This window comes from Acinetobacter sp. UC24323 (genome assembly GCF_024151445.1).
Classification (GTDB): Bacteria; Pseudomonadota; Gammaproteobacteria; order Pseudomonadales; family Moraxellaceae; genus Acinetobacter; species Acinetobacter baumannii.
Genome location: NZ_JAHIBY010000003.1, coordinates 1 through 57671 on the forward strand (window position 1 = coordinate 1; position 57671 = coordinate 57671).

At 39.8% G+C, this 57671-nt stretch carries 53 protein-coding genes, 4 tRNA genes and 2 pseudogenes (1 of these 59 running past the window's edge); 43 read left to right on the top strand and 16 right to left on the bottom strand.

The genetic code is table 11. The features are described 5' to 3' along the window. The 12 genes and pseudogenes from KNQ97_RS05130 to KNQ97_RS05185 all read left to right on the top strand — a co-directional run. Positions 1-111: pseudogene (locus tag KNQ97_RS05130) on the top strand (elongation factor Tu); the annotation flags it as partial. Between the two features lie 60 nt (positions 112-171). Beyond that, positions 172-247: transfer RNA gene (locus KNQ97_RS05135), tRNA-Trp, on the top strand. Positions 248-322: 75 nt separating this feature from the next. Then, positions 323-763, top strand: coding sequence for a preprotein translocase subunit SecE (secE, locus tag KNQ97_RS05140; RefSeq protein WP_000063880.1), 441 nt, complete (start codon positions 323-325; stop codon positions 761-763). Between the two features lie 7 nt (positions 764-770). Beyond that, positions 771-1304, top strand: a complete 534-nt coding sequence (gene nusG / locus KNQ97_RS05145; protein ID WP_000832994.1) for a transcription termination/antitermination protein NusG — start codon at positions 771-773, stop codon at positions 1302-1304. Between the two features lie 108 nt (positions 1305-1412). Continuing rightward, positions 1413-1841 carry a 50S ribosomal protein L11 gene (gene rplK, locus KNQ97_RS05150; protein WP_001074682.1) on the top strand — a complete coding sequence of 143 codons (429 nt, stop codon included), beginning with the start codon at positions 1413-1415 and terminating at the stop codon, positions 1839-1841. Between the two features lie 3 nt (positions 1842-1844). After that, entirely contained in the window at positions 1845-2540 is a 696-nt protein-coding gene (rplA, locus tag KNQ97_RS05155; protein ID WP_001096694.1) for a 50S ribosomal protein L1, read from the top strand. 319 nt (positions 2541-2859) lie between these two features. Further along, positions 2860-3366 (top strand): 50S ribosomal protein L10, encoded by a 507-nt coding sequence (gene rplJ / locus KNQ97_RS05160; RefSeq protein WP_001196213.1) that lies wholly within the window; start codon positions 2860-2862, stop codon positions 3364-3366. 42 nt (positions 3367-3408) lie between these two features. Then, positions 3409-3780: a 50S ribosomal protein L7/L12 gene (gene rplL, locus KNQ97_RS05165; RefSeq protein WP_001229360.1), complete on the top strand. Its 372-nt coding sequence runs from the start codon at positions 3409-3411 to the stop codon at positions 3778-3780. A gap of 305 nt (positions 3781-4085) precedes the next feature. Continuing rightward, the gene (rpoB, locus tag KNQ97_RS05170) at positions 4086-8174 is read left to right on the top strand and encodes a DNA-directed RNA polymerase subunit beta (RefSeq protein ID WP_000331899.1); all 4089 of its coding nucleotides are present in this window, start codon (positions 4086-4088) and stop codon (positions 8172-8174) included. Between the two features lie 86 nt (positions 8175-8260). Beyond that, entirely contained in the window at positions 8261-12454 is a 4194-nt protein-coding gene (rpoC, locus tag KNQ97_RS05175) for a DNA-directed RNA polymerase subunit beta' (protein WP_000653927.1), read from the top strand. Between the two features lie 166 nt (positions 12455-12620). Then, positions 12621-12986 (top strand): hypothetical protein, encoded by a 366-nt coding sequence (locus KNQ97_RS05180; protein ID WP_000738606.1) that lies wholly within the window; start codon positions 12621-12623, stop codon positions 12984-12986. A gap of 213 nt (positions 12987-13199) precedes the next feature. Continuing rightward, complete coding sequence (locus tag KNQ97_RS05185; RefSeq protein WP_001034851.1) at positions 13200-13556, top strand: YMGG-like glycine zipper-containing protein; 357 nt, start codon at positions 13200-13202, stop codon at positions 13554-13556. A 28-nt stretch (positions 13557-13584) separates the two neighbouring features. Here the strand turns inward: KNQ97_RS05185 and KNQ97_RS05190 are convergent, their stop codons facing one another. Beyond that, complete coding sequence (locus KNQ97_RS05190) at positions 13585-14082, bottom strand: DUF4442 domain-containing protein (RefSeq protein ID WP_000996189.1); 498 nt, start codon at positions 14080-14082, stop codon at positions 13585-13587. Between the two features lie 117 nt (positions 14083-14199). On the opposite strand from KNQ97_RS05190, the gene KNQ97_RS05195 reads away from it, so the two are divergent. From KNQ97_RS05195 to htpG, 5 genes are all read left to right on the top strand, one after another. Then, positions 14200-15078: an alpha/beta fold hydrolase gene (locus KNQ97_RS05195; RefSeq protein WP_161632012.1), complete on the top strand. Its 879-nt coding sequence runs from the start codon at positions 14200-14202 to the stop codon at positions 15076-15078. A gap of 104 nt (positions 15079-15182) precedes the next feature. After that, positions 15183-16607, top strand: a complete 1425-nt coding sequence (locus KNQ97_RS05200) for a Na+/H+ antiporter family protein (RefSeq protein WP_000994938.1) — start codon at positions 15183-15185, stop codon at positions 16605-16607. A gap of 327 nt (positions 16608-16934) precedes the next feature. After that, entirely contained in the window at positions 16935-17516 is a 582-nt protein-coding gene (locus KNQ97_RS05205; RefSeq protein ID WP_253611956.1) for an OmpW family outer membrane protein, read from the top strand. A gap of 185 nt (positions 17517-17701) precedes the next feature. Further along, a complete protein-coding gene (locus KNQ97_RS05210) occupies positions 17702-18055 on the top strand; it encodes a lysozyme inhibitor LprI family protein (RefSeq protein WP_001080202.1) in 354 nt (117 codons plus the stop codon). Positions 18056-18157: 102 nt separating this feature from the next. Beyond that, positions 18158-20077 carry a molecular chaperone HtpG gene (htpG, locus tag KNQ97_RS05215; protein ID WP_001294942.1) on the top strand — a complete coding sequence of 640 codons (1920 nt, stop codon included), beginning with the start codon at positions 18158-18160 and terminating at the stop codon, positions 20075-20077. An 83-nt stretch (positions 20078-20160) separates the two neighbouring features. On the opposite strand, the gene KNQ97_RS05220 is transcribed toward htpG, so the two are convergent. The 3 genes from KNQ97_RS05220 to KNQ97_RS05230 form a co-directional block, all read right to left on the bottom strand. After that, on the bottom strand, positions 20161-21063 hold the full coding sequence (locus KNQ97_RS05220) for a hypothetical protein (protein ID WP_025465010.1): 903 nt from the start codon (positions 21061-21063) through the stop codon (positions 20161-20163). A 121-nt stretch (positions 21064-21184) separates the two neighbouring features. Further along, the gene (locus KNQ97_RS05225; RefSeq protein ID WP_000846681.1) at positions 21185-22324 is read right to left on the bottom strand and encodes a hypothetical protein; all 1140 of its coding nucleotides are present in this window, start codon (positions 22322-22324) and stop codon (positions 21185-21187) included. A 358-nt stretch (positions 22325-22682) separates the two neighbouring features. Then, positions 22683-23387: a DsbA family oxidoreductase gene (locus KNQ97_RS05230; protein WP_001261850.1), complete on the bottom strand. Its 705-nt coding sequence runs from the start codon at positions 23385-23387 to the stop codon at positions 22683-22685. A gap of 177 nt (positions 23388-23564) precedes the next feature. Here KNQ97_RS05230 and KNQ97_RS05235 point away from each other — a divergent pair, with 177 nt between their 5' ends. Continuing rightward, a complete protein-coding gene (locus tag KNQ97_RS05235) occupies positions 23565-24323 on the top strand; it encodes a hypothetical protein (RefSeq protein WP_253611957.1) in 759 nt (252 codons plus the stop codon). 21 nt (positions 24324-24344) lie between these two features. Here KNQ97_RS05235 and KNQ97_RS05240 read toward each other — a convergent pair whose 3' ends face one another. Beyond that, entirely contained in the window at positions 24345-24710 is a 366-nt protein-coding gene (locus KNQ97_RS05240) for a MerR family transcriptional regulator (protein ID WP_001046657.1), read from the bottom strand. 72 nt (positions 24711-24782) lie between these two features. Between KNQ97_RS05240 and KNQ97_RS05245 the strand changes: the two genes are divergently transcribed. Beyond that, entirely contained in the window at positions 24783-25427 is a 645-nt protein-coding gene (locus tag KNQ97_RS05245) for an alpha/beta hydrolase (protein WP_104513693.1), read from the top strand. 68 nt (positions 25428-25495) lie between these two features. On the opposite strand, the gene KNQ97_RS05250 is transcribed toward KNQ97_RS05245, so the two are convergent. Further along, positions 25496-26212 (bottom strand): hypothetical protein, encoded by a 717-nt coding sequence (locus tag KNQ97_RS05250; protein WP_002070110.1) that lies wholly within the window; start codon positions 26210-26212, stop codon positions 25496-25498. Between the two features lie 275 nt (positions 26213-26487). On the opposite strand from KNQ97_RS05250, the gene KNQ97_RS05255 reads away from it, so the two are divergent. Further along, complete coding sequence (locus KNQ97_RS05255; protein ID WP_253611958.1) at positions 26488-26979, top strand: hypothetical protein; 492 nt, start codon at positions 26488-26490, stop codon at positions 26977-26979. A gap of 44 nt (positions 26980-27023) precedes the next feature. Here the strand turns inward: KNQ97_RS05255 and fadA are convergent, their stop codons facing one another. Together fadA and fadB are read right to left on the bottom strand one after the other, a co-directional pair. Then, on the bottom strand, positions 27024-28196 hold the full coding sequence (gene fadA, locus KNQ97_RS05260; RefSeq protein ID WP_000212712.1) for an acetyl-CoA C-acyltransferase FadA: 1173 nt from the start codon (positions 28194-28196) through the stop codon (positions 27024-27026). 12 nt (positions 28197-28208) lie between these two features. Continuing rightward, on the bottom strand, positions 28209-30362 hold the full coding sequence (gene fadB / locus KNQ97_RS05265) for a fatty acid oxidation complex subunit alpha FadB (RefSeq protein ID WP_000580939.1): 2154 nt from the start codon (positions 30360-30362) through the stop codon (positions 28209-28211). 572 nt (positions 30363-30934) lie between these two features. Between fadB and lpxO the strand changes: the two genes are divergently transcribed. The 9 genes and pseudogenes from lpxO to KNQ97_RS05310 all read left to right on the top strand — a co-directional run bounded on the left by lpxO (position 30935) and on the right by KNQ97_RS05310 (position 39005). Next, positions 30935-31849, top strand: coding sequence for a lipid A hydroxylase LpxO (gene lpxO / locus KNQ97_RS05270; RefSeq protein ID WP_005129847.1), 915 nt, complete (start codon positions 30935-30937; stop codon positions 31847-31849). 87 nt (positions 31850-31936) lie between these two features. Next, positions 31937-32063, top strand: a pseudogene (locus tag KNQ97_RS05275) (hypothetical protein). Next, positions 32060-33103, top strand: coding sequence for a lysozyme inhibitor LprI family protein (locus KNQ97_RS05280; RefSeq protein ID WP_001099004.1), 1044 nt, complete (start codon positions 32060-32062; stop codon positions 33101-33103). The pseudogene KNQ97_RS05275 and the gene KNQ97_RS05280 overlap by 4 nt, the downstream one beginning before the upstream one ends. Before the next feature lie 232 nt (positions 33104-33335). Then, entirely contained in the window at positions 33336-33866 is a 531-nt protein-coding gene (locus KNQ97_RS05285) for a peptidoglycan hydrolase (RefSeq protein WP_000929592.1), read from the top strand. Positions 33867-33999: 133 nt separating this feature from the next. Next, entirely contained in the window at positions 34000-35799 is a 1800-nt protein-coding gene (gene uvrC, locus KNQ97_RS05290) for an excinuclease ABC subunit UvrC (RefSeq protein ID WP_012300759.1), read from the top strand. 120 nt (positions 35800-35919) lie between these two features. After that, entirely contained in the window at positions 35920-36714 is a 795-nt protein-coding gene (locus tag KNQ97_RS05295) for a thioesterase family protein (protein ID WP_000055159.1), read from the top strand. A gap of 118 nt (positions 36715-36832) precedes the next feature. Beyond that, positions 36833-37420, top strand: coding sequence for a CDP-diacylglycerol--glycerol-3-phosphate 3-phosphatidyltransferase (pgsA, locus tag KNQ97_RS05300; protein WP_000206941.1), 588 nt, complete (start codon positions 36833-36835; stop codon positions 37418-37420). Positions 37421-37542: 122 nt separating this feature from the next. Continuing rightward, complete coding sequence (locus KNQ97_RS05305) at positions 37543-38397, top strand: methylated-DNA--[protein]-cysteine S-methyltransferase (RefSeq protein WP_031994157.1); 855 nt, start codon at positions 37543-37545, stop codon at positions 38395-38397. Next, on the top strand, positions 38394-39005 hold the full coding sequence (locus KNQ97_RS05310) for an alpha-ketoglutarate-dependent dioxygenase AlkB (protein WP_253611959.1): 612 nt from the start codon (positions 38394-38396) through the stop codon (positions 39003-39005). The genes KNQ97_RS05305 and KNQ97_RS05310 overlap by 4 nt, the downstream gene beginning before the upstream one ends. A gap of 194 nt (positions 39006-39199) precedes the next feature. On the opposite strand, the gene KNQ97_RS05315 is transcribed toward KNQ97_RS05310, so the two are convergent. Further along, positions 39200-39973, bottom strand: a complete 774-nt coding sequence (locus KNQ97_RS05315) for an IclR family transcriptional regulator (RefSeq protein WP_001018361.1) — start codon at positions 39971-39973, stop codon at positions 39200-39202. Between the two features lie 496 nt (positions 39974-40469). Between KNQ97_RS05315 and KNQ97_RS05320 the strand changes: the two genes are divergently transcribed. The 3 genes from KNQ97_RS05320 to KNQ97_RS05330 are packed head-to-tail and all read left to right on the top strand — an operon-like array spanning position 40470 to position 43809. After that, complete coding sequence (locus KNQ97_RS05320; protein ID WP_000925020.1) at positions 40470-42569, top strand: FUSC family protein; 2100 nt, start codon at positions 40470-40472, stop codon at positions 42567-42569. Continuing rightward, positions 42562-42768, top strand: coding sequence for a DUF1656 domain-containing protein (locus KNQ97_RS05325; RefSeq protein ID WP_000503613.1), 207 nt, complete (start codon positions 42562-42564; stop codon positions 42766-42768). The genes KNQ97_RS05320 and KNQ97_RS05325 overlap by 8 nt, the downstream gene beginning before the upstream one ends. A 39-nt stretch (positions 42769-42807) precedes the next feature. After that, entirely contained in the window at positions 42808-43809 is a 1002-nt protein-coding gene (locus tag KNQ97_RS05330; RefSeq protein WP_001072475.1) for an HlyD family secretion protein, read from the top strand. A 56-nt stretch (positions 43810-43865) separates the two neighbouring features. Here the strand turns inward: KNQ97_RS05330 and ruvX are convergent, their stop codons facing one another. The 3 genes from ruvX to recN form a co-directional block, all read right to left on the bottom strand. Then, complete coding sequence (gene ruvX / locus KNQ97_RS05335) at positions 43866-44306, bottom strand: Holliday junction resolvase RuvX (RefSeq protein WP_000127528.1); 441 nt, start codon at positions 44304-44306, stop codon at positions 43866-43868. Continuing rightward, positions 44306-44860: a YqgE/AlgH family protein gene (locus KNQ97_RS05340; RefSeq protein ID WP_001979301.1), complete on the bottom strand. Its 555-nt coding sequence runs from the start codon at positions 44858-44860 to the stop codon at positions 44306-44308. Before KNQ97_RS05340 ends, ruvX begins: the two co-directional genes overlap by 1 nt. A gap of 126 nt (positions 44861-44986) precedes the next feature. Beyond that, a complete protein-coding gene (recN, locus tag KNQ97_RS05345) occupies positions 44987-46654 on the bottom strand; it encodes a DNA repair protein RecN (RefSeq protein WP_000955426.1) in 1668 nt (555 codons plus the stop codon). 114 nt (positions 46655-46768) lie between these two features. Here recN and KNQ97_RS05350 point away from each other — a divergent pair, with 114 nt between their 5' ends. From KNQ97_RS05350 to KNQ97_RS05365, 4 genes are all read left to right on the top strand, one after another. After that, positions 46769-48079: a tetratricopeptide repeat protein gene (locus KNQ97_RS05350; RefSeq protein WP_253611960.1), complete on the top strand. Its 1311-nt coding sequence runs from the start codon at positions 46769-46771 to the stop codon at positions 48077-48079. 76 nt (positions 48080-48155) lie between these two features. Continuing rightward, positions 48156-48482, top strand: coding sequence for a pyrimidine/purine nucleoside phosphorylase (locus KNQ97_RS05355; protein ID WP_000099685.1), 327 nt, complete (start codon positions 48156-48158; stop codon positions 48480-48482). Between the two features lie 101 nt (positions 48483-48583). Continuing rightward, positions 48584-49333 (top strand): 23S rRNA (guanosine(2251)-2'-O)-methyltransferase RlmB, encoded by a 750-nt coding sequence (gene rlmB / locus KNQ97_RS05360; RefSeq protein ID WP_001118149.1) that lies wholly within the window; start codon positions 48584-48586, stop codon positions 49331-49333. 35 nt (positions 49334-49368) lie between these two features. Then, positions 49369-50283, top strand: a complete 915-nt coding sequence (locus KNQ97_RS05365; RefSeq protein WP_000075014.1) for a DMT family transporter — start codon at positions 49369-49371, stop codon at positions 50281-50283. On the opposite strand, the gene coaE is transcribed toward KNQ97_RS05365, so the two are convergent. Genes coaE through pilB form a run of 4 tightly spaced genes read right to left on the bottom strand, consistent with a single transcriptional unit; the run spans position 50280 to position 54706 of the window. Further along, positions 50280-50876 (bottom strand): dephospho-CoA kinase, encoded by a 597-nt coding sequence (coaE, locus tag KNQ97_RS05370; protein ID WP_005133287.1) that lies wholly within the window; start codon positions 50874-50876, stop codon positions 50280-50282. The two genes, KNQ97_RS05365 and coaE, sit on opposite strands and share 4 nt — an antisense overlap. A gap of 1 nt (position 50877) precedes the next feature. Next, the gene (locus KNQ97_RS19220) at positions 50878-51738 is read right to left on the bottom strand and encodes an A24 family peptidase (RefSeq protein ID WP_005133286.1); all 861 of its coding nucleotides are present in this window, start codon (positions 51736-51738) and stop codon (positions 50878-50880) included. Further along, the gene (locus KNQ97_RS05385) at positions 51738-52964 is read right to left on the bottom strand and encodes a type II secretion system F family protein (protein ID WP_000279218.1); all 1227 of its coding nucleotides are present in this window, start codon (positions 52962-52964) and stop codon (positions 51738-51740) included. Before KNQ97_RS05385 ends, KNQ97_RS19220 begins: the two co-directional genes overlap by 1 nt. Before the next feature lie 29 nt (positions 52965-52993). Further along, positions 52994-54706, bottom strand: coding sequence for a type IV-A pilus assembly ATPase PilB (gene pilB, locus KNQ97_RS05390; RefSeq protein WP_001274987.1), 1713 nt, complete (start codon positions 54704-54706; stop codon positions 52994-52996). Between the two features lie 290 nt (positions 54707-54996). Between pilB and tpiA the strand changes: the two genes are divergently transcribed. The 7 genes from tpiA to nusA all read left to right on the top strand — a co-directional run. Further along, the gene (gene tpiA, locus KNQ97_RS05395) at positions 54997-55791 is read left to right on the top strand and encodes a triose-phosphate isomerase (RefSeq protein ID WP_000016932.1); all 795 of its coding nucleotides are present in this window, start codon (positions 54997-54999) and stop codon (positions 55789-55791) included. A gap of 12 nt (positions 55792-55803) precedes the next feature. Then, the gene (gene secG / locus KNQ97_RS05400) at positions 55804-56133 is read left to right on the top strand and encodes a preprotein translocase subunit SecG (protein ID WP_098732275.1); all 330 of its coding nucleotides are present in this window, start codon (positions 55804-55806) and stop codon (positions 56131-56133) included. A gap of 56 nt (positions 56134-56189) precedes the next feature. Further along, positions 56190-56274: transfer RNA gene (locus tag KNQ97_RS05405), tRNA-Leu, on the top strand. A 42-nt stretch (positions 56275-56316) separates the two neighbouring features. Then, positions 56317-56393 (top strand) — tRNA-Met (locus tag KNQ97_RS05410). 89 nt (positions 56394-56482) lie between these two features. Beyond that, positions 56483-56559 (top strand) — tRNA-Met (locus tag KNQ97_RS05415). Positions 56560-56774: 215 nt separating this feature from the next. Next, a complete protein-coding gene (gene rimP / locus KNQ97_RS05420) occupies positions 56775-57299 on the top strand; it encodes a ribosome maturation factor RimP (RefSeq protein ID WP_000777730.1) in 525 nt (174 codons plus the stop codon). 37 nt (positions 57300-57336) lie between these two features. Then, positions 57337-57671, top strand: partial view of a transcription termination factor NusA gene (nusA, locus tag KNQ97_RS05425; RefSeq protein ID WP_000532248.1) — the start only. The gene runs 1150 nt beyond the window's last position; 335 of the gene's 1485 nt are visible here — the first part of the coding sequence; the start codon lies at positions 57337-57339; its stop codon lies beyond the right edge, outside the window.

A 57671-nucleotide genomic window follows, 5' to 3' on the forward strand; every position in this document is an offset into this window, starting at 1 on the left:
ATGTCAGTAGAATTAATCCACCCAATCGCAATGGACCCAGGTCTACGTTTTGCGATCCGTGAAGGTGGTCGTACTGTAGGTGCTGGTGTTGTTGCTAAAGTAACTGCATAAGCATAATATAGTGACGAATTACGTCTCAAGTTGAGAGCTTTGGCTCTCAACTTGCTTTATAGGTCAGTAGTTCAATTGGTAGAGCGTCGGTCTCCAAAACCGAATGTTGGGGGTTCGAGTCCCTCCTGACCTGCCATATTTTGAAATAAAAAGCTTGATGCTGGCTTAGTTGTTCATATAATAAGTCGCGAGTTCTACGACGAGTACAAAAATGTCGAATGATAAATCGCGTGACGCATTGAGCGACGCGCCAATTCCTCAAAGAAATAATTCTGCTGAAGTTGTTCGTTCTGGTTCGCCTTTAGATATCGTTCTATGGGTGATAGCAATTGCATTATTGCTCTCGGCTACCATGGTGAATCAGCATTTACCAGCGTATTGGGCCCCTGCAAATGATGTTTGGGTGCGCGTTGGGGTAATTTTTGCTTGTATCGTTGTGGCTTTAGGTTTATTATACGCCACCCATCAAGGTAAAGGCTTCGTTCGTTTGCTGAAAGATGCACGAGTCGAATTGCGTCGAGTAACTTGGCCAACAAAACAAGAAACAGTCACAACATCGTGGCAGGTTCTATTGGTTGTAGTTGTTGCATCATTAGTTTTATGGTGTTTTGACTATGGTTTGGGTTGGTTAATTAAGTTGATTATCGGGTAAAAGAGCTATGAAACGTTGGTACATTATTCATGCCTATTCTGGTTATGAAAAACAAGTGATGCGTTCACTTAAAGAACGAATCCAGCGTAGCGCTGTTGCCGATAGCTTTGGTGATGTCCTTGTTCCTACCGAAGAAGTGGTAGAAATGAAGGATGGTAAGAAGCGTAAATCTGAGCGTAAATTCTTTCCTGGCTATGTGCTAGTTGAAATGGAAATGAATGACGATACTTGGCACATTGTTAAAGAGTGTCCAAAAGTATTAGGTTTTATTGGTGGTACACCTGAAAAACCTGCGCCAATCACTCAACGTGAAGCAGATGCGATTCTTGCGCGTGTACGTAATACTGGTGAAGCCCCACGTCCTAAGACGATGTTTGAGCCAGGTGAAGAATTACTTGTTATTGACGGTCCATTCACAGACTTTAAAGGTGTGGTGGAAGAGGTTCAATACGATAAGTCACGTTTAACGTTGACGATTAACGTGTTTAATCGACCAACTCAGGTTGAACTCGAATTTCGCCAAGTCGAAAAAACGATTTAATCTTAATTGGTTGAAAAGCGCCCGATTTTATCGGGCATTGTTGTTGTAACAGTATTGTTACGTAGAAATTGGGGAGCCTAACGGCGTTTGTACCCAGAGGTATTTAAAATGGCTAAGAAGATTGACGGCTATATCAAGCTGCAAGTTCCAGCTGGTAAAGCAAATCCATCTCCACCGATTGGTCCTGCACTAGGTCAACGTGGTGTAAACATCATGGCATTCTGTAAAGAATTCAATGCTGCTACACAAAAAGTTGAACCAGGTCTTCCAATCCCTGTAGTGATTACTGTGTACAACGACAAGTCGTTCACATTCATCATGAAAACTCCTCCAGCTTCTATTCTTCTTAAGAAAGCTGCTGGTATCCAAAAGGGTTCATCTGTACCTAACAAAACTAAAGTTGGTAAGTTGACTCGTGCTCAATTAGAAGAAATCGCGACTACTAAAGAACCAGACTTAACTGGTGCTGACTTAGACGCGCGTGTTCGTACCATCGCTGGTTCTGCACGTTCTATGGGCTTGGAAGTGGAGCTATAAGACATGGCAAAGTTAACTAAACGTCAAAAAGCCATTGCTGCTGCTGTTGAAGCGAACAAAGTTTACACTTTGGAAGAAGCAGTACAGGTTCTTAACAGCTTGCCTGCTGCAAAGTTCAAAGAATCTTTAGACATCTCTGTAAACCTTGGCGTAGATCCACGTAAATCTGATCAGGTTGTTCGTGGTGCGACTACATTACCTGCAGGTACTGGTAAAACTGTACGTGTAGCTGTATTTGCTCAAGGCGCGCAAGCAGAAGCTGCGAAAGAAGCTGGTGCTGATGTTGTAGGTTTTGATGACCTTGCTGAAAGCATCCAAGGCGGAAACCTTGACTTTGATGTTGTAATCGCTGCTCCTGACGCTATGCGTGTTGTTGGTAAGCTCGGTACAATTCTTGGTCCACGTGGTTTAATGCCAAACCCTAAAGTTGGTACTGTAACTCCTGACGTTGCTGGCGCTGTTAAAAACGCTAAATCTGGTCAGGCGCGTTACCGTGTAGACAAAGCGGGTATTATTCACGCTGCGATTGGTCAAGTTGGCTTTGATGCTGCTGCAATCCGTCAAAACGTTGAAACTTTAGTTGCTGACTTGAAAAAGTTAAAACCTGCAACTTCTAAAGGTGTATACATCAAGAAGATCACTTTGAGCTCAACTATGGGTCCTGGTCTTACTGTTGATGTAAACAACGTTTCTAACTAAGTTTTAACCTGGTTAAGTAAAGAATTTTAAAGTCCTGATGAGGATTAAGCATAAAACAGAAAAGTTATTTCTGCTTTTGCTTCGGTAGAGTAAAGCTTTATCTATTACTTATCAGGCGGACTTTGAATTGATAAATGAGAATTTATCAGCGTCAAAGACCTCAGGCGAAAAGACGTTATTTTCGAATAGCGATTTTCTTAATAAACCAGCCTGCGTAGACGCGGTGGTGTGATTTGTTCCTCCTCCGCGTGTAAGTCGAAAGACTTACGAACTGGGAGTGTGCCCATTGGGTACATAAATCACCTTAGGAGGTTTTACAATGGCTCTTCTTATTGAAGACAAAAAACAGATCGTTGCAGAAGTAAGTGAAGTTGCTTCTAAAGCGTTTGCAGCCGTTGTTGCTGACTATCAAGGTTTAAGCGTAGAGCAATTAACAACACTTCGTGTTGAAGCTCGTAAGTTAGGTGTAACTACACGTATTGTACGTAACACTTTGGCTAAACGCGCATTTCAAGGTACTCAGTTTGATATCTTGAACGACAACCTTGTTGGTCCAACAATTCTAGGTTTTTCAACTTCTGAAGATGACATGGGTGCAGCTGCACGCTTGTTCGAAGAATTTGCTAAAACTAACAAAGCATTTGAATTAAAAGCTGCTGCATTTGACGGCAAAGTTTATCAAGGTGCTGATGTTAGCGTTATTGCTAATCTTCCGAACCAAGAGAAAGCGCTTACTATGCTTGCCTCTGTCCTTCAAGCTCCTATTTCGAAATTGGGTCGCCTCATTACAGCACTCAAAGAGAAAAACGAGTCAGAAGCTGCTTAATCAATTTTACACACCATTCAATATCCATTTGGAGTTATTCTCATGGCTTTAACTAACGAAGAAATCTTAAATGCAGTTGCTGAAAAAACTGTTCTTGAACTTGTTGAATTAATTTCTGCTTTCGAAGAGAAATTCAACGTATCTGCAGCTGCTGTAGCTGTTGCTGCTCCAGCTGGTGGCGCTGCTGCTGCTGCTGAAGAACAATCTGAATTCAACGTTGAGTTGACTTCTTTCGGTGCTAACAAAGTAGCTGTAATTAAAGCTGTTCGTGAAGCAACTGGTCTTGGTCTTAAAGAAGCTAAAGACTTAGTTGAAGGCGCTCCTCAAGTTCTTAAAGAAGGCGTTTCTAAAGAAGAAGGCGAAGAACTTAAGAAGAAACTTGAAGAAGCTGGTGCTACAGTTACACTTAAGTAATTGTAAAAGGAGTCGGTTTTTAAATCGGCTCCATAAAATGGCTGATGGCTCTTGGGTCATCAGCCTTTTTGCGTTACAATAATCGGCTCGATTTTTGTTAGTTTTGTTTGGTTTTTAGAGAAAGCCTAAATAAAATAAATAAATTCAAATGCTTACCAATATTTTTCATTTTTAAAAATATTGTTAAGCGTTTTTATACCACTAAAAATTGCAGCATTTGTAAACAGTGGTGGCCATATCGGCCTGCGTAATTCCTTCTGAGCCCGTTCTGCAGGCGGGCTTGGTTTACTTTCCGAGGACTCCAGATGGCATACTCATATACCGAAAAGAAACGGATCCGTAAGAATTTTGGTAAATTGCCCCAAGTAATGGATGCACCGTACTTATTATCGATTCAGGTCGATTCGTACAGAACATTCTTGCAAGATGGCAAATCACCAAAAAACCGCGAAGATATCGGTCTCCAAGCCGCATTTCGTTCAGTTTTTCCTATCGAAAGTTATTCTGGCAATGCTGCTTTAGAATTTGTTGAGTATAGCCTTGGTAAACCTGAGTTCGATGTACGCGAATGTATTCTTCGTGGCTCGACTTATGCGGCACCAATGCGCGTTAAAATTCGTTTGATTATTAAAGATCGCGAAACTAAATCAATTAAAGACGTACGCGAACAAGAAGTCTATATGGGTGAAATTCCACTCATGACTGAAAATGGTACCTTTGTTATCAACGGTACTGAGCGTGTAATCGTATCTCAATTACACCGTTCGCCAGGCGTATTCTTTGACCATGATAAAGGTAAGACCCACTCAAGTGGTAAAGTGTTGTATTCAGCACGTATCATTCCTTACCGTGGTTCATGGTTAGACTTCGAATTTGATGCAAAAGACTTAGTTTACGTACGTATCGACCGTCGTCGTAAATTACTTGCTACAGTTGTGTTACGTGCACTAGGTTATAACAATGAACAGATCTTGAATTTGTTCTATGAAAAAGTACCTGTGTATCTTGACATGGGTAGCTATCAAATTGACCTTGTACCTGAGCGTTTACGTGGTGAAATGGCTCAATTTGATATTACTGACAATGAAGGTAAAGTCATTGTTGAGCAAGGTAAACGTATTAATGCTCGTCACGTACGTCAAATGGAAGCTGCTGGTTTAACTAAGCTTTCAGTTCCTGATGAATACTTATATGAGCGTATCACTGCTGAAGATATTACTTTACGTGATGGTGAAGTAATTGCTGCAAACACTCTGTTAAGCCATGAAGTAATGGTGAAATTGGCAGAAGGCGGTGTTAAGCAATTTAATATCTTGTTCACTAACGATATTGACCGTGGTTCATTCGTAGCTGATACATTACGTGCTGACTTGACGCGTGATCGTGAAGAAGCATTAGTAGAAATCTACAAAGTAATGCGTCCAGGCGAGCCACCAACAAAAGAAGCTGCTGAAAACTTATTCAATAACTTGTTCTTCTCATCTGAACGCTATGACTTATCTCCAGTAGGTCGTATGAAGTTCAACCGTCGTTTAGGTCGTCCTTACGAAGTTGGTACTGATCAGAAGTCACGCGAAGTTGAAGGTATTTTATCGCACGAAGATATTATCGATGTATTACGTACATTGGTTGAAATCCGTAACGGTAAAGGTGAAGTCGACGATATCGACCACTTAGGTAACCGTCGTGTACGTTCTGTTGGTGAAATGACAGAGAACCAATTCCGTGTAGGTTTAGTTCGTGTTGAGCGTGCTGTTAAAGAGCGTTTAAGCCAAGCAGAAACAGATAACTTGTCTCCACAAGATTTGATTAATGCAAAACCAGTTGCTGCTGCAATCAAAGAATTCTTTGGTTCAAGCCAGTTATCTCAGTTTATGGACCAAAACAACCCATTATCTGAGATTACACATAAACGTCGTGTATCTGCGCTTGGTCCTGGTGGTTTAACACGTGAACGTGCAGGCTTCGAAGTACGTGACGTACACCAAACTCACTATGGTCGTGTTTGTCCAATTGAAACTCCTGAAGGTCCAAACATTGGTTTGATCAACTCGCTTTCTGTATACGCAAAAGCGAATGACTTCGGTTTCTTGGAAACTCCATACCGCAAAGTTGTAGATGGTCGTGTAACTGATGATGTTGAATATTTATCTGCAATTGAAGAAGTAGGTACTGTTATTGCACAGGCCGACTCTGCAGTAGATAAAGATGGCAACTTAACAGAAGAATTTGTTTCTGTTCGTCATCAAGGTGAATTCGTACGTATGCCGCCTGAAAAAGTAACGCATATGGACGTTTCTGCACAGCAGGTAGTATCTGTTGCTGCATCACTTATTCCATTCCTTGAACACGATGACGCAAACCGTGCGCTCATGGGTTCAAACATGCAACGTCAGGCAGTTCCTACTTTACGTGCGGATAAACCGCTTGTAGGTACAGGTATGGAAGCGAACGTTGCACGTGATTCTGGTGTGTGTGTAATCGCAAACCGTGGCGGTGTAATTGAATATGTAGATGCTTCTCGTATCGTTATTCGTGTAAACGAAGATGAAATGGTTGCAGGTGAGGCAGGTGTAGATATCTATAACCTCATCAAATATACACGTTCAAACCAAAATACTTGTATTAACCAAAATGTTATCGTGAACTTGGGCGATAAAGTTGCTCGTGGTGACATCTTGGCAGACGGTCCGTCAACAGACATGGGTGAACTTGCGCTTGGTCAAAACATGCGTGTAGCGTTCATGACATGGAATGGTTACAACTACGAAGACTCGATCTTGTTATCTGAGCGTGTACTTCAAGAAGACCGTTTAACCTCTATTCACATTCAAGAATTGTCATGTGTAGCACGTGATACTAAGTTAGGTGCAGAAGAAATTACTGCCGATATTCCTAACGTAGGTGAAGCTGCGCTTTCTAAACTTGATGAATCAGGTATCGTTTATATCGGTGCTGAAGTTACTGCTGGCGACATCTTAGTTGGTAAAGTAACGCCTAAAGGTGAAACTCAGTTAACTCCTGAAGAAAAACTGCTTCGTGCAATTTTTGGTGAGAAAGCTGCTGACGTTAAAGACTCATCTTTACGTGTTCCATCTGGTACTAAAGGTACAGTTATTGACGTTCAAGTCTTCACTCGTGATGGCTTAGAGAAAGATGACCGTGCTTTAGCAATTGAAAAAGCACAGCTTGATTCTTATCGTAAAGACTTGAAAGAAGAATACAAGATCTTCGAAGAAGCGGCTCGTGAGCGTGTAATTCGTTTGCTTAAAGGCCAAGAGTCTAATGGCGGTGGTTCAACTAAACGTGGTGATAAACTTTCTGAAGATTTATTATCTGGTTTAGAGCTTGTTGACTTACTTGAAATTCAACCAGCAGATGAAGCAATCGCTGAGCGTTTAACTCAAATTCAAGTGTTCTTAAAAGAGAAGAGCGCAGAAATCGATGAGAAATTCGCTGAGAAGAAACGTAAGCTTGCAACAGGTGATGAATTAACAACTGGCGTATTGAAAGTTGTTAAAGTTTACTTAGCTGTTAAACGTCGTATTCAGCCTGGTGATAAGATGGCTGGTCGTCACGGTAACAAAGGTGTTGTATCTAACATCTTACCTGTTGAAGACATGCCACATGATGCTAACGGTGTGCCGGTAGATATCGTATTGAACCCGCTGGGTGTACCATCTCGTATGAACGTGGGTCAGATTCTAGAGACTCACTTGGGTATGGCGGCTAAAGGGCTTGGTGACAAAATCGAAAAAATGTTGAAAGAACAACGTACAGTTTTAGAACTGCGCGAATTCTTAGACAAGATTTATAACAAAGTCGGTGGTGAGCAAGAAGATCTTGATAGCTTGACTGATGAAGAAATTCTAGCGCTTGCAGGTAACTTGCGTGCGGGTGTGCCTTTAGCTACTCCTGTATTTGATGGTGCTGAAGAAAGTCAAATTAAAGACTTACTTGAATTGGCTGACATTTCACGTACGGGTCAAACAGTATTGTTTGACGGACGTACAGGTGAACAGTTTGACCGTCCAGTAACTGTTGGTTACATGTACATGCTTAAATTGAACCACTTGGTTGATGACAAGATGCATGCGCGTTCAACTGGTTCTTACTCACTTGTTACACAACAACCGCTTGGTGGTAAAGCACAATTCGGTGGTCAGCGTTTCGGTGAGATGGAAGTATGGGCACTTGAAGCATACGGTGCAGCATATACACTCCAAGAAATGCTTACAGTGAAGTCGGATGACGTTGAAGGCCGTACTCGCATCTATAAGAATATTGTAGATGGTAACCATTATATGGATCCGGGTATGCCTGAATCGTTCAACGTATTGACCAAAGAGATCCGTTCTTTAGGTATCAACATTGAACTAAAAAATGGTGACTAAGTCGTAAGACTCACGATTTTTTAGGTAAAAACAATATTTGTGACCCAGTCGGGTAAGCGAGGCTTCCCGACACACGGAGAAAAAAATTGAAAGACTTGCTCGATATCATGCGTAAGAAAACGGACTCAGATGGTCATGCGCCAGTTGAGTTCGACCGTATCCGTATTGGTCTTGCGTCACCAGAAATGATTAAGTCATGGTCTCATGGTGAAGTTAAAAAACCTGAGACAATCAACTATCGTACGTTCAAACCAGAACGTGATGGTTTGTTCTGTGCCAAAATCTTTGGTCCAGTAAAAGATTACGAATGCTTGTGTGGTAAATACAAGCGTATGAAATACAAAGGCGTCATTTGTGAAAAATGTGGCGTTGAAGTAACTACAGCAAAAGTTCGTCGTGAACGTATGGGTCACATTGAGCTTGCTTCTCCAGTTGCACATATCTGGTTCTTAAAATCGTTACCATCCCGTATCGGTTTATTACTTGATATGACACTTCGTGATATCGAACGTGTATTGTATTTCGAATCATACGTTGTTACTGATCCTGGTATGACACCATTTGAAAAGTATCAACTTCTTAATGATGAAGAATACTTTACTGCTCTAGAAGAGCACGGCGACGAATTTGTTGCAAAAATGGGTGCAGAAGCAGTTCAAGACTTGTTGAAAGACATCGACCTTGAAGCTGAAATTTCACGTTTACGTGAAGAAATTCCTCAAACAACTTCTGAAACGAAGTTGAAAAAAGCGTCTAAGCGCTTGAAATTGATGGAAGCATTCAAAGACTCAAACAACAAGCCAGAATGGATGGTAATGAACGTACTTCCGGTACTTCCACCAGATTTACGTCCATTAGTTCCACTTGAAGGTGGTCGTTTCGCGACTTCTGACTTGAATGACTTATATCGTCGTGTAATTAACCGTAACAACCGTTTGAAGCGTCTTCTTGACCTTGCAGCGCCGGACATCATCGTACGTAACGAAAAACGTATGTTACAAGAGTCTGTAGATGCGTTGCTTGATAACGGTCGTCGTGGTCGTGCAATTACTGGTTCTAACAAACGCCCATTAAAATCTTTGGCAGACATGATCAAAGGTAAACAAGGTCGTTTCCGTCAGAACTTGTTAGGTAAGCGTGTTGACTACTCTGGTCGTTCGGTAATTACTGTAGGTCCTACTTTACGTCTTCACCAATGTGGTCTTCCGAAGAAAATGGCACTTGAATTATTCAAGCCATTCATTTTCGCGAAATTACAAGCTTCAGGTCAGGCAACAACCATTAAAGCTGCGAAGAAAATGGTTGAGCGTGAGACTCCGGAAGTTTGGGACGTTCTTGCATCTGTAATTCGTCAACATCCAGTGATGTTGAACCGTGCGCCAACACTTCACCGTTTAGGTCTTCAAGCATTTGAACCTATTCTTATTGAAGGTAAGGCAATCCGTCTTCACCCACTCGTCTGTGCTGCGTTCAACGCCGACTTCGACGGTGACCAAATGGCGGTACACGTTCCATTGACACTTGAAGCACAGTTAGAAGCTCGTGCATTGATGATGTCAACAAACAACATCTTGTCACCAGCAAACGGTGAGCCAATCATCGTTCCTTCTCAGGACGTTGTCTTGGGTCTTTACTACATCACTCGTGATGCAGTAAACGCGAAAGGTGAAGGCATGGTGTTTGCGGATACTCACGAAGTAAACCGTGCACTTGCAACTGGTCAAGTTGCGATCCATGCTCGTGTTAAAGTACGTGTGCATCAAACGGTTATTAATGAAAATGGTGAGCGTGAACAGCAAACTATTATTGTTGATACAACACCAGGTCGTTGCTTACTTTGGGAAGTTGTTCCAGAAGGTTTAAGCTTTGACATGATCAACCTTGAGATGACTAAAAAGAACATCTCTAAGTTAATCAACTCTTGCTACCGTAAACTTGGTTTGAAAGATACAGTTATCTTCGCTGACCAATTAATGTACTTGGGCTTCCGTCAAGCGACTCGTTCAGGTGTATCTGTAGGTATGGAAGACATGTTAATTCCACCTACGAAACACACAATTATTGACAAAGCGGAAACAGAGGTTCGTGAAATCGAACAACAGTTCGAACAAGGTTTCGTAACTGCTGGTGAACGTTATAACAAAGTTGTCGATATTTGGGCGCGTACAAACGACCAAGTTGCTAAAGCAATGATGGATAACTTGTCTTATACACTTGTGAAAAACAAACAAGGTGAAGACGAGAAGCAAAAATCATTCAACAGTATCTATATGATGTCTGACTCTGGTGCCCGTGGTAGTGCGGCTCAGATTCGTCAGCTTGCAGGTATGCGTGGTTTGATGGCAAAACCGGATGGCTCGATTATTGAGACTCCAATTAAAGCGAACTTCCGTGAAGGTTTGACAGTACTCCAGTACTTCATTTCAACACACGGTGCGCGTAAAGGTTTGGCCGATACTGCATTGAAAACTGCGAACTCTGGTTACTTGACTCGTCGTCTTGTAGACGTAGCACAAGACTTAGTAATTACTGAGCCAGATTGTGGTACAAGCGGTGGTCTAGTGATGACTCCATTCATTCAGGGTGGTGATGTCATCGAGCCATTACGTGACCGCGTATTAGGTCGTGTAACTGCTGAAGATGTACGTCGTGCATCTGATGATGAAGTTGTATTACCTCGTGGTACGTTAATTGACGAGAAAATCGCAGCTCAGCTTGAAGAGGCTGGTGTCGATGAAGTTAAAGTACGTTCTGTAATCGCATGTGAATCAACATTCGGTGTATGTGCGAAATGTTATGGTCGTGACCTCGCTCGTGGTCACTTGGTAAACCCAGGTGAGTCAGTAGGCGTAATGGCTGCACAGTCAATCGGTGAACCAGGTACACAGTTAACAATGCGTACGTTCCACGTGGGTGGTGCTGCAAGCCGAACTTCTGCTGCAAACAGTGTTCAAGTACGTAACAAAGGTACTGTACGTTTCCATAACGTAAAAACTGTACAACATGCGAAAGGCCACTTGGTTTCAGTTTCACGTTCAGGTGAAATTGGTATTGCCGATGAGTTAGGCCGTGAGCGTGAACGCTACAAACTTCCTTACGGTGCGAGCATCTTGTTGAAAGATGGTGAGCTTGTTGAGGCTGGTGGTATCGTTGCGACATGGGATCCGCATACGCATCCATTAGTAACAGAAGTTGCTGGTAAAGCACGTTTCAGCCAAATTGCTGATGGTGTAACTGCAACATCGAAAACTGATGATGCAACTGGTATGACAACTGTTGAAATCTTGCCTGTAACAGCACGTCCTGCTTCTGGTAAAGATTTACGTCCAGCAATCGTATTAGATACAACTGATGGCGGTGAACAGTTCTACTTCTTACCACAAAACACAATTGTGACTGTTCGCGACGGCGAAACAATTGGTGTGGGTGACGTTATCGGTCGTGTACCACAAGAATCTTCACGTACTCGTGATATTACCGGTGGTCTTCCGCGTGTTGCTGACTTGTTCGAAGCACGTAAGCCGAAAGAGCATGCGATCTTAGCAGAAGTGTCTGGTATCGTAAGCTTTGGTAAAGAGACCAAAGGTAAGAACCGTTTAGTGATTACTCCAGATGACGGTTCTGAAATTTACGAAGAGTTGATTCCAAAATGGCGTCAAATCAACGTGTTTGAAGGTGAACATGTGAACCGTGGTGAAACCATTTCTGATGGTCCACAAAATCCACATGACATCTTACGTTTGAAAGGTGAAGTTGCTTTAACTAACTACATCGTGAACGAAGTTCAAGACGTTTACCGTCTCCAAGGTGTAAAAATCAACGATAAGCACATTGAAGTTATCGTACGTCAAATGTTGCGTAAAGTTGATATCATCGATGGTGGTGATACAAGCTTCATCAAAGGTGAACAAGTGGATTACATCCGTGTTGTTCAAGAGAACCAAGCTGTCTTGGCTCAGAACAAGTTCCCTGCGAAGTTTGAACGTCAATTGATGGGTATTACGAAAGCATCGCTTTCTACTGACTCGTTCATCTCTGCTGCATCGTTCCAGGAAACAACTCGTGTGTTAACTGAAGCTGCTGTAACAGGTAAAGAAGATGATTTACGTGGCTTGAAAGAAAACGTTGTTGTGGGCCGCTTGATTCCAGCTGGTACTGGTCTTGCATACCACTTAGAGCGTCGTCGTCAAGAAGCGGAAGCAGCAGAACATGCTCTTCACAATGACTTCAGTGAAGTAGACCAAGCATTTAGCCAAGCTTTAAACTCAGAACAATTCTAAGCTTAAACTTGCATTAAAAAGGCGCCTTAGGGCGCCTTTTTTGTGGAAAAAATAAGCCATTTTTACAAAAAGTCTATTAAAGCACTCTTAATTTATTACTTAATGGGGGAAAACCCTCCATGAAAGCATACTATTCTAGGCGCAACTGAGTAGAGGAGTAGCTTTAATGAAAAAAATGATGATGATTGCAGGTGTGGGTTTGATGTCAACCACTCTATTTGTAGGTTGCCAAAATGCAAGTCCGGAAAGCAAACGTATTGGTTCAGCCGCTATTGGCGGTGGTGCAGGTGGTGCTGTAGGTAAACATGTAGGCGGTAATATTGGTGCAGGCTTAGGCGCGGCACTTGGCGCAGGTGTGGCAGCGAATGCAAAAGGGTCTAGCAGTAAAACTGTACGTAATAGTGCGATTGGTGCAGGTGTTGGGGCAATCTTAGGCGGTGCAGTGATTGGTGGTGACGCTGGTGCTGCTGCAGGTGGAGCACTCGGTGGTAGTGCTGGTGCAGCCTATGAAGAGAAAAAAGGTAAGTACTAAAACTACCTCTAACTATATTAAAAAAGAAGCTCTTATTTCATTAAGAGCTTCTTTTTTATCTGCTTTTAAAAGATGTAAATTTAACTCATCACTGCACATAAATTGGCTTTACAAAATATCTATTAATTACGACAGTGCAATAACACAAACTGATCAAATTCCCCATAAAAGAAGACTATGCTTTGATTAAAGCCCAAAGGAGTGAGTACGGTCATGAATAAAAAAATTGGTTTAATATCTACTGTCATATTATCAACAGTTATGTTCACCGGCTGTCAAAATATGAGTCCGTCTGACCAGCGTATTGGTGCAGCAGCAGCGGGTGGTGCATTGGGTGGCGGTCTTGGTAACCATGTTGGTGGTGGTATCGGTGCAGGCTTAGGTGCTGCGGTAGGTGCAGGTGTGGGTTCTAATACTCAAGGTGGCAGTAAACAAACTACAACCAAGAGTGCGATTGGTGCAGGTATTGGTTCGGTCGTTGGTAAAGCAATCATAGGTGGTGATACAGGTGCCGCAATTGGTGGCGCAATCGGCGGCGGTGCTGGTGCTGCGATTGAAGAAAAGAAATAAAAATAAGTGAAATGAAAAATAAGCGCCTTCAGGCGCTTATTTTATTAGTAGAAGGCTTTGCTTTTTTACGTCGGATATAAAGTGTCTTTTGGACTTCAGCAATTCTCACACCTGATTCATCGAAAATATTTAAATGATATGTTCTAAGAACAGGAGCATAGTTTTCGGCAAGTTCACGAATTTGTTCGATTTCTGCTAAATCAACTCGAATGTCAGCATAAACGGTACTTCGGCCAGGTGATAAAAAATTAATTTCAGCTGCTTTATCCCAAACAATATATTTTGATCCGAGATGATGCATAAGAATCAACATATAAAAGGGGTCAACCATTGAATAAAGGCTTCCGCCAAAGTGAGTGCCTACCAGATTTTGATTTTTCCAGGTAAGTGGCATTTTTACTCGAACATGACAGAGCTCTAAATTCATGACTTCAATATGAATTCCAGCTCCACGGTAAGGTGGGTAATGGTTAAATAAGAATTTGGAAATTGAAGGAATGTTCTGAAGTTTTTTTAAAATAGCCATAATAGTCAATTTTTTTTATTGCAACACTGGTCATACTAGATAAGTATCATCTTTTTTATATTGATGGCAATGCTTTATCCGATTAACGACATGATCGATTGAAAAACAAAATAGGAAATGATTATGCAGCCAAAGATTTATGCCGTAACGACAAGTGATCAACAAACCCTGTGTGCCAAAGCTTGGGGTGATGAGAAAAATACTCCATTAGTGTTAGTGCATGGTTATCCAGATAATCAGGAAGTATGGGAATCGGTCATTGAGCATTTAATCAATGATTTTTATATTGTGACTTATGATGTCCGTGGGGCAGGCTTATCATCTATTCCTAAACGGATACGGGATTACCGTTTAGAACGTTTATCTTTAGATTTGCAGGAAGTCGTAGATGAGGTAATCCCAAATCGACAGTTCCATATGGCTGCGCATGATTGGGGTTCAATTCAGTCTTGGGAATCTGCAACAGAACCTAAATTTAAAGGCCGTTTACTCTCTTATACAACAATTTCCGGTCCATGTTTGGATCATGCGGCACTTTTCTTAAGAGAGAAGTTCAAAACATCACCTGCACAGATCCTAAAAATACTCACAAAATCATGGTATATCGGAGCATTCCATTTACCGCTAATTGCTCCAACTGTATGGTCGCTGTTTAGTCCAGAGAAGTGGGGTAAGATCTTAAATGACTTAGAGCGAAAAGATAATTTGCCTTTAAATAGTAATATTTCTTCAGATGGGAAATACGGTATTAACTTATATCGTGCGAATTTTATTCCACGTTTAACTGGCCCTCGTCAGCGTTATGCGCAATGTCCAGTTAAAGCAATTATTTTAAAGTACGACACTTTTGTCAGCCCCGAATATATTACAGAAGCGATGCCAAAATGGGTTGAAAACTTCGAATATGTTGAGCTTGAAGCAAATCATTGGGCGATTTTAAGTCAGGCTGAAAAAGTGGCAGCTCATATTCGCCAATTTATTGACTCGCAGAGCTAATAAGTGACTGTTTAATATACAAAACTGGTAATTCGGCGATATTTTCGGCTTCATAGAGGTGAATCTGGTAGAATATCGCCTTTTGTTTTGCTCTGAACTTATTCATGAATGCTGTCGTTATTGCGATTGCAGTGATGTTCTTATTATCACTGGCGCGCGTTTCTGTCGTACTGACTTTAGTGGTTTCTGCCATTGTGGGCGGCCTCGTAGCGGGTTTAAGCCTTTCTCAAACTGTTGAAGCCTTTAACGCTGGTCTTGGTGATGGTGCTGAAGTTGCACTTGCCTATGCAGTGTTAGGGGCATTTGCTCTGGCACTTTCAAAATCTGGATTACCTGATTTACTTGCCCATAAACTGATTGGTTTATTGGGAATGGAAGCGGGGAAAAGCCGAGAAACTAAAGTGAAATATTTACTCTTAGGTATTTTACTGATCGCAGCTATTTTCTCTCAAAACCTTATTCCAGTTCATATTGCATTTATTCCTGTACTTGTTCCGCCATTATTACGAGTCATGAACCATTTAAAACTAGACCGCCGCGCCGCAGCCTGTGTACTTACGCTAGGCTTAGTTGGGACATATATTTTCTTACCTGTTGGCTTTGGTGCGATTTTCCTTGAACAGATTTTGATGGGAAATATCAACAAGATTGGTGCTGCTTATGGCTTACATGTAGAACGTGGCATGATGCCTATTGGTATGGCAATTCCAGTTTTGGGAATGGTTCTAGGCACCTTGGTTGCGGTATTTATCAGTTACCGTAAGCCACGAATTTATGCTGACCGTTCGATAAGCCCTGTAACTACAATTGATTTAGATAAACCTCTTCGTGCAACTGCACAAGATGAAACAGCAGACTTAAAAGCTGACGCAGAAGAACTTAAACATGAGGCAGAGCAAGGCCCTGTTATTGCTAAAAAAACAATTTTTATGGCTTTACTGGCTATTGGACTCACTTTAGTTGCGCAGCTTTATTCCGGCTCAATGATCTTGGGTGGTTTAGTGGGCTTTGCAGTGCTTTCTACGGCAGGCATTTTTAAATGGCAAGATGCAGATGATGTCTTTGTACAAGGCATGAGAATGATGGCTCTAGTCGGTTTTATTATGATCTCTGCTGCTGGTTTTGCTTCAGTTATGACTCATACCGGAGATATTAACCAGTTGGTTAAAGGTGTGGTAGAAATCATTGGTGATAACCGAGCGCTTGCTGCATTTTTAATGCTTTGTATTGGCCTATTTGTCACGATTGGTATAGGTTCATCTTTCTCAAGTGTTCCTGTATTAGCTGTTATTTATGTACCTTTATGTGTCCAGTTCGGTTTCTCACCATTAGCGACAATTGCGCTTATCGGGACAGCTGCTGCTTTAGGTGATGCTGGATCTCCGGCTTCTGATTCTACCTTAGGACCAACAGCAGGTTTAGGTGTAGATGGGCAACATGACCATATTTGGGATACTGTGATACCAACATTTATTCACTTTAATATTCCGCTATTAATTTTTGGTTGGATTGCAGCCATGGTTTTATAATTTTTATAAAATATTAAATAAAGACCTCCTTAGTTTTTATCTAGAGATAATGATTAAGGAGGTTTTTTTGTGGTATAAACAAAACATGTATTTAGAATAAACTATATTAAAATACTCGGGATTTAAAGTTTATTAAAAAGGTTGGTTATATAAAATAATTCTGATTAATTAGGTTGGAATAAAAAACCAATTAAAATAGTCGGTTAATATATAATTTTATTTAAAACAGTTATTTAAAAATAAATATAAAAATAATTTTATAATGGGTGTTGCATCAATTTAAAATAAATGTTTATTATAAATATAAATAAGGTTGGAGATATTAAAGTGTTCAAAAAAGCATTAGTTATTGCATTAATGGGGGTGTCGTCATTTACTTTTGCTGGTAATTGGCAAGTAAAATTTGGGGGTAGTGTTATTGCTCCATCGGAAGATACAACAACACCTTTAGGTGTAGTAAAGGCGGACCATGAATATGCATTTACTCCATCAGTAGAATACTTTTTTGGTCAATCTCCATTTTCGGCAGAATTATTATTAGCAACGCCGGTTAATCATGATGTTTTATTAGATGGTCAGAAAGTAGCGCGTATTAAACAATTGCCACCAACAATTACCGCGAAATATCATTTTAAAAACTCGACTCGTTTTACACCGTATATTGGTATCGGGGCATCAGCATTTATTCCTTGGGATGAACAAGGTGTTGCTGTAAAAGTTAAAGAAGATTTTGGTGTCGCTGGCCAAGTTGGTTTTAATTTCCAACCTGCTGATGCTAGAAATTGGGGAGTATTTGTAGATGTTCGTTATGCAGATATTAGTCCAGAAGTTACTTTAACAAATGGTGCTAAATTTGACTTAGATATTAACCCGTTTGTTTACACTTTAGGTTATAGCTATAAATTCTAAGCATAATAATAAATAGAAAGAATATAATAATAAACCTAGATTCAGGCACCTCACATAGTTTTTTTATGTGAGGTTTTTTATTTCATGGTTCTCACTAAAAAACGCATAAAATAGACAGTTTTATACATATTTTATCGTTCTTTGTTTCTAAACTATTTTTTATACATTTTTAAAGGAATAATATGATGAATAGAAAATTTGCCATGGGGCTAGCACTTTTTAGTGGTTTAGCTTTTACGCATAGTTTGCAAGCCGCTAGTTTCTCTTGCAATGCTGCAAAAACAAAGACTGAACTCAGTATTTGTAAGAACCGATCTTTAAATGATGCCGATGTCAAAATGGCAACGACATATCAAATTGTTTTACATGCACTACCAATGGGTGGACGTGATAATCAAAAAGATACACAGCAGCAATGGCTGAAAAAAAGAAATGCTTGTGCAGCTAATGTGAGTTGTATTTCTAAGGCATATCAACAAAGACAAAAACAACTAGACACTATTTTACAAGATAGGGTCTTAAGCCATGGCCCATTTTAATTAGAGTAAAAATTTTTAATATTCAGGATTGAAAAATTCTAGAAGTACTCCATTCATAAAGCATTCGAGAACAAACAGACTTCAAAATTTAAGGAGTGATTTATGAGTGAACAAGCATCACAAAATTATAGTTTCCAAGCGGAAGTAGCACAGCTTTTACATTTAGTGACGCATTCTCTCTATTCAAACCCTGAAATTTTCTTACGTGAACTTATCTCTAATGCATCAGATGCATGTGATAAATTGCGTTTCGAAGGAATTAATCATCCTGAATATTATGAAAATGACCCTAATTTACATGTACGAATCAGCTTAAATAAAGAAGATAAAACTTTAACAATTTCTGATAACGGTATTGGTTTAAGCCAACAAGAAGCCATTGATAACTTGGGTACAATTGCAAAATCAGGTACTAAAGATTTCATGTCAAAATTGACGGGTGACCAGAAAGCGGATGCTCAGTTAATTGGTCAGTTTGGTGTTGGTTTCTACTCAGGTTTTATTGTTGCCGATAAAATTACGGTTGAATCACGCCGCGCAGGTCTAGATGCTTCTGAAGGGGTGCGTTGGATCAGTGGTGGTACAGGTGAGTTTGAAGTTCAGCAAATTGATAAAGCTTCACGCGGTACTGACATTATTCTTCACTTGCGTGATGACGCGCTTGATTATTTAGAGTCTTATAAAGTTAAGCAAATCGTTAATAAATATTCTGACCACATTAGCTTGCCAATTGAAATGCAAAAAGAAGTTTGGCAAGAAGAAGAGGTTGCTGAAGGTGAGGAGCCTAAAGGCGGCCAAATGGTCAAAACAGATGAGTGGGAAGCAATTAACTCGGCAAGTGCCCTATGGACACGTAACAAAAGTGAAGTGACTGAAGAGCAATATGTTGAGTTCTATAAAAACTTAACTCACGATTTTGAAGCTCCTCTTGCATGGGCACATAACCGTGTAGAAGGTAGTACGGAATATACCCAGTTACTTTATATTCCAAGTAAAGCACCTCATGACATTTTTACACGTGAAGCAAAAGCAGGAATTAAGCTGTATGTAAAACGCGTATTTATTATGGATGATGCGGACAATTTAATTCCAAACTATTTACGCTTTGTACAAGGTGTCGTGGACAGCGCTGATTTACCGCTTAATGTCAGCCGTGAGTTGTTGCAAGAAAGCCGTGATGTTAAGACAATCCGTGAAGGTAACGCACGCCGTGTACTCACTTTGCTTGATGGCTTAGCTAAATCTGAAGATGAAAAAGACCAAGAAAAATTCAAAACGTTCTACACTGAGTTTGGCTCAGTTCTTAAAGAAGGTTTGGGTGAAGACTTCGGTAACCGCGAACGTATTTTAAAATTATTACGTTATGCAACTTCAACAAATGATGAAGTAACAACTTCTTTTGCGGACTATAAGGCACGCATGAAAGAAGGCCAAAAAGCTATCTATTATGTGACTGCTGAAAGTTTAGCTGCTGCTAAGAACTCTCCACAGTTGGAGTTGTTTAAGAAAAAAGGCATTGAAGTATTATTAATGGCAGAGCGTGTTGACGAGTGGGCAATGAACTTTGTTCACGAGTTTGACGGTACACCATTGAAGAATGTATCTAAAGGTGCAGTTGATTTAGGTGACTTGCAAGATGCTGAAGAGAAAAAGGCACTTGAGCAAGCGGCTGAACAGTTTAAACCTGTTGTTGAGAAATTAAGTGATTCATTGAAGGCTAAAACCAAAGAAGTCCGTGTAACGACACGTTTGGTAGATTCTCCGGCATGTTTAGTGACTAGTGAAGGCGAGTTGTCTCCTCAACTTATTCGTATGCTCAAACAAGCAGGGCAAGCTGTACCTGAAATCAAGCCAATTTTAGAAATTAACCCTGAGCATCCTTTAGTGAAAAAACTTGAAGGTTCAGAACAATTTGATGATTTGGCGAATGTGATTTTTGATCAGGCGGTGATTGCAGAAGGTGGATTACCGGAAGATCCGGCAGCTTATGTGAAGCGTATTAATAGCTTATTGCTAAAATAATTTTGCAATAGAAAAAGCCTCTGAATTATCAGGGGCTTTTTTGTGGATAAAGAAAGAGTTATCCACAACTTGAGGATTTTTGTCTAAAAATTAGCTTCCAGATTCATTTGGACACTGAGCTGATGCTTCGGGTCCTCATCAAGATGGTTAAAGAAATTAAGATCATTTTGCATAAAAATCCAATTTCTCCATATCGGTTGACGCCATGAAATATAAGGTCCCCAACTATTTAGGCGGATATCGTTATTGGCATATACACCACCGCTATAAATACCGTAAGTCAGACGATTATCTTTTACAAATTCAAATTGTTGGAAAGTCCAATTCCCCCAGTTGTAATCTTCCTTTCCACTCTTATTCACATTAAATGTATTGGAAAATAATGTGTTATCTTGCATTTTCTGCGTTAAGTTCAGCGTCGTTTCAGTGTAATTCCGGCTGGTCGAACCATATCGGAAAATTTGCTCAGTATCTAGACTAATGTTATGTCGTAAATTCCATTTTTTCTTGGCAAGAAATTGTACATAAACATCACTTTCCGAGTTTGAGCCTAGATCAAGATCATTTTCAAACGGCATCCAGGTTGAAATGGTATTCCAACTTGCTGTGAGCGGATTATTTTCTGAAACATGAAGAGTTGAAGCTTTCTTTTTGATCTTGCCAAAGGTTTTATAAGGATGTTTGCGTTGGGCTGCGCGACTCCACAACGTATCATTTCCGAATACAGCCATCAGGTCCTGAATAAGTGCGGTATCTGAACTATGACTTGGTTCTACTTCGCATGGTGAACGTAAAAAAGATACAGACTGACTTTTTGTTTTGAGAGTAACCACAGACGAATACAGGATTCGCCTTGTAGAGCGTGAGTGTTTCAAAGAAGTGGACAAAAGCTGTGTATGAGGAATTAAAACCAGCATACCTAAGCTATAAATGCAAAGTAAGGCAGTAGATCTGTATTCAAATGAAAAAGAAGAGAATTGATTCATTTTTCTGAAGATCAGGAATCAAAAATTAGCTCGTTATTGTAAGAAGAAAAGCTTAAATTTTTATTTAAAAGTATTTTATTATTCATCACCTTGGATGGGGAATCCAAGGTGATTTTTAAGCTTAGAAAAGGGCTTCTAATCGTAAGAATGTGCTCACATAATGGTTGCGATCTTCACGATGGTCATTAAAGTAATTGAGGTCGCCTTGTACAAAGAACCATTCACGTAAAACAGGCTGACGCCATGATACAAATGGTCCCCAACTGTTTAAACGTAAATCGTTGTCATTGTAGTAGCCACCTGTATAAATACCATAGTTAAAACGGTTATTTGCAAAGAAGCTATGTTCTCGGAAAAGACGGTTTTCCCATGTCAAATCATCGTCTTGATCATCGGCATAAGTTAAGCTGAACTGGTTTGATAAGATCGGCTGATTTGGACGAGCATGAGTGAGTTCAAGATTAGTACGTAAGTAGTTTTCACTATCTATGCCATAACGATAAATTTGTTCTGCATAAAATTTAAAATCATTACGGAGTTGCCAGTCTCTCGATGCTTTTAAACGGACATAAATATCATCGCCAGAACGGATACCTAAGTCAGCGTCTGTTTCAAAAGGTAGCTTTTTCGAGAAATTTGACCAACGTAATGCGATTGAGCTGTTGTCATCTCGAGTTCGTTTACCATCTAACTTTTTATTTGGATCTTGATTTGGGTTTTGATTGATATTGGCTGGGCTATTATTAAATTCGTCATCTAAAGAGTCATCACCAAATACCACACTTAAACGGTTTTCTAGAGTAGGTAATTTAATCTTACCGCGAATTCTGGGCTTGATTTCATAATTATCATATTCATTCCAATAGTTATCGATCATGACCCGAATGGTGGCTGACGCGGGTTTTTGTGGGTCAACTTCACCAAACCAATTATCAATTTTTCCAGATGTACGATCGGCCCAATTACGAATTTTCTTTTGTTTACGGTCAAACCAAGTCTGATCTTCGGTTTGCTCGGTTGGTGGAACAATCGGTTCGTTGGACTGCTCCGGGAAAATCGTTGGGGTTGCATCAATCCATCTCGGAATTTGGTCTAAAAGATTTTCATCTTTATTTTCTTCAGTTTGTGCTCCAGATGACAAACCGTTTACTTGTTGGGTTGAGGAAGAATTTACTTCTGCATGAGCCATACATACTGAACCAAATCCTAAGGTCAAAAGGGCAAAAAGCTGCCGATATGTAATGATGTGAAATGTTTTCATATCTATCTTTATGTTTTGTTGTTATTGTCACTTTTGTAGATTTTTCTAATAAAATCAAGAGGACGACACAAAACTTAAGTAAATTTAACTTTTCTTACATATTTGAAATTAATTAAAAAGTTTAAGCTATTAGCGATAATTTTTAAGCAAAAAAATCCCCCAAACTAGGGGGGAGTTTTTGATCAAGGAAACTTCAAATTCCGATCATTAAACACATAAAAAACAGAACATTACAGCGCGAATATTCTAAGCCGCAATCATAAACCGATTTTAAACAATTGAATAGTTCTTTTTTTAGAACGCTCTATTGCTAAAATGGTGATAAAACATACGACTCGTTCACACTTTATCGTTAAGCCTATTTATTTTGTGGAATATCGCATGTTTCATCATTACAAACAGCTGCGTCATCTTGCTCAATATTTTCAGCATTTGCCTTGAGCTGTGCTTGTTCTAGTACTTGTAAAAACACTTCACGAGGTTGTGCTCCTGCAAGTGCGATTCTTTGGTCAAATACAAAGAAAGGTACGCCAGTTACATTGAGCTGCTCATGTGCAATTTTTTCATCATGACGAACAAAGTCAGCCAACTCATTTGTATCGAGTACATACTCAACTTCGGCATTATCAAGGCCAATACGAGAAGCAATTTCTTCTACAACTTCGCGTTCGCCAATAGCTAAACCTTCAGTCATATAAGCATGGAAAAAGGCTTCTTTTGCTTCGTTTCCTAAACCTTTACTTTGTGCAAGGTGGATAATACGGTGTGCATTAAAGCTATTGCCTGAGTTGGCTTTTTGCCATTGGAAGTCAATACCTTCAGAAGCAGCCATGGCCGCAATGTTGCGTTCCATTTCTTCCATCTCTTCATAGGTACGGCCATATTTTTTAGCTAAACGCTCAGTATTTGAAGTGTCATGTTTTGCGGGAGCATCAGGATCTAGTTCGAAACTATGCCAGTGAATATCAAGCTCGATACCTGCCTCGGCAGCGACATGTTCTAGGCGTTTTTTGCCGATATAGCAGAAAGGGCATACTACATCAGACCAGACATCAACACGCATGGGAGAATCTCATAAATATAATTTACTCATCATAATAGGGATGATGTACACGGATTTAAAGCATTGAATGGAGAATAGAGTGTTGCGTATTGTGAAATAAATGGCATATAAAGAACTATAAGCTCTATTTTATAACTATAAAGAGCAAAACTATAAGAATGGAAATAGGAGGTGTTTATGCGCCGAGTTTTGATTGCAATTGCAAGTCTGGTTGTTATTACGAGTATTGTTTTTTTTACCTATCAACATATAAAACAGCAGCAAGCCAAAGATAGCAGTCAAATGTTTGATGTAGTAATGACTGAAAAAATGAATCAGCTTTATGATCAGGCTCAAGACTGGACTAAACCTGTACAACTTGATATTCACGATAAACGGCTGGCAGGACACTACAAACAAGTCTCAGAGTTTCTTTTGAGTTATTGGGTCCAAAATGTGAACGCACGTAATGAATATTTAAGAGAATTAAAAGCGGCGAAATGGGATACGTTCTTAAATGTTGACCGTTTAGATCATGATAAAAAACAAAAATATGCTGAAACCGAAAAAATGTTAGCCGATGTTCGCAGAGCTTCAGATAAGTATCAATCCGAATATGAAAAAATTCATAAAACCTTCTTGTCAAAAATTCAGGAACTGTCTGTTGATAAAGAGATGAGACAAATCCTCGAAATAAAATTAGGAGCTCAGCAAAAAGCCGATCAGGACCATGCAATTTTTATGATTGAGCTACAAATTTTAGATAAAGCAGAAGAAATGTTTAAGCTTTTAAAAACTTATCCATGGCAAAAGAAAGATCAGATGATACTTTTCCATGAAAATGCTCAGGTCAAAAAGTTTAATGTACTGTATCAAGACGTTTTAAAACTTAATGCAAAAATTGAAAAAATTAAGAAAAAGAATGTAGCTGCCTTGGAAGGGGAGTTAAAAGAATAGCTATAGGAGGAGCATCACTTTTTAAATATTGGTGCTCTCAGCTTTTCCTTTTGCCAAGAAAGATTGTAATAAACTTTGAGAAGTTTGCAGTTTGTTTAACTGATCGGACACATGCTTAAGTTCTGTTTGCAGTTTTTCTTGAACCACTGGACACAGCGTAAATACCCGTTCATCTAAATCAAAACATGGCAATAAAACATGAATGTCTTTCAGGTTCATACCTGCGTCATTTAATATTTTAATTTTCTTAATATTTTCAATATCTTTTTGCGTATAACTTCGATAATTATTACTCGCTCGATGAGGCTGTATAAGCCCTAAATTTTCATAATACCGCAGCATACGTGGGCTTACTTTTGTGAGCTCGGAAACTTTAGCTAAGTTCATAAAATATGGGTTGACCTTAACAGTGGTGTCATAGTTTAGCATGTTTTTATATTTCAAAATGGTACTTGTTCAATGATTAGAAAACTCATTTTATTGGTGATATTCGGATTAATGTCATTTGTTACAAATGCCAAAACCCTTGAATTACAGGAGAAGAACATGCGTCAAATATTTGTGCTTCACGGTTACTCAGCTTCTATCAATGATCATTGGTTCTTGGACCTAAAACACCAAATAGAAGACGAAAATACAACTGTTACTTTAATACCATTTCCAGATCCTGAGCATCCGGACGTCGATGCTTGGCAGAAAATATTAGATGAGCAGATTCCTGCAGTTAATGAAAATACTTATTTTGTTGCCCACAGTTTAGGGGTAATTACCTTACTACACTTTTTACAAAGACATGATTATCAAAATATTGGAGGAATGATTTTAGTATCTGGATTCTCTGGTCCAATTTCAGACTTTTCACCTCTTAGTCCTTATATAACAAAGAGTAAAGTCGACACCAACTATTTCCGTGACATAAAGAAAAAGCTGGTTTATTTGTCTGATAATGATGATTTGGTTCCACCACAGCTAACGATTCAATTGGCTAAGGATATTGATGCGCCGTACATTACCGTTCCTAATGGAGGGCACTTTTTAGGTCGGGAAGGTTATACGGAATTTCCGCAATTAGTCGATTCTTTAAAAGAAATGTTAGAAAATTGATAAAAATCCCCGCATTGAGCGGGGATTTTTTATCTTTACTGAAATTTGTAATTTTTATTCCTAATCTATTAAGGCTGGTAAATGATACCCATGACTTTCGCAGGTAAAGCGATAATATCGAAAGTTAAGGTAAACGGAAGCAGTGGTAAACTTGCTAGCTTCTCCTTAGTTGATAAGGGCACTTTTCCGCTTTTATCATGAAGATATTGGATTCTAACGTGATATGGCTTAGATAAAGGGGTTATTTTTTTAAGATTGTTTACAGGAGGATAAACAGTTCCTCTAAGATTTAACTCAAATTTATGTAGTTCTAATGTCTTTTCATAGTCACATGGAACTACACCATATTGTTTAAATAAAGCTGATTCTTTCTCGTTCAATTTCCCATTAGGTGGGGTGTAAGAAAATCTAATATGTCCGTAAAAATGGTTACTATTCGAAGCTGGAGCATTAAAATCTAGCTCATTACTTATTTGAATATATTGTGGATTTAATTGACTAATTAATTGAATGAAATCGTTACCGCCTTTACTAATGACATAACTATATTTTTTCCCTGCGATAACAATACTGTCCTCTGGTTCATTTGGGAGAGATACTGATGGTTTACCGAATGCAATTACATCATCTTCTGTTAAAGTGATCCATTCATAGCCTGAGTCGTATTTTGTAAATAGCTCTCGCGTGTTTTCACCAATAATTCGATTACTCACACAACCAGTGAGAAAGAAACTGACTAGTAAGCAGCTCATAAGACTATTCTGATTTAATATTTTAAAGTTCATTATTTCTGTCGAATTCAATGGATTTATAAAAAGCTGACTATAAACAAAAAATCGTAATATTTAAATCTGGCAATATAATATGACTTAGCCATATTCAGATTAATTTCTAAAATCTTTTATGAATTTCTTTTTAATAAGTTTAAAAATCTAACGTTATTTACCGTTTATCTGAGCATTACTGAATCAAAAATGACTTTGTTGTAGCCTATTTATAGAACATTTTATTTAGTCATCATTTTGAGTTCGCGTAGGGTGACTGATTTTGGGAGCAAGTTATGAACTTTCTAAAACAATCAGCCTTCATTGCTGTATTTGCTTTTATGGGTTTACCAACTGTTCAAGCAGAAGAAGTGGCTACTTTACCTACAATTCGTGTTATGGCCGAATCTGAGCTACGTGAAGAAGTGGGCTTTGTCCCATTTCAAGAAGATAAAAAAGTGCGTCAGGCTCTACAACATCGTGAGTATAAAACTCATAACGATATACAGAATGCTTTAGTCCCTGAAGGTATGACGACAGTAGACTATCAACCTGTCATGGCACAGCCAGACTTGTCTCAGCTTTCTCCATTTTTACGAGAATATATTCTAGCTGTAGCGGGTGGAATCCAATCTTCTGACCCAACCAATGGTCTTTTTGAAATGTTAAAGCCTCTGCAAATTAACCGAAGTAATGTCGATGCTTATCGTGAGGGTACGATGAAAGTAAATATTAATGACATTATAGATTTACAGAAGAAAATCGAAAATGGATTAGCTGGTCGATAAAAGAATCCCCGCATTGAGCGGGGATTTTTTTATCTTGGTGTTAATTAAACACGTTCGATCACTGTTGCGATACCTTGACCGAGGCCGATACACATGGTCGCAAGACCGATTTGAGTATCTTGTTGCTCCATTACGTTTAACAACGTAGTGGTGATACGAGCACCTGAACAGCCTAGTGGGTGACCAAGAGCGATTGCACCACCATTTAAGTTCACGATGTCTTGTTTGTCATACAGACCTAAGCCTTTAAGAACAGACAAGCCTTGTGCAGCAAATGCTTCATTTAACTCAACAGTCTGGATATCAGCAATTGATAAGCCAGCACGTTTAAGCGCTTTTTGAGTTGCTGGAACTGGACCATAACCCATGATTGCTGCATCACAACCAGCAACCGCCATAGAGCGGATCACGGCACGTGGTTTTAAACCTAATGCTTGTGCACGTTCAGCAGACATAAGCAACATTGCAGAAGCGCCATCAGAAAGAGCAGAAGATGTTGCTGCTGTTACTGAACCACCTTTAGGGTCAAATACAGGTTTTAATGCTTTGAACGCTTCAAGGTTTGCATCTGGACGAATCACTTCATCGATGTCGCAAAGGATTTTAAAGCCATTTGCATCGTGGCCTTCAACACCAATGATTTCATTTTTGAAACGGCCTTCTTGAGTTGCAGCCCAAGCACGACGGTGAGATTCAACACCGAACGCATCTTGTTCTTCACGGGTAATGCCGTTCATGCGACCTAACATTTCAGCAGTTAAGCCCATCATGTTAGATGCTTTAGCGTAGTGTTTAGATGCTTCAGGGTTAAGGTCGATGCCGTGCATCATGCCTACGTGACCCATGTGCTCTACACCACCAATAATGAAGATATCACCTTGGTTTGTTGCAATTTGTGCAGCCGCAGTGTGGATTGCCTGCATAGAAGAACCACAAAGACGGTTAACTGTTTGACCAGCCACAGTTTTAGGCAAGCCAGCCAATAAACCGATGTTACGGCCAATGTTCATACCTTGTTCTAGGGTCTGGTTTACACAGCCCCAAATCAGGTCTTCAACTTCATTTACATCAAACTGGTTACGGGCAACGAGCGCACGTACAAGTTCAGCAGATAAACTGTCGGCACGTACATTACGGAACATACCGTTTTTAGATTTGCCCATGGCAGAACGAACGCCATCAACAATCACAACGTCACGTGGATTTAAAGTAGCCATTCACGTCGCTCCTTAACCGTAGAATTTTTTGTTGTTAGCAGCCATGTCGCGCAACATTTGTGGCGCTTCATAAGCCTTACCTAAGTGCGCATATTTGTCGCAAAGTGCAACGTATTCAGCAACACCTGTTTGGTCGATGTAACGGCATGGACCACCACGGAATGGAGGGAAACCAATACCCATAATCATTGCCATGTCTGCCTCAGATGCAGTCGCTACAATGTTGTCTTCTAAGCAACGAACAGTTTCATTGCAAAGAGCAAGCATCATACGGTCAATAATTTCTTGGTTATCAAATTCGCGTTTTTCGCCAGTTACGAATGGAGCAATTACTTCATACGCTGTTGGATCAACAGTTTTTGCTTTCTTGCCTTTCTTGTCGAGTTCGTATTTGTAGAAACCTACATCATTCTTTTGACCAAGACGTTTCGCTTCGTACATTGCTTCGATCGCGCCTTTGTACTCTGGCTTCATACGGTCAGGGAAACCTTCAGCCATCACTTCAGCACCATGTACACCTGTATCGATACCTACAACATCGATCAGATAAGCAGGACCCATTGGCCAACCGAACTTAGACATTACATTGTCGATTTGCTGGAAATCTGCGCCGTCTTTTACAAGAAGGTCAAATGCTCCGAAATAAGGGAACAATACACGGTTAACCAAGAATCCTGGGCAGTCATTTACAACGATTGGTGTTTTACCCATTTTTTGAGCAAGCACGACCGTAGTTGCAATTGCTTCTTCAGAAGTTTTCTCACCACGAATAACTTCAACAAGTGGCATCATGTGAACTGGGTTGAAGAAGTGCATACCAACGAAGTTTTCAGGACGTTGTAATGCTTTTGCTAACCGTGTAATTGAAATAGTAGAGGTGTTAGAAGCAATGATCGTGTTTTCACGAACATTTTTCTCAGTTTCAGCAAGTACGATTTCTTTTACTTTTGGATTTTCAGTTACCGCTTCGATCACGATGTCAACTTCTTTAAACTCTTCGTAGCTTAAAGTAGGACGGATGCGAGCAAGTGTTTCACCCATTTGCGCAGGTTTCATTTTCTTGCGTTCAACTTGCTTGGTTAACAAGTTGTTTGCTTCTTTCATACCTAATGCAAGTTGTGGGTTACCAATATCTTTCATGATGATTGGAGTGCCTTTGCTTGCCGCTTGGTAAGCAATACCACCACCCATGATACCCGCGCCAAGTACAGCAGCTTGGTTTACAGGATGAGCACCCTTTTCATGTTGCTTAGATGCTTTTTTAACAACTTGGTCATTAATGAATAAACCAATTAATGCTTCAGCTTGAGGAGTTACGGCTGCTTTGGCAAAGCCTTCAGCCTCAGCTTTTAACGCTTCATCACGTGCAAGGCTTGCACCAGCTTGTAATGAATCAAGTAATAATTTTGGAGCAGGGTATTGAGCAGGATTTGCTTTAGCAAGTACCGCACCTTTTGCTGTATTGAACGCCATCATTTGTTCAAGTGGGTTCAATTTTACAGCTTCAAGTTTTTCTTGGCGTTTTGCTTTCCAGTTTAAACGACCAGAAATCGCTTGCTTAACCAGATCAGTAGCAGCGTCAAGTAATTTGTCCGCAGCAACCACAGCATCTACAGCGCCATCTTTAAGTGCAGCAGCAGGTTTCTTTGGAGTAGCCATTGCCATCCATTCAACTGCATTATCAATACCAATGAGACGGCTTAAACGAACACTACCACCGAAACCAGGGTAAATACCGAGTTTAATTTCTGGTAAACCAACTTGTGCAGCTTCTGACATCACGCGATAGTCACAAACTAAACACATTTCAAAACCACCACCCAAAGCCATGCCGTTAATAGCAGCAACTTTTGGAAGGTCTAAATCTTCAAAGCTATTGAAGATTTCGTGAACAGGCATAAGCCAGTCAACAATCGCTTTTTCGCCTTGTGCAAAGTTTTGACCAAATTCGGTAATATCTGCACCAACAATGAATGTAGATTTGCCCGAGGTAACAACTAAGCCTTTAATATCGTTATTAGCTTTTACAGCCGCGATAGCAGCTTTGAAATCTTCAATTGTTGCACGGTTGAATTTATTGACCGACTCACCTTGTAAGTCAAAGCGGAATTCTGCAATTCCGTCCGCAAGCATTTGGACGGTAATGGCATTGCCAGCGTGGATCATGCCTGATCTCCTTAGTTTTGGAGGATTTCTAAGTTGATGTTATGAAGCGTGTGTACAGCTCCGGTACACATTTATGCTTCGCTAATCTTACGATAACTATATCTAAAAAGAACCCGACAAGTTGTATCAAGCCGTGACGCAAGGGTCATCTTATTTTTAATTGAATTCATACCAATTAAATGCATAAAGAAAATCATAGAGATAGCTGCTGAGTAAAGGCTTTTGTTTTAATTTAAGTTTTTATTTATAAAAAGTATAAATCTTTAATTTTTTATATAAAAAATGAGAATTTTATCCTATTCACTTCTTGTCAAAAAGGTCAATTGTTCTGGTGTAATGTCTAAAAAAATCGACTACAAAGTCACAATTTTCTAATGAATGATCACCATAACAAATTAAGCGCTTTTTTTATATTAAGGCCTCTTAATTTTCCGAAATAAACTGTTTAATTTTTTACATTCGCTTTTTATAAGTCAATTTTGTTAAAATTTGCGCCAATTAAATAAACTTCCGGTTGCTATTACCTTAGAAAATTAAGGTAAGGTTGCCCTAAACTTTGAAAGAGTAGCAATATGATTAAGTGGATCATATTAGCGATTTTTGTGATATCTGCATTGTATATCCAACATCGCGGCAAAGTGCGTCACTCGTTTTATCGTCAATTTTTTGACCATTCAACCTTGCTCGCACCGATTAACTTTTTAATGTACATCTTTTCAAAGGTACCGAATCAACCCTATATCGACACTCAACACTTTAAAGATTTAAAAGTGTTAGATGAAAATTGGGAAATGATTCGAGATGAAGCGAAAGCTTTATATGACCAAGGTGGGATTAAAGCATCAAGTACCTATAACGACTTAGGTTTTAACTCGTTCTTTAAAACAGGGTGGAAACGTTTTTACCTCAAGTGGTATGAATCAAGCCATCCTTCTGCTGCTGAGCTTTGCCCAAAAACAACGGCTTTACTCAAAACATTACCAACCATTAAAGCGGCAATGTTTACAGAGCTTGCTCCTGACAGCCGTTTGGTCAGACACCGTGATCCATATGCGGGGTCACTCCGTTATCATTTGGGCCTGATTACTCCAAATGATGACCGTTGTTTCATTGATGTAGATGGTGAAAGATACTCTTGGCGTGACGGTCAAAGTGTCGTGTTTGACGAAACTTATATTCACTATGCTGAAAATAAGACCGATCAAAACCGTATCATCTTCTTTGCCGATGTTGAACGTCCAATGAAAGTAAAATGGATGGAACGTTTCAATCATTGGTTTGGTCGTAACGTAATGACTGCGGCAAGCTCACCGAATGAAACAGGTGACCAAACAGGGGGCTTAAATAAAGCCTTTGGTTATGTTTATCAAATTCGTATTAAAGCTAAAGCTTTAAAAGCTAGTAATCGTAAGTTGTATTACTTCTTGAAATGGTTCCTCATGCTTGGAATTTTCTTCCTGATTTTTGTTCGACCATACGTATTTTAATGAAAGCGCCCGAAAGGGCGTTTTTTTATTGTGATTATTTAAATAATTTAGATTTATTTTTATGCATTTAAAACGATGATTATTAGCGTGGGGAGTATTTTATTTAAAATTTCAGGTGAATTCTATTTTAATTATTGGGATGATAAGGCGACTGGTAAATATATGCCTTTCTTGTACTTAATAAATTTTAAAAATTTGCGTGGAATATAAATGAATACGGTGATGAAACAAGCTTTAGTAATAACTACATTCACTGCAGCAGTGATATTGACTGGATGTGGTAAATCTAAGCCAGAGCCAAAATCAAAAACAGAAAAAGTCGAGGCAATTTCGGATTGGAGCTGTACATACCCTGATAATTTAAATCAGATTCAAACCTCTTTGAAAAAAGAATATTTGAAACAAATCGAACGTAGTTTAAGGCAAAGTCAATATCAGGTTGATACGGATATTCTTAATAAAATTAATCAAGGTTTGAAGTTTGAAATTAAAAATGTTCGCACTTTACCGTTAGAAGATGAAAGCCAAAAAAATACACAACTCAGCTGTGAAAGCCAATTGGTTGTTTCATTTCCTAAAGGTTTACAAAAACGTGCGGAAAAAGCATATATTGAAGAGTTGCGTCATTCTGATAAAGAATCGGATACGCTCAATGACTATTTTTCGGATAATGAATCCTCTTTGACCCTTGAAAATGATCAATTGAAAGGTGACTTTTTCTATAACATTACAAAAACAGATAAAGAAGGTTTGGTGTTTGACTTGCCAACTCAAAATAGTGTGATTGAAGGATTGGTTTTTGTTGCCACTAAAGCTGTGCAATATGCAGCTTATGTTAAAGAAAATGAGTTGATTGAAGAAAATATTGAAGAAAATCTGCAAATATCTGAGCAAAATAATGAAGAGCAGACTGCTCTGGCTCAGGAAGCCATGGATGTTCGTAAAAAAGAATTGGATGCTGACAAAGCGAAGCAAGTGGAACGCTTAAATCTGACTTGGGATAAATTGAGTGCCGATAAAAAAACTCAATTTAAACAAGATCAATCGGATTGGTTTAAAAAACGTGATGTTGAATGTAAGGTGCTGGCACAAAAGACTGTAGATGAAATTCCTGAAAAAGACTTAGAAACTTACCAAAAGCAATCCGATTATTGGACCGCTGAGATGCGTAAGCAAAATCAGGAAATGCAATATACACAATGCTTTATTCAAAAAACTGCAGAGCGAACAGTTTATTTAAATAATTTAAACTAATCTGAAACTCTCTATAAGTGCTTGGTCAATCGTGTTGAAATAGATGGGATTGACTAATCTTTAGTAAGTTCGAAAGGGCGTTTTTTTATAGGTATTAAAAACGACAAATTAATTTTGTGACCTATTTCACAGTGCTGGCAATTTGTTACAACTATTAAAAGCCAACAGATAATTTTGATTCTACAATGGCGCGGTTTTTTCGAAGACTTGGTTAGCGGAAGTAGGTTTTACAATGGCTCATGCTCATCACGCAGCTCATGCATATGTTCACCATATCAAAGTGAGAAAAGAAGAAAGTTCTCAAGGTGACTTAAAAACGAAAGCGATGTTAAGCAAAGCTTCTTCGGGAAATAAAAAACTTCATCGACCGGCTTCTAAACGACATAAATCGGAAGATCAAAATATTGATCTACATAAGTTCTCAAGTAAGCTTGAAAGTATGTCTGCAAAGCACAGTAAAGAAAAATGTGCCAAGAATATTCGCATTGCCTTACAAGCTGCGGGTGCAGATGTATCAAAGCATCCTGTAGCTGCATCTGACTGGGGGCACACCTTAGAAAAGAATGGTTATAAGAAAATCAAGCCGGCATTTAATCGTCCTCAAGAAGGGGATATTTATATTATCGAACGTACCAGTGGTCATACTTACGGGCATATTGCGGGCTATACGGGTAATGGCTGGTTCTCAGATTTTCGTCAAAAAACCTATGCGGTCTATAAAGAAAAAGATGTGAAATATAGTTACTATCGCCTCGACTCTTAAGGAAATACGACACACTTTGTCGGGCTAGTTTCCTATCCCTTTTCAAATTTAGGTTCTGGCACAGTAAAGCACTTGAAAAGTAAAGGTGAAAACATCACATTAGGTATTCAATATTAAGCCATGTATGCCAATAGTGAATCAAAACGCTCGTCCCCATATTGAAAAAATTTTAGCTAATCTGACCCAACTTCCAGGCGTTTATAAGATGCTAGGGAAAGAGGGGGAGTTGTTATATGTTGGTAAAGCTAAAAATCTAAAAAATCGGGTGTCGAGTTATTTTGTTAAAACCATTGAGCATCCGAAAACTCAAGCTTTAGTCGCTCGAATTTATGATATTGAAACGCTAGTTACGCGTTCAGAAACCGAAGCGCTGCTTTTAGAACAAAACTTAATTAAACAACATCGTCCGCCTTATAACATTATGCTGCGAGACGACAAGTCATACGTCTATATCTTTGTATCGGCAGATAAACCGTATCCACGAATTGCCAGTGGACGTGGCAAAGGTAAGCACCAAATTGGTAAATTCTTTGGGCCTTATCCAAGTGCTTATAGTGCCCGAGATACCTTACTGGTTTTACAAAAGCTTTTTAATGTCCGTCAGTGTGAAAATAGTTACTTTTCACAGCGCAAACGTCCATGTTTGCAATATCAAATCAAACGTTGTTCGGCTCCGTGTGTAGGCTTGGTCTCACCAGAAGATTACAAAGAAGATGTGAATAACAGTATTCGTTTCTTACAAGGTGATACCAAAGAGTTAAACCAGGAACTGATTGCGAAAATGGAACAGGCGGCGGCAGATCTTGAATTTGAAAAAGCGGTTTTTTATCGGGATCGGTTGTCTTTACTTCGCGAAGTACAAGCACAGCAAGCTGTTTTCAAAGTGAAAGGTGAAGCTGACATTTTGGCAATTGCCTATCAGGCTGGCGTGACATGTGTGCAGATTATGCATGTACGTAACGGTCGTATGTTAGGAGGTAAAAGCTATTTCCCTGACATGTTGGGCGATGACCTTGGACAAATGCTAAGTGACTTCATGGCAAACTTTTACTTTCAAGTTGCCGATGAAGTACCAAGCGAACTGATTGTGAATACTGCCTTACCTGACCGTAAAGAGCTGGAAGAAGCTTTAGCACAGCAGTTTGGAAAGAAAGTCCAGATTAAGAGCAGTGTACGAGAAACACGTGCTGAATGGTTAGAACTTGCCGAAATGAACGTTCAACATGCGATTAAAGGGCAGTTGAGTAACCACTTAGAACTCAATGAGCGTTTCCACCAGCTTGAGCAGGTAGTTGGCCGTCCAATTGATCGGATTGAATGTTTTGATATTAGCCATACCATGGGTGAAGCACCGATCGCATCATGCGTAGTGTTTGACCAAGGTGGAGCACGTAAACGGGATTATCGCCAATTTGCCATTCAAGATATTACTGCGGGTGACGATTATGCAGCAATGCGCCAAGCTTTAACGCGTCGCTATAAAAAGGCAATGTTACCAGATCTGCTTTTAATTGATGGTGGTAAAGGTCAGCTCCATATGGCCATGGAAGTAATGCAAGAGCTTGGGTTAGAAGCTTTTATGGTAGGTGTATCGAAAGGTGAAGGCCGTAAACCGGGGCTTGAAACGCTTCATTTTACCGATGGCACAAAAATCCAGTTACCTGAAGATAGTAAGGCGCTACATTTGATTCAACAGGTGCGTGATGAAGCTCACCGTTTTGCCATTACTAAACACCGCGCTAAACGTGATAAACGCCGTAGCACCTCAGTTTTAGAAGCAATTCCGGGCTTAGGACCTAAACGCCGTCGAGATTTATTAACACATTTTGGTGGGATTCAAGGTGTTTTAAAAGCATCTGAAAAAGAACTGACAGTCGTGCCGGGCTTAGGTGAAGTGATGGCAAGAACGATTTATAAAATTTTGCATGAGTAGTCATGTCTTGAGAAGATGAGTGACAAAAGCGCTCGTAAATTAATAGCTGAATGATCATTCACATATTGGTCAAAATGATGAAAGATATTTCTTAACCATGCGCATGATTTAGGGATATGAATGTCATTACTGCAACTATGGGAAGATGTAAAACAAAATGAATGGATTGATATACCCGCAGGATGGTTACAGGGCCGCACCGTTTTTGGTGGCCTTGTTGCTGGGTTATTAATGCAAAAAGCCTGCTCCTATATTCAAGATTCAAATAAAAGATTATTAAGTTGTAGTGTTACTTTTGTAGGCCCTGTACAACAAGGCGCTGCCCGATTGACTATTGAAGTTTTAAGAGAAGGAAAGTCAGTCACTACGCTTGAAGCGCGTTTATGGCAAGATGATGCAGTACAAACGATTTTGATTGCAAGTTTTGGGGCTTCTCGTGCATCGAGTATTGAGGTAAAGCAAGAGCCAGTCGTCCCTGCTTATGTACCACCTGAAAATTTATCTGTCATTCCTTTTGCGAAACATATGCCTGAATGCTTTCAGCATTTTGAAGTCTGTTGGGCTGAGGGGAATTATCCGGTAACGGGAAGTAAACATCCCGACTTTGGTGGCTGGTCAAGGTTCTCACCAGAGCAGCATGCGAATCGTCAAATGACATTATCTGATTTGATTGTTCTTATGGATATTTGGCCACCGGGTGTTTTGCCTATGTTTAAGCAAGTTGCACCTGCAAGTTCTTTATCATGGCATATTACTTATGTTCATCCAGTTCGGCACCAGTTGTGTGACTGGTTTAAATATAAAGTAACTACTGAATATGCAGCTGAGGGGTACTCCACAGAATATGCATATCTTTGGGATCAAAATGATCATTTAATTGCAATCTTGCGGCAAACTGTTACGGTATTTACCTAAGTAATCTACTTTCTCGATTCACATATTTCGTATAAAGTGGCTGTTACAGATAGATACAATATTGAAGTATGTGTCTTTGTCTGTTAAAAGATGCGTGAAGACTAAATTGGCGGTGTTTATGACCACAGGGCGAATCCTGAATATCCCAAATATCCTAACTTTGGCGCGTATTGCGCTTATTCCTGTATTTTTGGTGATTGCATATTGGCCGCCTGCAATAGGTATTGGTGAGCACGTAGGAAGTATGACACGTCATATTATCTTGACGGCTATTTTCGTGCTGGCTGCTGTAACCGACTGGTTTGATGGCTATTTAGCACGAACTTTAAACCAGACTTCAGCATTTGGCCGTTTCCTAGACCCGGTTGCAGATAAACTTATGGTTGCAGCTGCACTTATTGTTTTAGTGCAGTGGAAACCGACAATTGCAATGGCTTTCGCTGCAATTGTTATTATTTCACGGGAAATTACTGTGTCTGCTTTACGTGAGTGGATGGCAGAACTTGGCGCGCGGACCAGTGTAGCCGTATCAACAGTCGGTAAATATAAAACTGCATTTCAAATGATTGCGATTAGCGTGTTCCTGTTGAATTGGCAGCCTTTAGAAGTATTGGCCTATGCTTTGTTATATACCGCCGTTATTTTGACTTTATGGTCAATGTTTATTTATTTAAAAGCTGCATGGCCATACCTAAAGCAGCCATAAAATTAAAAAGATTTTTAAAAGCCTTTCCTTGCGAAAGGCTTTTTTATTGGAAAGTGCAAGAATCGGGTCGTCATGGTGTCTTGGCTACTTTAAAGTAAGATTGAGTACTAAGGAGGTGACAGATGCAAATGCTTTCTTCTCGGCAATTTGCTGCGATTGCCACAATTATTGAATATTTATATGAACATCTAGACCAGCAACCAAGCTTAGAAGATGTCGCTACATATATGAATTTAAGCCCGAGTTATATCCAGCGGCAGTTCCAAGAATGGGTAGGCATTAGCCCTAAGAAGTTTGTGCAATATATGAGCTTGCAGCAAGCAAAATATTATTTAATGCAGCAACGTAGCTTATTAGATACTGCTTTAAATACTGGACTGTCGGGTACGGGTCGTTTACATGATTTGTTTATTCAGCTTGAAGGGATGACCCCTGGTGAATACAAGCAGCAAGGTGATGGCGTTGAACTGAATTATTCAGTTGAAACGAGTCCATTTGGTGACTTATTGGTAGTAAGTAGTGATAAAGGGATTTGTTCTGTTCGCTTTGTTGATAATAGTAAGAACATACAAGAAATCGTTAAACAGTATTTTCCGAAAGCTCAGTTAAAAAATTACTCTCCGATTTGGCATCAACAGATTGCACAGTGGTTTAGACAAGACTTCTCAGAACATTTACAGCAGAAATTACCGCTTAATCTTGCAGGAACACCATTTCAGCTACAAGTATGGGAGGCACTGCTTACTATTCCCGAAGGGCAGTTACGAACCTATCAAGATATTGCTGAGCAAATTGGAAAACCTAAAGCAGTCAGAGCAGTGGCTACAGCAATTGGCCAAAATCCGATTGCGTATTTAATTCCATGTCATCGGGTCATTCGCGCAACAGGAATGGTCGGTGAGTACCATTGGCAAAAAGGGCGTAAACTGGCATTGTTAGCTTGGGAGATGGCTAAGCAGCAAGGGGAGATTGCATGACACTAGATTTATTTTCTCCGGAACCTTGTTCAAACTTATTGCCTTATGATGGTGAGGTTCAGGATTATGGATGTATTTTAACTGCGGAAGAAGCTGAACAATATTTTCATTATTTGTACCACCATTTGGCGTGGCGACATGATGAAGCGAAGCTATATGGCAAGCACTTTATAACACCTCGTAAAGTTGCTTGGTATGGAGATGAGCATTATCGATATAAATATTCTGGTGTCTTTCGTGATTCTTTACCGTGGGACAAAGGACTTGCTCAGCTAAAACAGCAAGTAGAGCAGATCCTTTCAGAAAAATTTAATTCTTGCTTGGCAAATCTTTATGAAGACGGAACTCAAGGAATGGCTTGGCATAGTGATTCGGATGTGTCTTTAGCCAGAACCACTACAATTGCTTCCTTAAGTTTTGGAGCAACGCGAAAGTTCTCTTTTAGGCATATTCAAACTAAAGAAAAAGTTGAGATGTGGTTACAACCGGGTCAACTTATTGTGATGCGTGGTGAGACTCAACAATATTGGCAACACCGTTTAAATCGTTCAACCAAGATTTTACAACCACGGGTTAATCTGACTTTTCGTCAGTTCCAATTTTCATAAGTTTTTTCTAAAAATTGGGCAAGAAAAAAGCCCATGATGGCAACATGAGCTTATTCCTCTGAGGGAGAGCCTACTATTGATGAGCTGCTGATGAAAAGAATCATCAATAGGTGCTAAAATCATAATATGAGAATATTTGGATATTTTCAATGCTTCAAAGTGTAAGAAAACTTTAAATTATCAAAAATATTATTTTAGATCTCGCCCTTTTCTGAAAGTTCCATAAAGCGCTGCTCAATCAATGCCGCGTTTTCTTGCAAAATTTCAATCAACTTTTCAATATTTAAAAAATCAAAGCGGTTCTTTGATGCGACTAACGTTAAAGCCAAAGGAACTTCTTTACTCGAAAAACGAACGGGTACAGCAAGCCCTGAAACATTGGGGTCAATCTCACCTTGCGAGAAATAGAAGCCTTGTTTTTTTATTTTACGCATACGCTGAATAAAGCTAGGTTCGTCTACAGCAAAACCTGATTCAGACAGCTCATGTTGAAAACGTTCATAGTAGTCATGCATGCGCTGTTTACTTAAATGTGAAACCATCGTTTTTGGTGAAGCCCCAACATAAATTGGGCGTGGGCAGCCTCGACCATATGAAAGTAATTCAGTATCTTTAAAAATCTCATGATGAATATCAATGCAGTAGTCATCATTTAAATAGGTGAGTAAACAGCAAAGTTCAGTACGCTCTACAATATTTCGCATAAATGGCGTGCTGATTTGGACCAATGGATCGGTTGTTCTAGATACATAGTCAAGAACTGCTATTTTTGAGCCTAAAGTGTAATCGCCAGAAGTACCATTAATACGTTTTAATAAGTCGGCTGATACGAGTTCTTTCAGATAACGGTAACTGGTCGGTTTAGACAAGCCAAGTTCTTCGCAAATAATATCGACATTAATCACTGGTCGTGAAACGGAAAATAAATCCAGTACGGTTAAAATTTTGCCAAAACTTGAAATTGCCATGATGTCTTATTCGTATCCTTAATAAACGGGTCACACTTGAGTTCTTATAACAGAAAAATTGAAGCTTTGTCTCAATTCCAAGATAACTACCTGATTTAAATATTTTACGCTCAGAATCAGAAAAGTTCTCTTGATTCACACATCATATATGATTAACTAAAAACATATCAAATTATCAAATAAAGATATTTTAGTTGACTAAATCACTTTAATTTGAAAAAATTGTGCAACAAAATATCTAATCGAGAAATTGGTTTATTCTACCGGCTTTCTCGATGTCTCTTCTTTCCTAAGCTTGGTCGTATAAATAGCGGTCAAACTGAAATCATCTCGGTACATCATGCAGAGATGTAGGAAAAATCATTGTATTGAAGGATGCTCTCATTAACTCATTTGTCTTATAGGCAAATGACAAAGTCGTATTGTCTTTTTTTTAAAAGCAAATGGACACTGATGAGCATGCTCATCAGTTCAAATCTATATTTGAGATGAGTTCATGTTATTAAAGCAAATACTGGCTTTCCGCCCGAGTAAGCTTGATCTAATTTTTGCAATAAAGACATTTATTGCCGGTATGTTGGCATTATTTGTTTCGTTCGAATTAGACCTGATTAATCCAATGTGGTCGATCGGTACCGTCCTGATTATCGCCAATCCTTATTCGGGTATGGTGTCGTCTAAGTGTGTTTATCGTTTATTGGGAACGGTAGGCGGGGCCATTATTGCCTTAACCATTACTCCGCATCTGATTAATACGCCGTGGATCTTTACGGTTGTGTTATCACTATGGGTGGGCTTTGCGCTTTATGTGTCTTTATTAGACCGTACTCCTCGCAGTTATGCATTTATGTTGGCAGGTTATTCAACCGCAATGATTGTGTATAACGCGATTACTTATATTGATCAGTACAATATTTTTGATATTGCTTTGGCTCGTGTACTTGAGATTTCAATTGGTGTGATTTCGAGTGCGGTTGTGTCTGCGACTATTTTGCCCATGCATATTGGTTCGGCAATCAAACAGCGCGTAACGAAAACTCTCAAAGATACAGAAAACCTGTTTGCTAATTTGTTAAATGCAGATCAACAGCAAAACAATACACAGCTTTTAGCTGCTATTACTCGTGATACGACCGATATTCATGCTCTGGCAGTTCATTTGAGCTATGAAAAAGGTGAGTTGCATGGGATGACCAAACCTTTGCAAGAAATGCTCCATCAAATGTCGATGGTGGTTGCGAACTTGGTTGCTTTATCTGAACGAATTAAACAACTGCAAGAACTCAATTTTATTGAAAGTCATTCAGATAAATTAAAGCAGCTTTCAGGGCATGTGATTCATTTTCTGGAACAAAAAGATCAGATGACTGATGAAAATATTCTGCAGTTACCTGACGAGTTTGAAAATGATTTCTTGAACTTAAATGATTCGGCTTCTGAACATCAGCAAGTGTTATTGGCTGCCATGAAAATGGATGTGCGTCATTTCATTAGTAATGTTTTAGCTGTAAAAGTTTTATGGCAACGCATCAAGCAAGGTAATAAAGAGATTCCAGATAACATTACCCCAATGACTACGACCTATCCAAGTTTACACCGAGATCATGGTGTGGCAGTCAGAGGTGGTATTAGTGCGGTACTCATTACATTTATTGTGACTGGTGTGTGGATTCTTTCTGGCTGGAAAGCTGGGTTCATGATGGCACAGATCGGTGCAGTCACTGCCTGTATCTTAACAGCCCTAGATAACCCTGTTCCTGTCTTACGTATTTTTATATGGGGCAGTGTGGCTTCGGCGGTTTTAGTTTTTATTTACGCGTTTGGTATTTTCCCTCATGTCACAACATTTTGGGAACTTGGACTCGTTTTATTACCAATGTTCTTATTTGCGGTTTCCATGATGGCGAATCAGGCACTCATGCCAGTCGGGATGGTGTTAGGTATTAATACCATGATGGGGCTGAACTTGCACAATGCTTACAGCATGGACGCAGTGTCTTATTTAGATAGCTCATTTGGTATGGTTATGGGCGTATTGGTGTCATTGGTCGTTATTGATGTTGTGCGTGCCATGTCACCCGATACCAGTGCAAACCGTATTTTGGCTTTACATTACCGTGCGATGCGCCAAGCCATATACATTCCTTATGGTATTGAATTTAAAGTTCACTTACGGGGGATGTTAGACCGTGTTGGTGTCTTAAATACTAAAATGGTTCAGTCAGAAGAGATTAAAAAATCTATTCAACAGGCTTTGGTTGAATCAAGTGCGATCATTGATTTAAGCCGACTACAAGAGCTAGCAAATCAAGTTCCGATATCTTCGGAATTAGCCCATCACATTGGCCGTTTGCAACAAGATTTAGATGAGCTATTTAGAGCTAAAGAAAATGAAAAAGGTGAAAGTGATGTATTGGTACAGCACATTCACCAAACCTTATTTGAACTTAAACAACTTGCTTCAAATATTGAAGATATGACTCTGCGTCAAAGATTATTTATTTCACTAAATAATATTGCTTATAGCATGTGTCATGTTTCATCAAATCAAATGAATGCAGATCGTACGCTTACAGGAGCCACAGCGCATGGGTGAGTTTAATGTCTACGGTATTTACGTGCCTGCTTTGCTCGTCCAAGCCATTTTTGCATATATATGTTTTCGCTGGTTAAGTCCCTTAACCAACAAATGGATTGCACAAGGCTGGATTGCATTACCCAGTATTTTCAATTTGTGTTTTTACCTTTTACTACTTTTGGTGATACACCAAATTTTTGTTGGGTTAGGTGCTTAAAGATGATTGCCAGATTAAAGATTGAGTTAGGTGAGTAAAATGAATCAATTGGAGTTGAAAAAAGTCATCCGTCCAGTGATTTTGATTGTCGCATTAATGATTGCTGTCTATACCATTGTGCATTTATGGAACTACTATAATGCAGCGCCGTGGACACGTGATGGTCGAGTTCGTGGTGACGTTATTCAGGTCTCTTCAGATGTAGCAGGACTTGTAACGGAAGTATTGGTTCAAGATAACCAGACTGTAAAAAAAGGTCAGGTGCTTTTTAAAATTGATGTCTCTCGCCGAGCTTTAGATGTAGAGCAAGCAAAATCTGATTTGGCAAAAGCAAAAGCGGCCTATGCTCAAGCACAAGCAGGTCTGGCCCAAGCCAAAGCAAACTTGATTAAGTCGAGTACTAACATTAAGTTAGCCGAGAAAAACGCAAACCGTTATTCAAACTTAATGGATGGTGCGATTTCTAAGCAGGAACAAGATCAGGTCTTTGCAACTCGTGATCAATCACACGCGGAACATGAGCAACTCCAAGCTGCTATTCAACAAGCTGAAGCGACTATTAAACAGCAACAGGCACTGGTTGAAGCAGCAACAAGTAATTTACATTTAGCAGAACTCAATATGCACCGTGCGGCTGTTGTGGCGCCAGCAGATGGAACATTATCTAACTTTGATTTGCGTCCGGGTAATTATGTTCAAGTTGGACAAGCGGTTGCAGCATTGCTAGATCGTAAGCAGCTTTATGTTGTGGGATATTTTGAAGAAACAAAATTAGACCGTATTCATATTGGTGATGAAGCAACTGTGCAATTAATGGGTGATAGACAGAAAATTAAAGGCCATGTGCAGGGTATTGCATCGGGTATTGAAGACCGTGAGCGTTCAAGTAGTTCGAAACTGCTTGCAAATGTAAACCCGACATTTAGCTGGGTTCGTTTAGCGCAGCGTGTACCTGTAAAAATTGTGTTAGACGAAGCACCAAAAAATGAGTTGGCTTTTGTGTCTGGCCGTACTGCTACAGTACATATTATTGAAAAATAAAAAGCTTAAGTTTTTAAACTCAATAAAAAAGCATGTTTGAAACATGCTTTTTTATTTTATGGCGTTAAACCAACAGGATTGCGATACCAGCTCTGAATTAGCAAAGCCGCGGCAAAACTATCGGCTGACAACTTCTTGGCACGGCCTTGTTCTTGATAAAAACCAAGTTCTTCTCTTGCCTCACGAGTGGTGAGCCGTTCATCGACCATCCACGTTTCAATATTGGTTTGATGGCGTAAGCGACGTGCAAACTTACGTGCCCGTGTTGAAAGTTCTGACTCGCTATCATCCATATTCAATGGAAGACCAACAATAAACAAATCAGGCTGCCACTCTTTCACAATTTTTAAAAGTTGGTCCCAGTTGGGAATACCATCTTTCATCACAAAAAGTGGTAATGGGTTAGCACTTTCAATTGCAGACTGACCAATCGCCATTCCCATCTTTTGAGTGCCAAAGTCAAAAGCCATAATTGATTTTGATTGCGTTGCGGTCATTAGGCGTGCCCGATTTCAGAAGCCAGCCATGTACGATCTACACCAATTTTTTTATAGGCTGCATCCCAACGATCATCGTACGGCAAGTTAAAAATCAGATCCATGTCGGCATCACAGATAAGCCAGTCACCGCGAGCGATTTCATCTTCTAGCTGGTTTTTACCCCAACTCGCATAACCAAGGGCGATTTGGTAGCGGCCAACACCTTCGTTATGCGCAATCGCATCGAGAATATCTTTACTGGTGGTAATACAGACATTCTCACCCACAGCAATAGAAGAGTGCCATGTTGGTTGGCCTGTATGAAGAACAAAGCCCGCCTCAGGGCGTAAAGGACCACCTTGTAAAACCTCATGCGGATTTACATTGTCTGCATCAATGTCTAAATCATTGAGTAACTCTTTAATTTGGATACCGGCAGGGCGATTGATAATAATACCTTGGGCACCTTCTTCGTCATGACGGGCAAGATAAATTACTGTATTTGCAAAAAAGTCATCTGCCATTTCTGGCGGGGCAATCAGACAACGGTGAGTCATATATTGTTTGGTCACCTAAGCGGTTCTCCCTCAAAAAATGTCGCTATAGGGTCTCTCGACCCTTTTTATCTATATAGGTTCTTTTTATCAACATACAAGAGTTAATCGGATTTCGCCAATCTTTTTCTCTCATTTTCTTTATTAAGTTGAAGAAGCCTGAAATTTAAGTTGACGTAATTGTTTAGCATGCTGCAAGGTTGTTTCATTAATTTCAACACCTCCTGACATGCGCGCTAACTCGGAAATAATTTGATTTTCATCAAGTTGTACAATAGTACTACTTGCCGGATCAGTTTGTTGTTTTTTGACTAACAAATGTTGATCGGATTGTGCAGCCACCTGTGCTTGGTGGGTAATACATAGAAGTTGGACATGCTGAGCCAAGTCGGCCAATAAACGACCAACCACTTCAGCTGTACCACCACTAATTCCGACATCAATCTCGTCAAATACCAAAACTTCTGCTTCGGTCTTTTCAGCATTCATGACTTGCATAACGAGTGCAATACGAGAAAGCTCACCACCAGATGCTACACGTGCCAATGGTTGAGGAGGTATGCCTTTATTGGCAGTAAATAAAAGTTGAATAAAACTTAATCCTTCTGCATTTGGTTGTTCTAATGGTTCAAACTTAAACTCAAAATGTGCCTCAGGCAGCGCTAAAGGTTTAACCTGTTCAGTTAATTGTTTTGCAAGTGGAGCAGCAGCTTCACGACGAATATTATCCAAATGCTGGGCTTTTTCTAAAAATTCTTGATGTGACTTTTCTACTTGTTCAGCCAGAGTTTCAGGGTCTTCTAACTGATGTAATTGTTCAAGCTCACTTTGCCAAGTTTCGTACTCTTCTTTCAGCGTCTCTGGCTGAGTACGGTATTTACGAGCAAGTCGATGGAAAACCTCTAGCTTGGAGTTCAGCTCTTCCATCCGTTCAGGATCGAAACTCTGACGGTCAATAAATTGACGTAAATTTGATGTGGCATCATCAATTTCACTTTGCGCATTTAATAACGAATTATAAATTTCGGAAAGCTGCTCACTACGCCCCGCATGAGACTCTAGGCGGCGAATGATCGACGACATTTCTTGAGTAATGTTTTGTTCAGCTTCATCAAGCGCATTTAAACTATAGCTACAGTCTTGCATGATATGTTCATGATGACTGAGCCGGTCAAATTCTTGCTCGATTTCTTTGTAATCGGTTTGAATGATTTCCTCAAGCTCTTCAATTTGTAGCTCTAAGGTCGCAATACGTTGTAGACGGGTCGCTTGAGCATCGAGCGCAGCCTGATGCTGGCGGATATTACGCTGCCATGTACTATATGCTTCACGAACATCATTTGCTTCGGCGTAAAAATTACTATAACGGTCTAGCCAATGCTTTGGATAAGGTGGTTCAAGTAGCTGTTGTTGGCTGTGCTGGCTATACAACTGAACCAATAAGCGGCCTAATTCTTTAAGCTCAGAGAGACTACTTGGACGGCCATTTACCCATGCTTTGCTACGGCCAGTTGCAAAAATAACCCGACGTAAATGAATTTCCCCTGAATCATCATCTAGTTCATGTTCTTTTAACCATTTTGCTTCAGGGCTATTGTCCTGATAAGTAAAAACTGCGGTTACATCCGCTTTGTCCGAACCATAGCGGACATAATTTGTATCTGTACGTTCCCCTAAGCAGGCAGATAGTGCATCCAGTAATAATGATTTTCCTGCACCTGTCTCACCTGTTAGAACATTAAATCCTTGTTCTATATCAATAGCTAAATGATCAGCTAATGCAAAATTAATTAAAGTTAAATGTGTGAGCATAAACGCATCCAACGCGCCAAATTATGGGTTAAAGATAGAGAAGTTTTGAATTTGCTACAAGTGATCTATTATTCTAACTGAAATTATAGAACAGCAAGATTGCGGATCTTTACAATGAAAAAAACATTAAGCTTACCGAAAGCACCAATAGGGATGATCAACCGCCATAAAAAAACTAATCCTGCTGAAATGAATAAAATTTTAAATCAGCATTTTAATGCATTTAAACAGGCTGCTGCACAAGGTGATTATGTCAAAGCATATCAACATGTAAAAAAAGCAGTAAGTCTGGTTCCCGGACATCCCGGAGCATTGTCTGATTTAGCTTATACCGAGCTACGGTTACGCCGTTATGACGATGCATATCAACATTATATGCAAGCCATTAAAGCAAGTGGTTCTAACGTTAATACAAATCTATACGATGGATTGACCGAAGTTTGTCATCATTTAAATAAAAAAGAAGAGAAGATTAAATTTGGGCGTTTAGCCATTTCAACCAAAAAAGAACTCACAAAGAATGAGCCTGCTTTAAATATACCCACTCATAAACCCGTGCCATTTAGCTCAAATCCACAAGAAAATATCATTGCTTTTTCTTTATTTGGAGCAAATCCGCGGTATTGTGAAACTTCCATTTTAAATACTAAGTTAGCTCAAGAAATCTATCCTGAATGGACGTGTCGATTCTATGTGGATGAGAGCGTTCCCGAACTTGTACAACAACAGTTACAAGCAAATGGCGCACAAGTTGTACATGTTAGTCCCACTCAAAAACAGTTATCAGGTTTATTTTGGCGCTTTTTAGTTATGGATGATCCGATAGTTAAACGGTTTTTAGTACGTGATGCCGACTCTATCGTGTCTTATCGTGAAAAAGCCGCTGTTGATGCTTGGCTTAAAAGTGATCAATGGTTCCATTTAATGAGAGATAGCTATTCTCATACTGAATTAATTTTGGCGGGTATGTGGGGCGGTTGCACAGGTATTTTTCATAATATTGAAGCACATATCAGGGATTATGTTGCCACTGGAAGGTATCCGGACAATCGAGTCATAGATCAACATTACCTGCGTTATTGTATTTGGCCGACTTTAAAACAAAGTGTGCTTGTACATGATAGCCAGCAATTTGATGAAAATAGTGCCGATTTTCCGGCTTATGATCTAACTTCAATGCAAAATGACCAAGACAATTTTCATGTAGGGATGGATAATGGTTCACCAGTCGTTACAACTGCGGTTAATCATCCAACGGCAGAAAAAGTTTACTGGATTTTATTCGATGAAAATCACGATGAAGTTTGCAGATATGATGCAATTGTGTCGAAGAGTCGAAATATTGAAGTGAATTTACCCCACGCTTTTGCTAAAAAAATTCAGTTACAGCAGTGGAAATTACAAGTCTATCCGTATGAAAACTGATTGATTAGTTATTTAGGCACAATTAAACTACATTCATCATAATTTATATAAATGCGGCATTATCTGGAGAGTGTGCATGAGTTCAACCCAATTTGATCATGTAACGGTCATCAAAAAATCAAATGTTTATTTTGGTGGAGCATGTATCAGCCATACCGTGCAATTTGAAGATGGAACGAAAAAAACATTAGGTGTTATTTTGCCGACTGAACAGCCTTTAACATTTGAAACCCATGTTCCTGAGCGTATGGAAATTATTTCAGGTGAATGTCGCGTTAAAATTGCAGACAGCAATGAAAGTGAATTGTTCCGCGCTGGTCAATCTTTTTATGTACCAGGCAATAGCGTTTTCAAAATCGAGACTGATGAAGTGCTTGATTATGTTTGCCACTTAGAAGGCTAAGAAATTACTGTTTAAATCGGGTACACTATGCCCAAAGAAATCCTGTGAAGTTGGCTTTACAGGATTTTTATTTTTTGCTCAAACGTTGTTAGAGGTCATGCATGGCAAAACCGGAATATTATTATGGCGTTCACTCAGTGGAGTCATTGTTAGAACTTGAGCCGGAGCGCGTGCTGACCCTGTTTACATTGAAAGGGCGCGACGATCAGCGTTTGCAGAAAATTCTGCAATTGGCCGAGCCTTTTGGAATTAGTGTACAAAAAGCAAGCCGTGATAGCCTCGAGAAGCTTGCGGGTTTGCCATTTCACCAAGGCGTAGTTGCAGCAGTACGTCCGCACCCGACTTTAAATGAAAAAGATCTAGACCAGCTCTTGGCTGAAACTCCAGATGCCTTATTGCTGGCATTAGATCAGGTGACAGATCCACATAACTTAGGGGCATGTATCCGTACTGCCGCTGCAATGGGTGTTCAGGCAGTGATTGTGCCTCGCGATCGCTCAGCAAGCTTAACTCCAACTGCTCGTAAAGTCGCAGCGGGTGGGGCCGAAAAAGTTAAATTTATTCAAGTGACTAATTTAGCTCGTACTTTAGCGCATCTTAAAGAGACAACTCACGTACGTGTGATTGGTACAATGCTTGATGAAAATGCATTACCTATTCAGAAGTGTGATTTCTCGGGTGCTGTTGTGATTGTAATGGGTGCAGAAGACACAGGTTTACGTCCAATTACTCAAGCACAGTGTGACCAAAAAGCCTATATTCCAATGTCAGGTAACTTACAAAGTTTAAATGTAAGTGTGGCAACGGGTATGGCACTTTATGAAGCTTGTCGTCAGCGTTCTGAGGTATAATTTAGCTGCCTTCCTAGTTTTTATGCAGTCTTGATATGTCTCCCCGTACGCAAGGTTATTTTTTTGTATTGGTGACCATGTGTATTTGGGGCGGGTTTACGCTTTTTGCCCGCTTAAATGCACAATGGCACATCAGTGCTTGGGATATTGCCGCACTACGCTTTGCTATAGCCTTCCTAATTTTGATGCCTATCTTAATTTATAAAAAAGATCTCGCTTTTTTATGGAGTAAGCATGCGGTTATTTTGGCATTGATTGGTGGAGTCATTTACTGCCTTACGGTTTATACAGCTTTTCTTTATGCACCAGCTGCACATGCTGCAATATTTTTAAATGGCTGTATTCCTATCTGTACTGCTATAGCTGCTTATATTTTATTTAGACAGCCATTTGATAAACATACATGGGTGAGTCTAGCAATTATGATTACTGCCTTGGCCCTCATGAGCGCATTGATGTTACAAAGTAGTACCTCTGCTTTTGGAATTGGAGATTTACTTCTGTTTATCAGTGCGATTTGGTGGGGGATTTTTACTGTACTACTTAAACAGTGGAAGCTCTCTGCTTGGCATTCTATGGCAAGCGTCGCAATCTGGTCCGCAATTATTTATTTGCCGATTTATTTGTTGTTCTTACCTAAGCACTTTATGGATGTAGATCCTTTGCACTTAGCTGTACAAAGTATTTTCCATGGCGTGTTTGTCGTTATTATTGCGACATTAACCTATGTTGCTGCTATTCAGCGTCTTGGCGCATTTAAAACGGGAAGTATTGTAACTTTGGCACCGTTTATTGCTGCTATTTTAGCTGTACCTTTACTTGGTGAATCATTAAGCCCATCAATTGTAGTGGGCTTAGTAGGTATGGGAATAGGCGCTTTACAGCCTTGGCGCTGGTTTAGACAAGATAGCCTGACACAAAAGATTAAGCAGCAAAATACACAAAATTAGTTTGTACGCTTCAAATAGCTTTGATGTAAAGGCTCTAATTGCTGATATAAATGTTCGAGTAATCCGTCATTAAACACGATATCATTTGCAAGCTCACGTTTTCGTTCGCGTGGCATTTGTGCATCAATAATTTTCTGGATTTGTTCTTGGTTTTGTCCATCGCGCTGGCTTGCACGCTGAATTTGAGTTTGTTCACTCGCATCAATTAATAGCGTGTGATTGACCAGTTCATGTTGATTTGTTTCAAACAATAATGGCGAAACTAAAATCACATATGGACTTTTAGGATTTTGTAGCTGTTGAATAATAGATTGACGGATTGCGGGATGGGTAATTTGCTCGAGTGTATGACGCGCTTGCGGATTTTGAAAAATATATTCACGTAAGGCACGGCGGTCCAAACTGCCATCGGGTTGAAGCACCCAATCTCCAAAGGTCTGTTGAATTTTTTGAAGGGCAGGTTGCCCTTTTTCAACCACTTCGCGAGCAACAATATCGGCATCGACGACTTGGATTCCTTGGGATTCAAACCATTGTGTTGCAGCTGATTTACCACTGCCTATACCACCTGTGATTCCCAGAATAAAAGCCATCTTAACCTCCCAAATAAATTTTCATAATCTGATCACCCCATAAAAAGGCAACCCAACCAGCAATGGCAATATATGGCCCAAAAGCAAAAGGCTGATTGTCATTTCTTAATTTTAATAAAATGATGCCAATGATTGCGCCAAGTAACGATGACAATAACACAATTAACGGCAGCATCAATGGCCCCATCCATGCTCCTAATGCTGCAAGCAATTTAAAGTCGCCGTAGCCCATACCCTCTTTGCCAGTGATCACTTTAAATAAGTAATAGACAATCCAAAGACATAGAAAACCAATGAGATAACCCCAAATGGCTGAGTTGGGTGAGGTATAAATATTAAAGGTATTAATACCTAAGCCGAGCGCAGCTAAAGGTAGGGTAAAGCGATCAGGCAATAATTGTGTATCGAAATCAATAAAGGTAAGGGCTATCAGTACCCATGTGAGGACGAGTCCAAAAAGCATTTGTATGGTTGGGCCAAATACCATGACGACTACTAATGAACATAGCATGGTGAGTAGTTCGATGGCTGGATAGCGAATACTAATCGGGTGCTGGCAATGGCCACACTTTCCTCTTAACATAAGCCAGCTTATAACAGGAATATTTTGATACCAACGGATCGGTTGCTGACATGCAGGGCACGATGAAGCAGGCTTACTTAAAGTTAACTTCTCATGATCAATAATCGGTTGATCAGGATTGAGTAACATTTGGCATTCTTGCTGCCAATCTTGCTCCATCATTCTTGGCGTGCGGTAAATCACTACATTAAGAAAGCTACCGATACATAGGCTCACGAGTGCAACAGCAATATAAAGTGCAGTTAAGTTTTGAATAAAATACGCAATGATGTCTTGCATTATACAACTGAGCCCATTTGGAAAATTGGAAGATACATAGCAATTACCAGACCGCCTACGAGCACCCCTAAAATTGCCATAATTAAAGGTTCCATCATAGAGGTTAAACCATCAACGGCATTATCCACTTCATTTTCATAGTAAGTGGCAACTTTATCGAGCATGCTGTCTAGTGCACCCGATTCTTCACCAATTGCAACCATTTGTATAGCCATCGATGGAAAACGATTAGAGACCCGCATAGCAAACTGAAGCTGTTGACCTGTTGCGACATCTTCCCGGATTTTCATCACAGCTTTTTCATAAATCACGTTATTGGTTGCGCCAGCAGTCGATTCTAATGCATCAATAAGCGGAACACCTGCGGCAAATGTTGTAGCAAGCGTGCGGCTATAGCGGGCAATAATTGCTTTATAAACCAAGTCCCCAAAAATAGGTAACTTAAGCGCCAGTTTATCTAAGCCATCACGAAACTTTTTACTGCGTTTTTTTGCTTCCAGAAAGGCAGCAATGACTGCGCCAATCGCAATAATCATAATGAACCAGTATTCCTGCATCCATTTCGACATATTCACAACCATTTGCGTAAATGCAGGTAAATCTGCTCCAAAAGACGCAAATAAATCTTGGAAAACGGGAACTACTTTAACCATCAAAATAATGGTCACCACAATGGCTACTACAATAACTGTTGCCGGGTATTTCATTGCTTTCTTGATTTTTTGCTTGAGCAATTCACTTTTTTCTTTGTAAATTGCAACGCGGTCCAGCATCGTTTCGAGTGCGCCTGATTGTTCACCAGACTCAACAAGTGAACAAAACAAGTTATCGAAATGTTGAGGATATTTTCTTAAAGCTGAGGCAAAAGTACTACCACCTTCGACTTCACCTTTAATACCGAGTACAACCTCACGCATGGCCGGGTTTTCTAAACCTTCAGCTACAATTTCAAAGCCTTGTACGAGTGGTACACCAGCTTTCATCATGGTCGCTAGTTGTCGAGTAAAAATCGTAATATCGAGTGTGGTGACTTTTTTCTTGAATAAACCTTCAAGAATATTTTTACGTTTTTCACGTATAGTTCGAACAGTCACCCCTTGTTTGCGTAAGGTTACTTTGGCTAAAGCCATGTTTTTAGCCGGAAGTTCTCCCTTGATTTTTACGCCCTTACGGTCAACCCCTTCATAAGCAAAAGTCGGCATCATTTGTGCCTTTTTGACAGCCATTAGATTATCCTTATTTTTTAAATAGTGTCTTATTCACTGGTGACACGGTTGACTTCTTGTAAAGAGGTCACCCCTTGCATCACCTTTTTTAAACCTGAACGACGTAGATTATTAAACCCCAATTTTTCAGAAGCAGCTGCGATTTCTAAAGCGTTGCCATCTTCCATAATAATCTTGGAAATTTCAGGTGTAACTTTCATTACCTCATAAATACCGACACGGCCTTTATAGCCTTCACGACATTCAGGGCAACCTACGGGCTGAAAAACCCGAAAATCTGGGTGCGCTAAATCTTGTTCGGTAAAGCCCATTTCTAATAAGCTTTGTTTAGGAATATCAGCAGGTATTTTGCATTGAGAACAAAGACGACGTGCTAAACGCTGTGCAATAACTAGGTTTACTGATGTTGCAATATTAAAAGAAGGAACCCCCATATTGCGTAGACGAGTCAATGTTTCCGGAGCACTATTGGTATGTAGTGTTGACATCACCATGTGGCCGGTTTGAGCCGCCTTAATTGCAATTTCTGCTGTTTCCAAGTCACGAATCTCACCCACCATAATAATATCAGGGTCTTGTCGTAAAAATGATTTAAGTGCGGCCGCAAAAGTAAGGCCTACCTTGGGGTTTACGTTAACTTGATTAATTCCTTCAAGGTTAATTTCTACTGGGTCTTCGGCAGTGGAAATATTAGAGCTTTCAGTATTTAAAATATTTAAACCTGTATATAACGATACGGTTTTACCAGAACCTGTTGGTCCGGTAATTAAAAGCATGCCTTGAGGTTTATCTAATGCCTCCATAAACAAAGCTTTTTGATCTTCTTCATATCCTAGTGCATCAATTCCTAGCATTGCGCTTGATGGGTCAAGAATACGTAGAACTAACTTTTCACCAAACAAAGTCGGGAGGGAGTTCACACGAAAATCAATCGCTTTGCTTTTTGACAGCTTGAGCTTGATACGACCATCTTGTGGGACGCGTTTTTCAGAAATGTCCATTTGAGACATTACTTTTAAGCGTGATGCCAAGCGGTTTGCAAGCTGTAGAGGGGGATTGGCAATTTGACGTAACACACCATCGACACGATAGCGCACCCGATAGGATTTTTCGTACGGTTCAAAATGTAAGTCTGAAGCACCCATACGAATAGCATCAATTAATAACTTATTAATATATTTAACAATCGGGGCTTCATCGCCTTGTGGAGCTTCTTCTTCATCTTCTTGAGCGGTAGGGCCATCAAGATTAACATCGAGATCAAACTCTTCATCATTGAAGTCAAAGCTGCTTTCTTCTGCAAAATGCTGGCCTAAAACTTTTTCGAGTTTATGGTGCTCCACAATTACAGGCTCAACCAGCAATTTACTATTAAAACGAATTGCATCAATCGCTTCGATATTGCTTGGATTACTGGTCGCAACATATAAAATTTGCCCTCTTTGAATGAGCGGCAAAATTCGATGTTTTAAAATCAGTTTCTGATCGACCAGATCTTTAGGAATCTGAGAGGTGTCATAAACATCCAGATCGAAATATGGTTCAGCAAACTCAGCAGAAATTGTTTCAGCCAATAATGAAGGGGAGAGATGAACCTCTTCAATTAAATATGCGACTGTGTCCTGCTTAGCTCTTTTCGCTGCATCTAATGCAGTTTGCATGGTCGCTGCCGACACATGCTTTTCTTCGACTAAACGTCGAAAAAACCCCGTAAATTTTGGAGATGTATGTAATGCTGACATCTGCCTGCCTATGTTAATGTGTTTATAATTGGTATATGAAAAATTATACTTTTGTTATGTAAAATTACTACCTTAGAAAGTGTTGCTCGGGTCCTACTCAGCCTATTAAAGCTTGAACCAGTCGAAGTTTTTCTTTATTAATTTTTAGAATGTCGGACTTTTAATAAAGTAAAGTTTTTTCTTAATTTCAAACACTAGAAAAGATATGAGTAATCGCGTTAAAGAAAAGTATCTGAAATTTGTATAAATGCGTGTAGAATGTGCTGCATTTTTGATGAAAGGTGAGCAGTATGTCGGGTTCGACGATTACGCCTTGGGTAGTTGGTAACTGGAAAATGAATCCAATGCGTGCCAACGCCAACCAACTTATAGAAGAATTTAAACAATTATTGCAACAAAACCAAATTGCAGATGAAAACTGCCATGTGGGCGTTGCCCCTGTTTCTATTGCCCTTACAACGGTACAAGCGCAATTACAGGATGCTGCAAGAACGGTACATACGGTTGCACAGGATGTATCACGTGTTGCTGGTACAGGTGCTTATACTGGTGAAGTCAGTGCAGAACTATTAAAAGATAGCCAAATTAATTTCGTACTGGTTGGACACTCTGAACGTCGTGATATTTTTGGTGACAACGTTGAAATTTTGAAGGCAAAACTCCAAAATGCATTAAATGCGGGTATGACTGTCATTTATTGTGTGGGCGAAAGCCTTGAACAACGTGAGCAAGGTCAGGCCGAGCAAGTTGTTCTACAGCAAATTTGTGATATTGCACCTGTAGTAACTGCTGAACAATGGCAAAACCAAGTGGTTATTGCCTATGAACCTATTTGGGCAATTGGTACAGGTAAAACAGCTTCTCCGCAAGATGCGCAAGCGATGCACGCTAAAATTCGTGAAGGCTTATGCCAACTTACACCGGCAGGCTCAAATATTGCTATTTTATATGGCGGTAGTGTAAAAGCTGAAAATGCTGTTGAGTTAGCTGCATGTCCAGATATCAATGGTGCGTTGGTGGGTGGTGCTTCATTAAATGCAGCATCTTTTTATCAAATTGTACAAGCCTTCGCGCAAAGCAAATAACGAGGATAGGGTATGCACTCTTTTGTACTTGTTGTACATATTATTTTAGCAGTACTAATGATTGCATTAATTTTAGTGCAACATGGTAAAGGCGCAGATGCAGGTGCCTCTTTTGGTGGAGGTGGCGCAGCAACAGTATTTGGTGCGTCTGGTTCAGGTAACTTCTTGACTCGCGTGACTGCAATTTTGACAGCTTTATTCTTTGTGACCAGTTTGACTCTGGCTGTTTTTGCCAAGAAGCAAACGACTGAAGCATATAGTTTGAAAACTGTACAAACGACTGCGCCAGCGCAGACTATATCGCCTGAAACTTCACCAAATGCACCAAAAACTGGCCAATAATTGGAAATAAGACTTTCCTTTTGGAATTGAAAGGACTAGAATGCGTCCCACAAGCTGCGGTGGTGGTGGAATTGGTAGACACGCTACCTTGAGGTGGTAGTGCTTTCGGGCGTGGGGGTTCAAGTCCCCCCTTCCGCACCAACTTTGAACCAGAAAGTTGAGTGCAAGCAGTTTTGTTTTTGATGCGGGATGGAGCAGTCTGGTAGCTCGTCGGGCTCATAACCCGAAGGTCGTTGGTTCAAATCCAGCTCCCGCTACCAATTTGATTAAGGTGCAACTTAATCAAGCTAATATTGGATAAGTTTACATTGACTTTTTTCGATATTTGTATATAATTTTTGCACGTTGATGCGGGATGGAGCAGTCTGGTAGCTCGTCGGGCTCATAACCCGAAGGTCGTTGGTTCAAATCCAGCTCCCGCTACCAAGTTTCTTAAAGAGGCTCACAGACAAGGTGGGCCTTTTTGCACAGTGGACTATTGTTTTCTGTGCTATATAGGGGCGATTAACGCCCTTTTTTATTGGTTATCGTATCGCTATCGTGTAGTGTCGACATCAATTGGTCAAATAGTCATGCTTCACTATAGTAAGTCTGTGTCGGTTAAAACAACCGATTGAATCGCACGAGAATGACGAGAGTAAATGAAATTATCAAATAAATCCCAAGCATTGTATGACATGATTGCTCCAGCAGTGGAGGCATGTGGTGTCGACCTTTGGGGAATTGAATTCCTTCCACAAGGTAAGCGTTCATTATTGCGTATTTATATCGATAGACCGGTTGATGAAAATGCTGAACCAGTGATTAATGAAGATGGTGAAGTAGAGCAAGGCCGCGGTATTGGTGTAGAAGATTGTGTTCGTGTTACACAACAGGTCGGCGCAATGCTGGATGTCCATGATCCGATTTCAGGTGAATATGCATTAGAAGTTTCTTCACCAGGTTGGGATCGCCCATTTTTTCAACTCGAACAGTTGCAAGGCTACATTGGACAACAGGTTGCTTTGCGTTTGATTGCTGCAGTAGAAAATCGTCGTAAATTTCAAGCAAAACTCCTTGCTGTAGACCTTGAAAATGAAGAGATTCAGGTTGAAGTTGAAGGAAAGCATGTGCTTGATATCGACAGCAACAATATCGATAAAGCAAACTTGATCTATCAAGATTAAATTTATTTAAATTATATAAGAAATCGGTAGGTGACTTATGGGCCGCGAAATTCTTACCGTTGTTGAAACGGTTAGTAATGAAAAAGGTGTTAGTCGTGAAGCGATCTTCGAAGCTTTAGAACAAGCTCTAGTTGCTGCAACGAAGAAAAAATTTTACGAGGGTACCAATTCTGAAGAAGCTCAGCTTCGTGTAGAAATTGATCGTAGAACTGGTGATTACCGTACATTCCGTCAATGGACTGTTGTGGCAGATGAAGATCATGAAATGCCAGCATGCCAAGACGCAATTTCTGATGTTGATCCTGCAAAATGGTCAATTGGCGACGTTCGTGAGCTTGAAGTAGAATCGATTGAGTTCGGTCGTATCGCTGC

Coding starts and splice junctions, on each gene's coding strand:
- secE (WP_000063880.1), top strand. CDS start 323: ATGTCGAATGATAAATCGCGTGACGCATTGAGCGACGCGCCAATTCCT.
- nusG (WP_000832994.1), top strand. CDS start 771: ATGAAACGTTGGTACATTATTCATGCCTATTCTGGTTATGAAAAACAA.
- rplK (WP_001074682.1), top strand. CDS start 1,413: ATGGCTAAGAAGATTGACGGCTATATCAAGCTGCAAGTTCCAGCTGGT.
- rplA (WP_001096694.1), top strand. CDS start 1,845: ATGGCAAAGTTAACTAAACGTCAAAAAGCCATTGCTGCTGCTGTTGAA.
- rplJ (WP_001196213.1), top strand. CDS start 2,860: ATGGCTCTTCTTATTGAAGACAAAAAACAGATCGTTGCAGAAGTAAGT.
- rplL (WP_001229360.1), top strand. CDS start 3,409: ATGGCTTTAACTAACGAAGAAATCTTAAATGCAGTTGCTGAAAAAACT.
- rpoB (WP_000331899.1), top strand. CDS start 4,086: ATGGCATACTCATATACCGAAAAGAAACGGATCCGTAAGAATTTTGGT.
- KNQ97_RS05180 (WP_000738606.1), top strand. CDS start 12,621: ATGAAAAAAATGATGATGATTGCAGGTGTGGGTTTGATGTCAACCACT.
- KNQ97_RS05185 (WP_001034851.1), top strand. CDS start 13,200: ATGAATAAAAAAATTGGTTTAATATCTACTGTCATATTATCAACAGTT.
- KNQ97_RS05190 (WP_000996189.1), bottom strand. CDS start 14,082: ATGGCTATTTTAAAAAAACTTCAGAACATTCCTTCAATTTCCAAATTC.
- KNQ97_RS05195 (WP_161632012.1), top strand. CDS start 14,200: ATGATTATGCAGCCAAAGATTTATGCCGTAACGACAAGTGATCAACAA.
- KNQ97_RS05200 (WP_000994938.1), top strand. CDS start 15,183: ATGAATGCTGTCGTTATTGCGATTGCAGTGATGTTCTTATTATCACTG.
- KNQ97_RS05210 (WP_001080202.1), top strand. CDS start 17,702: ATGAATAGAAAATTTGCCATGGGGCTAGCACTTTTTAGTGGTTTAGCT.
- htpG (WP_001294942.1), top strand. CDS start 18,158: ATGAGTGAACAAGCATCACAAAATTATAGTTTCCAAGCGGAAGTAGCA.
- KNQ97_RS05220 (WP_025465010.1), bottom strand. CDS start 21,063: ATGAATCAATTCTCTTCTTTTTCATTTGAATACAGATCTACTGCCTTA.
- KNQ97_RS05225 (WP_000846681.1), bottom strand. CDS start 22,324: ATGAAAACATTTCACATCATTACATATCGGCAGCTTTTTGCCCTTTTG.
- KNQ97_RS05230 (WP_001261850.1), bottom strand. CDS start 23,387: ATGCGTGTTGATGTCTGGTCTGATGTAGTATGCCCTTTCTGCTATATC.
- KNQ97_RS05235 (WP_253611957.1), top strand. CDS start 23,565: ATGCGCCGAGTTTTGATTGCAATTGCAAGTCTGGTTGTTATTACGAGT.
- KNQ97_RS05240 (WP_001046657.1), bottom strand. CDS start 24,710: ATGAACTTAGCTAAAGTTTCCGAGCTCACAAAAGTAAGCCCACGTATG.
- KNQ97_RS05245 (WP_104513693.1), top strand. CDS start 24,783: ATGATTAGAAAACTCATTTTATTGGTGATATTCGGATTAATGTCATTT.
- KNQ97_RS05250 (WP_002070110.1), bottom strand. CDS start 26,212: ATGAACTTTAAAATATTAAATCAGAATAGTCTTATGAGCTGCTTACTA.
- KNQ97_RS05255 (WP_253611958.1), top strand. CDS start 26,488: ATGAACTTTCTAAAACAATCAGCCTTCATTGCTGTATTTGCTTTTATG.
- fadA (WP_000212712.1), bottom strand. CDS start 28,196: ATGGCTACTTTAAATCCACGTGACGTTGTGATTGTTGATGGCGTTCGT.
- fadB (WP_000580939.1), bottom strand. CDS start 30,362: ATGATCCACGCTGGCAATGCCATTACCGTCCAAATGCTTGCGGACGGA.
- lpxO (WP_005129847.1), top strand. CDS start 30,935: ATGATTAAGTGGATCATATTAGCGATTTTTGTGATATCTGCATTGTAT.
- KNQ97_RS05280 (WP_001099004.1), top strand. CDS start 32,060: ATGAATACGGTGATGAAACAAGCTTTAGTAATAACTACATTCACTGCA.
- KNQ97_RS05285 (WP_000929592.1), top strand. CDS start 33,336: ATGGCTCATGCTCATCACGCAGCTCATGCATATGTTCACCATATCAAA.
- KNQ97_RS05295 (WP_000055159.1), top strand. CDS start 35,920: ATGTCATTACTGCAACTATGGGAAGATGTAAAACAAAATGAATGGATT.
- pgsA (WP_000206941.1), top strand. CDS start 36,833: ATGACCACAGGGCGAATCCTGAATATCCCAAATATCCTAACTTTGGCG.
- KNQ97_RS05305 (WP_031994157.1), top strand. CDS start 37,543: ATGCAAATGCTTTCTTCTCGGCAATTTGCTGCGATTGCCACAATTATT.
- KNQ97_RS05310 (WP_253611959.1), top strand. CDS start 38,394: ATGACACTAGATTTATTTTCTCCGGAACCTTGTTCAAACTTATTGCCT.
- KNQ97_RS05315 (WP_001018361.1), bottom strand. CDS start 39,973: ATGGCAATTTCAAGTTTTGGCAAAATTTTAACCGTACTGGATTTATTT.
- KNQ97_RS05320 (WP_000925020.1), top strand. CDS start 40,470: ATGTTATTAAAGCAAATACTGGCTTTCCGCCCGAGTAAGCTTGATCTA.
- KNQ97_RS05325 (WP_000503613.1), top strand. CDS start 42,562: ATGGGTGAGTTTAATGTCTACGGTATTTACGTGCCTGCTTTGCTCGTC.
- KNQ97_RS05330 (WP_001072475.1), top strand. CDS start 42,808: ATGAATCAATTGGAGTTGAAAAAAGTCATCCGTCCAGTGATTTTGATT.
- ruvX (WP_000127528.1), bottom strand. CDS start 44,306: ATGACCGCAACGCAATCAAAATCAATTATGGCTTTTGACTTTGGCACT.
- recN (WP_000955426.1), bottom strand. CDS start 46,654: ATGCTCACACATTTAACTTTAATTAATTTTGCATTAGCTGATCATTTA.
- KNQ97_RS05350 (WP_253611960.1), top strand. CDS start 46,769: ATGAAAAAAACATTAAGCTTACCGAAAGCACCAATAGGGATGATCAAC.
- KNQ97_RS05355 (WP_000099685.1), top strand. CDS start 48,156: ATGAGTTCAACCCAATTTGATCATGTAACGGTCATCAAAAAATCAAAT.
- rlmB (WP_001118149.1), top strand. CDS start 48,584: ATGGCAAAACCGGAATATTATTATGGCGTTCACTCAGTGGAGTCATTG.
- KNQ97_RS05365 (WP_000075014.1), top strand. CDS start 49,369: ATGTCTCCCCGTACGCAAGGTTATTTTTTTGTATTGGTGACCATGTGT.
- coaE (WP_005133287.1), bottom strand. CDS start 50,876: ATGGCTTTTATTCTGGGAATCACAGGTGGTATAGGCAGTGGTAAATCA.
- KNQ97_RS19220 (WP_005133286.1), bottom strand. CDS start 51,738: ATGCAAGACATCATTGCGTATTTTATTCAAAACTTAACTGCACTTTAT.
- KNQ97_RS05385 (WP_000279218.1), bottom strand. CDS start 52,964: ATGGCTGTCAAAAAGGCACAAATGATGCCGACTTTTGCTTATGAAGGG.
- pilB (WP_001274987.1), bottom strand. CDS start 54,706: ATGTCAGCATTACATACATCTCCAAAATTTACGGGGTTTTTTCGACGT.
- tpiA (WP_000016932.1), top strand. CDS start 54,997: ATGTCGGGTTCGACGATTACGCCTTGGGTAGTTGGTAACTGGAAAATG.
- secG (WP_098732275.1), top strand. CDS start 55,804: ATGCACTCTTTTGTACTTGTTGTACATATTATTTTAGCAGTACTAATG.
- rimP (WP_000777730.1), top strand. CDS start 56,775: ATGAAATTATCAAATAAATCCCAAGCATTGTATGACATGATTGCTCCA.